This window comes from Aquabacterium sp. J223 (assembly GCF_024666615.1).
In the GTDB taxonomy this organism is placed as follows: Bacteria; Pseudomonadota; Gammaproteobacteria; order Burkholderiales; family Burkholderiaceae_C; genus J223.
This window is the reverse complement of the sequence record NZ_CP088297.1, coordinates 3,908,359-3,963,310: the sequence shown is the minus strand read 5'-3', so window position 1 is coordinate 3,963,310 and position 54,952 is coordinate 3,908,359. Positions and strand designations below refer to the sequence as shown.

At 72.5% G+C, this 54,952-nt stretch carries 51 protein-coding genes and 2 pseudogenes (2 of these 53 running past the window's edge); 27 read left to right on the top strand and 26 right to left on the bottom strand.

Annotation, left to right across the window (positions count from 1 at the left end):
• Nucleotides 1-1,897, top strand: the 3' portion of a protein-coding gene (gene mdeB / locus LRS07_RS18655; RefSeq protein ID WP_260499429.1) for an alpha-ketoglutarate dehydrogenase. 806 nt of this gene lie to the left of the window's left edge; 1,897 of the gene's 2,703 nt are visible here — the last part of the coding sequence; its start codon lies off the left edge, out of view; the stop codon is at nt 1,895-1,897.
• Nucleotides 1,898-1,940: 43 nt separating this feature from the next.
• On the opposite strand, the gene LRS07_RS18650 is transcribed toward mdeB, so the two are convergent.
• Genes LRS07_RS18650 through LRS07_RS18620 form a run of 7 tightly spaced genes read right to left on the bottom strand, consistent with a single transcriptional unit; the run spans nt 1,941 to nt 9,194 of the window.
• Nucleotides 1,941-2,696 (bottom strand): maleate cis-trans isomerase family protein, encoded by a 756-nt coding sequence (locus LRS07_RS18650; RefSeq protein ID WP_312028322.1) that lies wholly within the window; start codon nt 2,694-2,696, stop codon nt 1,941-1,943.
• A gap of 12 nt (nt 2,697-2,708) precedes the next feature.
• Complete coding sequence (locus LRS07_RS18645) at nt 2,709-3,170, bottom strand: acyl-CoA thioesterase (protein ID WP_260499428.1); 462 nt, start codon at nt 3,168-3,170, stop codon at nt 2,709-2,711.
• Nucleotides 3,167-4,321 (bottom strand): FAD-dependent monooxygenase, encoded by a 1,155-nt coding sequence (locus tag LRS07_RS18640; RefSeq protein ID WP_260499427.1) that lies wholly within the window; start codon nt 4,319-4,321, stop codon nt 3,167-3,169. The genes LRS07_RS18645 and LRS07_RS18640 overlap by 4 nt, the downstream gene beginning before the upstream one ends.
• Nucleotides 4,318-5,187, bottom strand: coding sequence for a VOC family protein (locus LRS07_RS18635; protein ID WP_260499426.1), 870 nt, complete (start codon nt 5,185-5,187; stop codon nt 4,318-4,320). Before LRS07_RS18635 ends, LRS07_RS18640 begins: the two co-directional genes overlap by 4 nt.
• A 20-nt stretch (nt 5,188-5,207) precedes the next feature.
• On the bottom strand, nt 5,208-6,905 hold the full coding sequence (locus tag LRS07_RS18630) for an AMP-binding protein (protein WP_260499425.1): 1,698 nt from the start codon (nt 6,903-6,905) through the stop codon (nt 5,208-5,210).
• Nucleotides 6,906-6,910: 5 nt separating this feature from the next.
• On the bottom strand, nt 6,911-7,888 hold the full coding sequence (locus LRS07_RS18625; protein WP_260499424.1) for a Bug family tripartite tricarboxylate transporter substrate binding protein: 978 nt from the start codon (nt 7,886-7,888) through the stop codon (nt 6,911-6,913).
• Nucleotides 7,889-7,931: 43 nt separating this feature from the next.
• On the bottom strand, nt 7,932-9,194 hold the full coding sequence (locus LRS07_RS18620) for an alpha/beta hydrolase (protein ID WP_260499423.1): 1,263 nt from the start codon (nt 9,192-9,194) through the stop codon (nt 7,932-7,934).
• 128 nt (nt 9,195-9,322) lie between these two features.
• Between LRS07_RS18620 and LRS07_RS18615 the strand changes: the two genes are divergently transcribed.
• Both LRS07_RS18615 and LRS07_RS18610 read left to right on the top strand, forming a co-directional pair.
• Nucleotides 9,323-10,186, top strand: a complete 864-nt coding sequence (locus tag LRS07_RS18615; protein WP_260499422.1) for a TetR/AcrR family transcriptional regulator — start codon at nt 9,323-9,325, stop codon at nt 10,184-10,186.
• 3 nt (nt 10,187-10,189) lie between these two features.
• Nucleotides 10,190-10,894: a TetR/AcrR family transcriptional regulator gene (locus LRS07_RS18610; protein ID WP_260499421.1), complete on the top strand. Its 705-nt coding sequence runs from the start codon at nt 10,190-10,192 to the stop codon at nt 10,892-10,894.
• 33 nt (nt 10,895-10,927) lie between these two features.
• Here LRS07_RS18610 and LRS07_RS18605 read toward each other — a convergent pair whose 3' ends face one another.
• Genes LRS07_RS18605 through LRS07_RS18590 form a run of 4 tightly spaced genes read right to left on the bottom strand, consistent with a single transcriptional unit; the run spans nt 10,928 to nt 16,264 of the window.
• On the bottom strand, nt 10,928-12,865 hold the full coding sequence (locus tag LRS07_RS18605) for a CoA-binding protein (RefSeq protein ID WP_260499420.1): 1,938 nt from the start codon (nt 12,863-12,865) through the stop codon (nt 10,928-10,930).
• The gene (locus tag LRS07_RS18600; RefSeq protein WP_260499419.1) at nt 12,862-14,397 is read right to left on the bottom strand and encodes a class I adenylate-forming enzyme family protein; all 1,536 of its coding nucleotides are present in this window, start codon (nt 14,395-14,397) and stop codon (nt 12,862-12,864) included. The genes LRS07_RS18605 and LRS07_RS18600 overlap by 4 nt, the downstream gene beginning before the upstream one ends.
• Nucleotides 14,394-15,269, bottom strand: a complete 876-nt coding sequence (locus LRS07_RS18595; protein ID WP_260499418.1) for an SDR family oxidoreductase — start codon at nt 15,267-15,269, stop codon at nt 14,394-14,396. Before LRS07_RS18595 ends, LRS07_RS18600 begins: the two co-directional genes overlap by 4 nt.
• 11 nt (nt 15,270-15,280) lie before the next feature.
• A complete protein-coding gene (locus LRS07_RS18590) occupies nt 15,281-16,264 on the bottom strand; it encodes a Bug family tripartite tricarboxylate transporter substrate binding protein (RefSeq protein ID WP_260499417.1) in 984 nt (327 codons plus the stop codon).
• 190 nt (nt 16,265-16,454) lie between these two features.
• On the opposite strand from LRS07_RS18590, the gene LRS07_RS18585 reads away from it, so the two are divergent.
• The 3 genes from LRS07_RS18585 to LRS07_RS18575 are packed head-to-tail and all read left to right on the top strand — an operon-like array spanning nt 16,455 to nt 18,876.
• Nucleotides 16,455-17,330: an SDR family oxidoreductase gene (locus LRS07_RS18585; protein ID WP_260502164.1), complete on the top strand. Its 876-nt coding sequence runs from the start codon at nt 16,455-16,457 to the stop codon at nt 17,328-17,330.
• Nucleotides 17,315-17,704 carry a Zn-ribbon domain-containing OB-fold protein gene (locus tag LRS07_RS18580; protein WP_260499416.1) on the top strand — a complete coding sequence of 130 codons (390 nt, stop codon included), beginning with the start codon at nt 17,315-17,317 and terminating at the stop codon, nt 17,702-17,704. Before LRS07_RS18585 ends, LRS07_RS18580 begins: the two co-directional genes overlap by 16 nt.
• Nucleotides 17,701-18,876 carry a thiolase family protein gene (locus LRS07_RS18575; RefSeq protein ID WP_260499415.1) on the top strand — a complete coding sequence of 392 codons (1,176 nt, stop codon included), beginning with the start codon at nt 17,701-17,703 and terminating at the stop codon, nt 18,874-18,876. The genes LRS07_RS18580 and LRS07_RS18575 overlap by 4 nt, the downstream gene beginning before the upstream one ends.
• A 6-nt stretch (nt 18,877-18,882) precedes the next feature.
• Here LRS07_RS18575 and LRS07_RS18570 read toward each other — a convergent pair whose 3' ends face one another.
• The 4 genes from LRS07_RS18570 to LRS07_RS18555 are packed head-to-tail and all read right to left on the bottom strand — an operon-like array spanning nt 18,883 to nt 22,977.
• Entirely contained in the window at nt 18,883-19,740 is an 858-nt protein-coding gene (locus LRS07_RS18570; protein ID WP_260499414.1) for an HpcH/HpaI aldolase/citrate lyase family protein, read from the bottom strand.
• Between the two features lie 7 nt (nt 19,741-19,747).
• On the bottom strand, nt 19,748-20,929 hold the full coding sequence (locus LRS07_RS18565; protein ID WP_260499413.1) for a CaiB/BaiF CoA transferase family protein: 1,182 nt from the start codon (nt 20,927-20,929) through the stop codon (nt 19,748-19,750).
• Between the two features lie 21 nt (nt 20,930-20,950).
• A complete protein-coding gene (locus LRS07_RS18560) occupies nt 20,951-22,111 on the bottom strand; it encodes an acyl-CoA dehydrogenase family protein (RefSeq protein ID WP_260499412.1) in 1,161 nt (386 codons plus the stop codon).
• Nucleotides 22,112-22,122: 11 nt separating this feature from the next.
• On the bottom strand, nt 22,123-22,977 hold the full coding sequence (locus LRS07_RS18555; protein WP_260499411.1) for an HTD2 family dehydratase: 855 nt from the start codon (nt 22,975-22,977) through the stop codon (nt 22,123-22,125).
• A 111-nt stretch (nt 22,978-23,088) separates the two neighbouring features.
• Here LRS07_RS18555 and LRS07_RS18550 point away from each other — a divergent pair, with 111 nt between their 5' ends.
• Nucleotides 23,089-24,015, top strand: a complete 927-nt coding sequence (locus tag LRS07_RS18550; RefSeq protein WP_260499410.1) for a LysR substrate-binding domain-containing protein — start codon at nt 23,089-23,091, stop codon at nt 24,013-24,015.
• 26 nt (nt 24,016-24,041) lie between these two features.
• Here the strand turns inward: LRS07_RS18550 and LRS07_RS18545 are convergent, their stop codons facing one another.
• From LRS07_RS18545 to LRS07_RS18535, 3 genes are all read right to left on the bottom strand, one after another.
• Nucleotides 24,042-25,232, bottom strand: coding sequence for an amidohydrolase family protein (locus LRS07_RS18545; RefSeq protein WP_260499409.1), 1,191 nt, complete (start codon nt 25,230-25,232; stop codon nt 24,042-24,044).
• Nucleotides 25,233-25,261: 29 nt separating this feature from the next.
• Nucleotides 25,262-25,900 (bottom strand): TetR/AcrR family transcriptional regulator, encoded by a 639-nt coding sequence (locus LRS07_RS18540; protein ID WP_260499408.1) that lies wholly within the window; start codon nt 25,898-25,900, stop codon nt 25,262-25,264.
• Nucleotides 25,901-26,022: 122 nt separating this feature from the next.
• Nucleotides 26,023-26,796, bottom strand: a complete 774-nt coding sequence (locus tag LRS07_RS18535) for a ferredoxin--NADP reductase (RefSeq protein WP_260499407.1) — start codon at nt 26,794-26,796, stop codon at nt 26,023-26,025.
• Between the two features lie 221 nt (nt 26,797-27,017).
• Between LRS07_RS18535 and LRS07_RS18530 the strand changes: the two genes are divergently transcribed.
• The 12 genes and pseudogenes from LRS07_RS18530 (at nt 27,018) to LRS07_RS18475 (ending at nt 41,524) form a co-directional block, all read left to right on the top strand.
• Nucleotides 27,018-28,622, top strand: coding sequence for a 6-hydroxynicotinate reductase (locus tag LRS07_RS18530; RefSeq protein ID WP_260499406.1), 1,605 nt, complete (start codon nt 27,018-27,020; stop codon nt 28,620-28,622).
• A gap of 7 nt (nt 28,623-28,629) precedes the next feature.
• Entirely contained in the window at nt 28,630-29,538 is a 909-nt protein-coding gene (locus tag LRS07_RS18525; RefSeq protein ID WP_260499405.1) for a UPF0280 family protein, read from the top strand.
• Between the two features lie 13 nt (nt 29,539-29,551).
• A pseudogene (locus LRS07_RS18520) lies at nt 29,552-30,203 on the top strand (amino acid synthesis family protein).
• Nucleotides 30,204-30,215: 12 nt separating this feature from the next.
• Entirely contained in the window at nt 30,216-30,800 is a 585-nt protein-coding gene (locus tag LRS07_RS18515; RefSeq protein ID WP_260499404.1) for an amino acid synthesis family protein, read from the top strand.
• 54 nt (nt 30,801-30,854) lie between these two features.
• Complete coding sequence (locus LRS07_RS18510) at nt 30,855-32,054, top strand: ABC transporter substrate-binding protein (protein WP_260499403.1); 1,200 nt, start codon at nt 30,855-30,857, stop codon at nt 32,052-32,054.
• Between the two features lie 21 nt (nt 32,055-32,075).
• Nucleotides 32,076-33,965 carry an ABC transporter permease gene (locus tag LRS07_RS18505; RefSeq protein WP_260499402.1) on the top strand — a complete coding sequence of 630 codons (1,890 nt, stop codon included), beginning with the start codon at nt 32,076-32,078 and terminating at the stop codon, nt 33,963-33,965.
• Between the two features lie 58 nt (nt 33,966-34,023).
• On the top strand, nt 34,024-34,815 hold the full coding sequence (locus tag LRS07_RS18500; protein WP_260499401.1) for an ABC transporter ATP-binding protein: 792 nt from the start codon (nt 34,024-34,026) through the stop codon (nt 34,813-34,815).
• Nucleotides 34,812-35,567: an ABC transporter ATP-binding protein gene (locus tag LRS07_RS18495; RefSeq protein ID WP_260499400.1), complete on the top strand. Its 756-nt coding sequence runs from the start codon at nt 34,812-34,814 to the stop codon at nt 35,565-35,567. The genes LRS07_RS18500 and LRS07_RS18495 overlap by 4 nt, the downstream gene beginning before the upstream one ends.
• Before the next feature lie 75 nt (nt 35,568-35,642).
• A complete protein-coding gene (pncA, locus tag LRS07_RS18490) occupies nt 35,643-36,374 on the top strand; it encodes a bifunctional nicotinamidase/pyrazinamidase (RefSeq protein WP_260499399.1) in 732 nt (243 codons plus the stop codon).
• Nucleotides 36,374-36,865 carry a (2Fe-2S)-binding protein gene (locus LRS07_RS18485; protein WP_260499398.1) on the top strand — a complete coding sequence of 164 codons (492 nt, stop codon included), beginning with the start codon at nt 36,374-36,376 and terminating at the stop codon, nt 36,863-36,865. Before pncA ends, LRS07_RS18485 begins: the two co-directional genes overlap by 1 nt.
• Nucleotides 36,862-40,473 (top strand): molybdopterin cofactor-binding domain-containing protein, encoded by a 3,612-nt coding sequence (locus tag LRS07_RS18480; protein ID WP_260499397.1) that lies wholly within the window; start codon nt 36,862-36,864, stop codon nt 40,471-40,473. The genes LRS07_RS18485 and LRS07_RS18480 overlap by 4 nt, the downstream gene beginning before the upstream one ends.
• Nucleotides 40,474-40,606: 133 nt before the next feature.
• Nucleotides 40,607-41,524, top strand: a complete 918-nt coding sequence (locus tag LRS07_RS18475; RefSeq protein WP_260499396.1) for a TauD/TfdA dioxygenase family protein — start codon at nt 40,607-40,609, stop codon at nt 41,522-41,524.
• Nucleotides 41,525-41,617: 93 nt separating this feature from the next.
• Here LRS07_RS18475 and LRS07_RS18470 read toward each other — a convergent pair whose 3' ends face one another.
• Entirely contained in the window at nt 41,618-43,543 is a 1,926-nt protein-coding gene (locus LRS07_RS18470) for an FAD-binding monooxygenase (protein ID WP_260499395.1), read from the bottom strand.
• Nucleotides 43,544-43,693: 150 nt separating this feature from the next.
• Between LRS07_RS18470 and LRS07_RS18465 the strand changes: the two genes are divergently transcribed.
• The 4 genes from LRS07_RS18465 to LRS07_RS18450 all read left to right on the top strand — a co-directional run bounded on the left by LRS07_RS18465 (nt 43,694) and on the right by LRS07_RS18450 (nt 46,143).
• Nucleotides 43,694-44,161: a MarR family winged helix-turn-helix transcriptional regulator gene (locus tag LRS07_RS18465; RefSeq protein ID WP_260499394.1), complete on the top strand. Its 468-nt coding sequence runs from the start codon at nt 43,694-43,696 to the stop codon at nt 44,159-44,161.
• A 3-nt stretch (nt 44,162-44,164) separates the two neighbouring features.
• Nucleotides 44,165-45,289, top strand: a complete 1,125-nt coding sequence (locus LRS07_RS18460; RefSeq protein ID WP_260499393.1) for a cupin domain-containing protein — start codon at nt 44,165-44,167, stop codon at nt 45,287-45,289.
• Complete coding sequence (locus tag LRS07_RS18455) at nt 45,286-45,789, top strand: hypothetical protein (RefSeq protein WP_260499392.1); 504 nt, start codon at nt 45,286-45,288, stop codon at nt 45,787-45,789. Before LRS07_RS18460 ends, LRS07_RS18455 begins: the two co-directional genes overlap by 4 nt.
• Before the next feature lie 135 nt (nt 45,790-45,924).
• Nucleotides 45,925-46,143, top strand: coding sequence for a hypothetical protein (locus tag LRS07_RS18450; protein ID WP_260499391.1), 219 nt, complete (start codon nt 45,925-45,927; stop codon nt 46,141-46,143).
• Between the two features lie 78 nt (nt 46,144-46,221).
• Here the strand turns inward: LRS07_RS18450 and LRS07_RS18445 are convergent, their stop codons facing one another.
• The 7 genes from LRS07_RS18445 to LRS07_RS18415 all read right to left on the bottom strand — a co-directional run bounded on the left by LRS07_RS18445 (nt 46,222) and on the right by LRS07_RS18415 (nt 51,965).
• Nucleotides 46,222-47,007, bottom strand: coding sequence for an MBL fold metallo-hydrolase (locus tag LRS07_RS18445; protein WP_260499390.1), 786 nt, complete (start codon nt 47,005-47,007; stop codon nt 46,222-46,224).
• Nucleotides 47,008-47,038: 31 nt separating this feature from the next.
• Complete coding sequence (gene bamC / locus LRS07_RS18440) at nt 47,039-48,160, bottom strand: NlpB/DapX family lipoprotein (RefSeq protein ID WP_260499389.1); 1,122 nt, start codon at nt 48,158-48,160, stop codon at nt 47,039-47,041.
• Nucleotides 48,161-48,260: 100 nt separating this feature from the next.
• Nucleotides 48,261-49,142 carry a 4-hydroxy-tetrahydrodipicolinate synthase gene (dapA, locus tag LRS07_RS18435; protein WP_260499388.1) on the bottom strand — a complete coding sequence of 294 codons (882 nt, stop codon included), beginning with the start codon at nt 49,140-49,142 and terminating at the stop codon, nt 48,261-48,263.
• A 29-nt stretch (nt 49,143-49,171) separates the two neighbouring features.
• The gene (locus LRS07_RS18430) at nt 49,172-49,780 is read right to left on the bottom strand and encodes a class I SAM-dependent methyltransferase (RefSeq protein ID WP_260499387.1); all 609 of its coding nucleotides are present in this window, start codon (nt 49,778-49,780) and stop codon (nt 49,172-49,174) included.
• Nucleotides 49,764-50,585 (bottom strand): SDR family oxidoreductase, encoded by an 822-nt coding sequence (locus tag LRS07_RS18425; protein WP_260499386.1) that lies wholly within the window; start codon nt 50,583-50,585, stop codon nt 49,764-49,766. Before LRS07_RS18425 ends, LRS07_RS18430 begins: the two co-directional genes overlap by 17 nt.
• A gap of 11 nt (nt 50,586-50,596) precedes the next feature.
• On the bottom strand, nt 50,597-50,722 hold the full coding sequence (locus tag LRS07_RS18420; RefSeq protein ID WP_260499385.1) for a hypothetical protein: 126 nt from the start codon (nt 50,720-50,722) through the stop codon (nt 50,597-50,599).
• Nucleotides 50,723-50,738: 16 nt separating this feature from the next.
• Nucleotides 50,739-51,965, bottom strand: a complete 1,227-nt coding sequence (locus LRS07_RS18415) for an MFS transporter (protein WP_260499383.1) — start codon at nt 51,963-51,965, stop codon at nt 50,739-50,741.
• Between the two features lie 172 nt (nt 51,966-52,137).
• On the opposite strand from LRS07_RS18415, the pseudogene LRS07_RS22335 reads away from it, so the two are divergent.
• From LRS07_RS22335 to LRS07_RS18400, 4 genes and pseudogenes are all read left to right on the top strand, one after another.
• Nucleotides 52,138-52,338: pseudogene (locus tag LRS07_RS22335) on the top strand (ATP-binding protein); the annotation flags it as partial.
• Nucleotides 52,339-52,660: 322 nt separating this feature from the next.
• Complete coding sequence (locus LRS07_RS18410) at nt 52,661-54,028, top strand: toprim domain-containing protein (protein WP_409450652.1); 1,368 nt, start codon at nt 52,661-52,663, stop codon at nt 54,026-54,028.
• Between the two features lie 26 nt (nt 54,029-54,054).
• On the top strand, nt 54,055-54,567 hold the full coding sequence (locus tag LRS07_RS18405; RefSeq protein WP_260502163.1) for a GNAT family N-acetyltransferase: 513 nt from the start codon (nt 54,055-54,057) through the stop codon (nt 54,565-54,567).
• Nucleotides 54,564-54,952, top strand: partial view of a lytic transglycosylase domain-containing protein gene (locus LRS07_RS18400; protein WP_260499382.1) — the 5' portion only. It continues 307 nt past the right edge of the window; only the first 389 of its 696 coding nucleotides appear in the window; it begins with the start codon at nt 54,564-54,566; its stop codon lies beyond the right edge, outside the window. Before LRS07_RS18405 ends, LRS07_RS18400 begins: the two co-directional genes overlap by 4 nt.

Genomic DNA, 54,952 nt, shown 5'->3' with positions numbered 1-54,952 from the left:
GGTCAACTGCAACCTGCAGCGGCTCGACGGTCCGGTGCGCGGCAACGGCCGCATCATCGACGAGCTGGAGGCGCTGTTCGCCGGCGCCGGCTGGCGCGTCATCAAGCTGGTGTGGGGCTCGGACTGGGACGGGCTGTTCGCGCGCGACACCGACGGCGCGCTGGCCGAGGTGTTCTCGCAGACGGTGGACGGCCAACTGCAGACCTTCGCCGCGAAGGACGGCCGCTACAACCGCGACCACTTCTTCGGCCAGAACGCGCGGCTCGCCCGGCTGGCCCAGGGCCTGACCGACGACCAGATCGACCGCCTCAAGCGTGGCGGGCACGACCTGGTGAAGATCCACGCCGCCTACCATGCGGCCGCCCACACGGTCGGCCAGCCGGTGGTCGTCCTGGCGCAGACGAAGAAGGGCTACGGCATGGGTGAGGCCGGCCAGGGCCGCATGACCACCCACCAGCAGAAGAAGCTCGAGCGCGACGACCTGATCGCCTTCCGCAACCGCTTCGACCTGCCGCTGACCGACGAACAGGCCGCGTCGCTGGCGTTCTACAAGCCCGCCGACGACAGCCCCGAGATGCGATACCTGCACGCACGCCGCGCGGCGCTGGGCGGGCCCCTGCCGGCACGCCGCAGCCGGGCCGAGCCGGTGCCCGTGCCGCCGCTGGCGGGCTACGGCGGCTTCGCCACGCAGGCCGACGGCAAGGAGATGAGCACGACGATGGCCTTCGTGCGCATGCTGACCAACCTGCTCAAGGACCGGGTGCTGGGCCCGCGCATCGTGCCCATCGTGGCCGACGAGGCGCGCACCTTCGGCATGGCCAACCTGTTCAAGCAGGTCGGCATCTACGCGTTCGACGGCCAGAGCTACGAGCCCGAGGACATCGGCTCGCTGATGAGCTACCGCGAGGCCACCGACGGCCAGATCCTGGAAGAAGGCATCAGCGAGGCCGGCGCCGTCAGCAGCTGGACGGCGGCGGCCACCAGCTACTCGGTGCACGGCCAGGCCATGCTGCCGTTCTACATCTACTACTCGATGTTCGGCTTCCAGCGCGTGGGCGACCTGATCTGGGCCGCCGCCGACCAGCGCTCGCGCGGCTTCCTGCTCGGCGCGACCGCCGGCCGCACGACCCTGGGCGGCGAGGGCCTGCAGCACCAGGACGGGTCGAGCCTGCTGCAGGCGTCCACGGTGCCGAACTGCCGCGCCTACGACCCGTGCTTCGCCGGCGAGTTCGCCGTCATCCTCCACCACGGCATGCGGCAGATGCTGGAGCAGCAGGAGGATGTCTTCTATTACGTCACCCTGATGAACGAGCACTACGCGCAGCCGTCGCTGCCGGCGGCGGCCGAAGCCGACGTCATCAAGGGCCTGTACCGCCTTGCCGAGCACCGGGCGGAGAACGCGAAGGGCAGGGTCCGCCTGGTCGGTTCGGGCGCCATCCTGCGCGAGGCGATCGCCGCGGCCGAGCTGCTGGCCGCCGACTGGCAGGTCGACGCCGAGCTGTGGAGCGCCACCAGCTTCAGCGAACTGGCGCGCGACGCCCGCGAGGCCGAGCGCTTCAACCGCCTGCATCCGACGCAGGCGCCCCGCGCCAGCCATGTCGCGCGGTGCCTCGTCGGCGACGCGCCGGTGGTGGCGGCCACCGACTGCGTGCGCGCCTGGCCCGAGCTGATCGCCGCGCACGTGGAGGCGCCGTTCACCGCGCTGGGCACCGACGGCTTCGGCCGCAGCGACACCCGCGCCGCGCTGCGCCGCTTCTTCGAGGTGGACCGGCACCACATCGTGCTGGCCGCGTTGAGCGCCCTGCGCCGCCAGGGCCGCGTCGACGCGGCGGTCTGCGCCGACGCCATCCGCCGCTACGGGATCGCGGCGGACGCGCCGCCGTCCTGGACCTGCTGAGGCGCAGGTGCCGTCGGCCGGCGGCGACGGTCGAGCGGCCGGCCTACGCGGCGCCCTCGCACAGCCGCGCGTCCGGCAGCGGCGTCTCGAGGCCCAGCCGCGTCAGCATCTGCCACGCGGTGCAGGCCGCGGTGGAGGTGACCGGCAGGCCCAGGCGCTCCTGCAGCGGCTGCAGCGCGGCCAGCGAGGGCATCTGGACGCAGGCCGACGCCACCACCACGTCGGCGCGGGACAGATCCAGCCGCGCCGCGTCCTCCAGCAGCCGAGCGGCGGGGCGCCGGCCCACCGCCAGGTTGTCGGCGATCGAGAAGTTCAGCCAGTGCACGACCTCGATGTGCTCGGCCTCGATGTAGCTCACCACCGCCTGCGCCAGCGCATCGGTGTACGGCATCATCATCGCGACGCGGCGGGCGCCGAGGGCCTTCAGGCCATCGACCAGCGCGCCGGCCGAGGTCATCACCTGCGCCTGGCTGCCGGCCTCGCGCGCGGCGGCCTCGATCTCGCGCTCGGCGGTGCGGTGGTGTCCCGGGCCCATCGCCATGAGCGCGACGAGGCAGGCGGTGCTCATCACGTCGACCCGGGCGTCGGCCAGCTCGGCCGCACAGCGCAGGGCCTGCGCGTTCATGCGCACCAGCTCGGCCTTCTCCACCGTGTGCATGCGCATGCGCGACGAGTGGAAGGTGAAGGCCGCTTCCGGCCGGCGCGCCTGGCGCGCGCGCAGCAGCGCCGGGATCTCGGTCTCCATGGTGGTGTTGGAGCTGGGCACGATCTGCCCGATGCGATAGGTGGTGGTCGTCATGTCGTCTTCCCGTCAACGGTCCGGCGTGCGGTGGGGCTGCAGCCGCTCGCGCAGCAGGTCGGGGATGGGCACCCGGCCGCGCGGCTCGCGGCGGATGCAGATGGGCGAGAACACCCCCTCGAAGGCCAGCCGGCCGTCGGCCATCGCGGCGTGCGCCTGCAGGTCGAAGCTGCTCTCGCGCAGCGCCCCCACCGTCACGCGGATGTCGACCACGTCGTCGGGGCGCAGCGGTGCATGGAACACCAGCGACAGCCCCTTGCACGGCGTGTCGACGCCGAGCGTCTGCAGCACGGTGCCCGGGCCGCTGTGCAGGTGGCGCATGAACAGCGACACCGCGCCCAGCAGGTACTCGGTAAAGCGCCCGGTGAAGACGATGCCCGCGGGGTCGCAGTCGGACCAGCGGATGGTGCGCCGCACGGTGAACGGCGCATGGTCGAGCACGTACTCGTAGCTCTCCTCCAGGTGCCCGCTCATGCGCCCGCCCTGGCCCGCGCGAGCCGGTCCATCAGCGCCGGGAACTGCTCGCGCAGGCGGCGGTCGTCCACCCGGCCGGTGCGGGTCATGAACTGGTAGACGAACTCCTCCGGGCCGTAGCGGTCCATCCACTCGCCGATGCGTTCGTACCAGTTGTACGAACGCTCGGAGGCGTCGATCAGCTTCTGCTTGCGCGGCCGGTGCGATGCCTCGTAGGCCGCCAGCGCGGCGGGCACGTCGTCTTCGTGCGCGACCAGGGCCTCGGCGAGCGCGATGGCGTCGGTCATGGCGATGCGGGTGCCCGAGCCGATCGAGAAGTGCGCGCTGGTCAGCGCGTCGCCGATCAGCACGTGCCGGCCGTGGTGCCAGTGGGCGTTGCGGATCACCGGGAACTGGCGCCAGGTCGACTTGTTGGAGATCAGCGGCAGGCCCTGCAGCTCGGGGGCGAAGAGGCGCTCGAACAGGGCCTGCCGCTCGGCGTCGGCCATCCGGTCCAGCCCCAGACGGCGCCAGGTGGCGTCGTCGCACTCGGCGACGAAGGTGCTCATCGTCGCCGAGTACGGGTAGTAGTGCGCGACGAAGTGGCCGCCGTCGTGCCGTCGGAACACCAGCGCCGGCGTCTCGAACACCCGCTCGGTCCCGTACCAGGCGAAGTGGTTGGTCAGCTGCTGCTGGGTGGTGCCGAACGCCGACGCGAAGGCCTGGCGGACCACGGAGTTGATGCCGTCGGCGCCCACCACCACGTCCGCGTCGCCCAGGCCGAGGCCGGCCAGCGCGTCCGGGTGCTCGATGCGCCGTCCGTGGTGGAGCACGACGCCGGCGTCCTCGCACTGGCGCTGCAGGATGTGCAGCAGCGCCAGCCGCTCGATCGCGCCGCCCTTGACGTTGCGCTGCACGGCGATCGGCACCTCGCGCTGCACGATGGTCTGGCTGTGGTTGAAGCGCATCGCGTGCACCATCGCGTCGTGCGAGGCGGCATCGGCCTGGTGCAGTTGCGCCAGCCCGGTGTCGGCCAGCACGACCCCGAAGCCGAAGGTGGCGTCGGGACGGTTCTGCTCCACCACCTGCACGTCCCAGCCGGGCCGGCGGCGACGCAGCAGCAGCGACAGGTACAGCCCCGACGGGCCGCCTCCGACGACCGCGACCTTCATGGCGCGCTCCCGGCCGCGCCCTGGGGCACGATCTCCAGGCACTGGCGGTCGAAGGACCGCACCTCGCCGCGGAAGCCGCCGGTGAGCGCGGCGTTCCACAGCGCCGGCACGAAGCCCAGCGCCTTGCGCTCGAAGCGCAGCCGCTGCCCGGAGGCCAGCCGCCAGTAGCCCTCGGCGTCCGCCCGGTCCACCTGCACGGCGGGGTCCGCCCGGCCGGCCGCCACCAGCGGCGCGAACTCCGGCACGTCGAGCACGTAGAGCACCGCCAGCCCGTCGCCGGCGCCGCCGAGCGCGTCGGCCTTGCCCCGCCACACCTGGTCGATGCTCTCGAAGCGCCGGCCGTCGAGCCGCTGGGCGTCCTCGCGTGCCATCGCCGCTTCCAGGGTGTGCTCGGCGTCCCGTGCGTCCACCGCCGTCATCGGGCGCACCTCGCAGGTGATCTCGATCGGGTAGCCGTTCGGGTCGTGGAAGTAGATCGACTCGATCAGTTCGTGGCGCAGTTGGTACTTCAGGGCGATGCCCTGCGACTCCACCCGGTCGCGCCAGGCCTTCAGCTCGTCCAGCGTGTCGACCTGCCAGGCGGTGTGCGTGGCGCGCGAGCGGTAGTCGTCCACCGGCATGGTGTACGCCGGCTGCTCGGCGCCGATGTAGTAGAAGAAGGCGATCGTGCTGCCCTTGCCCGAGCGGAAGAAGAAGTGCAGGAAGTCCGGGTGGTTGTCCGGCCCCCAGCCGCGCGCGGAGATGGCGTGCACCAGCGGCAGGCCCAGCTTGTCACGGTAGAACTCGACGGTCTCGCGCAGCTTCCAGGTCGGTCGCGCGGTGTGGTGGACACCCTTGAGCACGGGCGCGTCGTCGGAGCGGTTCATGGCGTTCTCGCTTTCGGGCGTCAATGGGACTGGAGGCGCTGCATCAGCAGCTCTCGCAGCGCCGGCTTGCTGGTCTTGCCCGAATGCGTGGTGGGGAAGGCGTCCACCGTCTCCACGCGTTCGGGCCACTTGTACTTGGCCATGCCGTAGTCCTGAAGGAAGGCGCCGAGTTCGGCCACCGTCGGCGCCGCGCGGCCTTCGCGCAGCAGCACGAAGACGCAGACGCGTTCGTCGAACACCGGGTCCGGCATGCCGATCACGGCACAGGACGCCACGGCCGGGTGGGCGCACACCGCTTCCTCCACCTCGTCGGCGTTAACCTTCTCGCCGCCCCGGCTGATGACGTCCTTCAGGCGGCCCTTGAAGACGTAGTGGCTGCGGCCCCCGATGCGCTGCTCGACCATCAGGTCGCCGGACCGGTAGTGGCCGTCGCGGGTGAAGGCCTCGCGGTTGCGTTCCTCGGCCTTGTAGTAGCCGTGCAGCGTGTAGGGACCGCGGAAGGCCGGCTCGCCGGCCTCGCCGGGCGCCACGTCGGTCTCGGTGCCCGGCACCAGGATGCGCACCTCGTCGAGCGGGTGCACCGGCCGGCCGTTGGTGTGGTCCAGCACCTCGGGCGGGTCGCCTTCGCGGGTCAGCATGATCACGCCTTCGGTCATGCCGAAGATGGTGTAGACGGGGGCGCCGCCGAGCAGCTGGCGCAGCTTGACCACCCCGCTCGGCGTGACCACGCCGCGGATGCCGGAGAAATCCAGCGCGCCGCTCGAGATGGCCGTCTCCAGCCGCGCGAGGATGGGCCCCATCACCACCAGCCACTGCGGCTTCTCCTGCGCGATGAGCGCGATCAGCGACTCGGGCCGCAGGTCGGGCGCGATCGTCACCGTGCCGCCGGTGAGCAGGAACGGGCCGAAGAAGCAGCCCATGTTCAGGTTGTGCACCATGGGCAGGGGCATGAACAGCACCTCGCCGGGCCGGTAGCCCATCCACCGCGCGACGGCCTGCATGTTGCACACGTAGTCGTTGTGCATGCGCGGGATGATCTTCGGCACGCCGGTGGTGCCGCCGGAGAGCTGGAAGACCGCCACCTGGAACGGGTCGAGCTCGACCTGCGCCAGCCGCTGGCGGGCCTCCTCGTCGCCCACGGAGTCGATCAGCGCATGGACGTGCAGCACGCCGTCCTGGGACCGTCCCCGCGCCTGCAGGATGCGGCGCAGCGTCGGCACCTGCGTCTGCATGCGCCGCGCGAAGCCGATGTCGTCGAACTTCGGGTCGTCGCCCTGCACCAGGTGCAGCTTCGCCTCGGCCAGCTGCGCCAGGTAGCCGATCTCGCGCTCGCGGTGGGCCGCCAGCGTGCAGATGGGGATCAGCCCGGCCTTCAGGCAGGCCAGCCAGCAGAACACCAGCTCGGGGCAGTTGCCGAGCTGGAACACCACGCGGTCCAGCGGCGCCAGGCCCTCGCGCAGCAGCGCGGCGGCCAGCCGGTCGGTGACGCGGTCCAGCTCGCGGTAGGTCATGCGCCGTTCGGGGCCGGCGAGCGCCAGCCGGTCGCCATGCGCGGCCGCGGTGGCGCGGAAGACGCCGGGCAACGTCTCGTGGCCGAGCGCACCGGCGTCGACGTAGCGCTGCAGCGTCGCCGCATCGGGGTAGACCACGCCGGGCATCGGCTGGCGCACGCCGATGCGCGGGGCGGTCGGGGCGGGCGAAGGGGCGGACAACGGCATCGCCCTCACTCCGGCTGCAGGTTGGACTTGCGGATCACCTCCGCCCACTGCTGCTTCTCGCGCCGCAGGAAGTCGCCGGCGTCGGCCAGCGAGCCGCCCAGCGGGTAGTTGCCCAGCTCGCGCATCTTGTCCACCACCTCGGGCGTTTTCAGCGCGGCGTTCATCGCCTGGTTCAGCTGCTCCAGCACCGGACGTGGCGTGCCCTTGCTGGCGAAGATCATGAACCAGCCGGACACCTCGAGCCCCGGCACCTGCTCCTGCGCCAGCGGGATGCCCTCCAGACCGGGCAGCACCTTGTCCGAGGCGACGGCCAGCGCCCGCAGCCGGCCGGCCTTGACCAGCGGCACCAGCGGCGCGGTGCCGTCGACGTACATCAGCGTGTCGCCGTTGACCACCGCCTGGATGCCCTGGCCGGTGTTGCTGAAGGACACGTTCTGGAAGCTGCCGCCCACCGCCTGCCCGGCCCGTTCGGCCGCCAGGTGCGGAATGGAGGTCCGCGTGGGGTTGCCCATCGACGGCCCGCCCGGCTGCGACTTCATCAGCTGCACCGCCTCGGCCCAGCTCTTCGGGCCCTTGTCGATGTTGGCGACGAAGAGCATCGGCGTGTAGGCCACGGCGCCGACCGTCTCGAAGTCGCGCTCCATGTCGTACTTGCCTTCCTTGTAGGTGTGGGGCGTGACCGTCACCACCGCGGCCTGGGCGAACAGCAGCGTGGTGCCGTTGGGCTCGGTGCCGCGCACGGCGTTGACGGCCAGGATGCCGCCCGCCCCGGCCCGGTTCTCGACCACCACCGGCTGGCCGAAGCGGGCCCGGAACTGCTCGCCGATCAGGCGTGCGACCACGTCGGGCGCGCTGCCGGCCGGCGCCGGCACGACGATGCGGATCGGCTGCCGGCCCGGCTGGGCCAGCGCCGTGGTGCCGAGGGGCGCCAGCCCCAGCGCCAGCACGCAGGCCAGCCCGGACAGCAAGGTTCGTTTTTGCATGGGTCGTCTCCTTCGTTGTGTCGTCGTCGTCGGCCGTCGCAGCTCAGCCGAAGTTCTCGGTCAGCCATCGCGTGACGTGCTCGCCGGCGACCGCCTGGCCGGACGGCTCGCCCTCCGCCAGGGCCATGCCGTGGTGGTTGCCGCGCACCGTCACGCGCTGCTTGTGCGGACTGCCGATGGCGGCCTCGATGGCATCGATGTCGGCCGGAAAGACGGCGTTGTCGCCGCTGTACTCGACCAACAGCACCGGTTGCTGCACCGACGGCGCGCACAGCGCCATCGAGGCCCGCGACTGCAGCCCCGACCAGGTGGACAGCCAGGACTCGGGCGTCACCACGCGGCCGAAGCCGACGCTGCCGAGGTTGGACGCCGCCGGGTCCGCGCCCCACAGCGTGCCGACCGTGCGGTCCGACGGGTCGAGCGAGGTGTCCCAGCTGCGCAGGTCGGCATCGGTCCGCCACACGGTGAACACCGGCTGGTGGCTGGCGACCAGCTTGTCGCGCCGGCTGGGGGCCTCCTTGAGGCGCTGGCGGGCGTCGCGACGGCGGGCGACCAGGTCGAGCGCGATGCGGTCGATGCGGGCCACGCGCTCGCGCTGCGCGGCGCGGTAGCGCGCGACGAACTCGGGCGCGTAGCGCGACGACTCCGGCGGGCGGCGAAAGCCGTTCTTCGCATCGAACGGGTCGAGCGCGGGGTCGCAGGAGAACGGGTCGGCCTCGTCGGTGACGGACGGGTCGATGCCGCTCATCAGCAGCGCGCCCTGTCCGGGGTGCGGCGACAGGAAGACCAGGCCGTCCGCCACCGGCAGGTTGGCCGACTCCAGCTTCGTGGGCCGCCCGGCCGGGGTGTGGCGAAGCCGCCGCTCGCCGTCGAGCATGGCCTGCTGGTTGTAGAAAGCGAACAGCCCGGCGCCGCCGGAGTTGCCGAGCTGGACGATGGTCGCGAAACCGAGCGAACGCAGGTGCCGCATGCCGGCGGCCACGTCGTGCAGCGCCAGTTCGTGCTCCAGCCGCAGGTCGTTGCCGACCGAACGCGGCCCCTGCACCCAGCAGGCCCAGCCGGCGTCCAGCAGGTCGGGCACCAGGTAGTGGGTGACCACCATCTCGCGCGGGTGCATGACGAAGACCACGCCCTTCTCGCCCCCGCGCGAGAAGAGGAAGCCGAGCACGCGCTGCCCGTCTTCGGTGGCGAGCGGGCAGGGCCGGGTGTCGAAGGGCCGGTGCAGCCGCTCGGCGGTCCACGACGCACCGCGCATGCCGGCCGTCACCGCGCCCGTGGCACCGGCAGGGGAGGAAGGGCTGGCCATCGTGTCGTCGCTCCTTTTGACACCACGTCAATTAACGCGACGCGCAGGTTAGGGCTGGAACTGACACGGTGTCAAATAAGGTCGAACCCACCCCCGGCCGTCGACGGGCCATCGGTTACGCTGCCCGGATGAACGTGCGAGCGAAGCAGAAGCCGGCGACGAAGACACCCGCGGCCCGTCGCCCGGGCCGCCGCCCGCGCGACGGCGGGCCGGAGTTGTCGCGAGAGGCGGTGGTGCTCAAGGCGGTGGCGCTGGCGCGCTGCGAACCGCTGAACGACATCACCATCCTGCGGCTGGCGCGCGAGATGGACGTGACGCCGGCGCTGATCCACTACTACATCGGCAGCCGCGACGAGCTGCTCAGCGCGGTGCTCAACCACGCGCTGCAGGACCGCATGGCCCGCATGCCGCCGCTGACCGGCGACTGGCGCACCGACCTGGCCACCACGGCGCGGCTGATGCACGACAGCCACCAGCGCTGGCCGGGCCTGGCCAGCTACATCGCCACGCACAACCGCTTCCGGCTGTTCCAGAAGGTGCAGCCGGGCGAGACCGACTGGGGCCTGGTGTTCTTCGACCACATGGGCCGCATCTTCCAGTCGGCCGGCTTCAGCCGTGAGCAGGCGGCGCTGGCCTACCACCTGCTGATGCTGTTCATCGTCAGCGTGGGCAGCGCGGCGGCGTTCCACCAGAGCCCGAGCGAACACGCCGACTTCATCCTCGGCTACGTCTCGCGGGCCGGCGCCGACCAGATGCCGGGTGCCGCGTTCCTCGTTAAACCCTTCAGCGGGCTCGACGTCGGCACCACCCTGGAGGCCGGCCTCCAGCTGCTGCTGGACGGCTTCGCCGCGTGGCTGCCGCCGGCCGCCGCGGCGCCGAAGCCGCGCCGGCGCAGCCGGCCCCCCGGTTCCACCGCGCCGGGTTTGCAAGACACTTCGCCCACCGCCAGGAAGCGGGCCGTCCCCAGGCGTCCGGCTTCCTCCTCGGACTGACGCATGCCCACCTCCCCCCGACCCACCGCAGGAACGACCGCACCGCGGGCGGTGAAGGCCGGCGGCTCGGCCACGGCGCCGCCGGCGGCGGTCGAGGCCCCCCGGCCCGCCACGTACCACCACGGCAACCTGCGCGACGCGCTGGTGCTGCGCGGCGTGGAGATCCTCGACACCGAAGGCGCGGCCGCGCTGACGCTGCGCCGCGCGGCGCGCGACGTCGGCGTCTCGCAGACCGCGCCGCTGCACCACTTCGAGGGCAAGGCCGCCTACCTGGCCGCCATCGCGGCGCACGGCTTCCGGCTGCTGTTCGAGCAGCGCATCGGCGCGCTGCGCCACAAGACCGACCCGCGCGAGCGGCTGCTGGCGGTGATGCTGGCGCACCTGCAGTTCGCCGTCGACCATGGCGCGCTGTTCCACGTCATGTTCGGCCCCGACATCCCGGACAAGGCCCAGTTCCCGGACCTGGAGCAGGCGGCCCGGCGCTCCTACGGCATCCTGGAGACGGCGGTGGGCGAGTACCTCAGCTCGCGCGACGTGCCGCTGGCGCGCACCCGCCGGGCGGCGCTCGCCGCCTGGACCGCCTGCCATGGCATGGCCACGCTGATGGTGGACCGGCAGAACGCCTGGGACATCGTGCGCAAGGACGCGCCGCTGAAGATCGGCGGCGACGTGTTCTCCATCTTCATCGCCGGGCTGGACCACGCCTGACGGCATCGCCCGGCGGTCCCCCCGGGGGCGGCGTCAGTACCGCATCTGCACCAGCCAGCGAGCGACGAGCGCCGGCCGCGCGCTGCCTTCGAGCTCGAGCGTGACGTCCCAGGCCACCCGCGCCTCGCCGGGCTGCAATTCGTCCAGGTCGGCCAGCCGCACCACCGGCCGCACCCGGCCGCCCTCGGGCACCGCGGCGGTGAAGCGCACCCGGTCGAAACCGTAGTTGACGCTGGTCTTGCGGCCCGGGTAGCTGAACAGGCCGGCCAGCAACGTGGGCAGCAGCGACAGGGTGAGCAGGCCGTGCGCGATGGTGCGGCCGTAGGGCGACTCACGCGCCGCGCGGTCGACGTCGAGGTGGATCCATTGCCGGTCGCCGGTGGCCTCGGCGAAGCGCTGGATCGTGGCCTGGTCGACGGTCAGCCACGGGCCGCAGCGGGCGGGGCCGTCCTTCAAGGCGCGCAGCGCGGCGATGCCGTCCAGCGCCAGCGGGGCGTCGGGCGTTGCGTCGCCATCGTCGCGGTGCGGTGTCGCCGCCTCCCGCGGGGGAGGACGAAGCGGCGCGGCCGCCGCCGCACCGGCTCGGTGGGCGGCGAAGCCCTGCAGCACGCGCAGGGCCTCGCCCTCGCTGGCGGACACCGCCAGCCCGCGTGCCACGAAGGCCTGCCGCACCTCGTGCTGTGCGCTGTGCATGACGACCGGCTTGCCGGCCCGCGCCGCGGCCTCGTGGACCTCCGCCGCGAAGCGGGCGACGTCGTAGCTCGGCCCGCCGATCGCCAGCAGCCCCAGCACCGCCGCGTCGACCGCATCGTCGTCGAGCACGCAGCGCATCACCGCGCCCAGCAGCGCGGGGTCGGCCAGCAGCATGGCGGTGAGGTCGATCGGGTTGCGGCCGAGGGAGAACGCCGGCAGCAGCGCGTCGAGCTGGCGCACGGTGCCGGCGCCCAGCGCCGCCAGCGGCAGCCCCAGCAGGTGCGCCTGGTCGGCGGCCATCACGCAGGAGGCGCCCGAGTTGCTGACGATGGCCAGCCGCGGCACGGCCGGCGAAGGCCCGGTGCCCGCGCTGGCCGCCAGGTACAGGGGCACGCCGGCGACGAGCTCGCCGAGGTCGGCCACCGTGCGACAGCCGGCGGCGGCGAACAGCGCGTCCAGCACCGGGCCGCCGGCACCGTTCGAGCCGGTGTGGCACTGCGCCGCGCCACGGCCCTCCGGCGACCGGGCCGCCCGCACGGCGACGACCGCCATGCCGGCGTCGCGTGCCATGACGAGGGCCGCCTCCAGGCGTGCCGCATCCGGCACCTGCTCCAGGTACAGCAGCAGCAGCCGCACGCCGCCCTGCAGCGCCATGGCGGCGATGAAGTCGGCGCAGTTCAGGTCCGCCTCGTTGCCGGTGGCCGCGACGCAGCGCACGCCGATGCCGGCCTGCCGAAGCAGCGCGTACAGCGTGACGCCGAAGGCTCCGCTTTGCGACACGATGGCCACCGGGCCGTCCTGCGGCGCATGGTCGCTGTAGATGGAGGCGAAGGACAGCACCGCGCCGCTGTCGAAGCTGGCCACGCCGATGCTGTTCGGTCCGACCAGGCGCACGCCGCCCTCGCGGCAGAGGTCGAGCAGCCGCTGCTGCCGGCGCCGGCCGTCCTCACCCACCTCGGCATAGCCGGAGGCGAAGAGCAGCGCCTGGCGCACCCCGAGCCGGGCGCACAGCGCGAGCTGCGCCTCGGCCTGGTCGGCGGAGACGCAGAGCACCGCGGCGTCGGGCACCTCCGGCAGCTCGGCCAGCGAGGCGTGGGCCGGCAGCCCCTGGACCGTGGTCGCGCGCGGGTTGACGGCGTGCACACGGCCGGCGAAGCCCTGCTGCAGCAGGTAGCGCAGCGGCCGCCCGCCGACCTTGTCCGGGTTGTCCGATGCGCCGACCACGGCGACCGACGCCGGTGCGAGCAGCGCCTGCAGGGAAGGCCAGCGGGCGCTCATCGGGCGCCACGCCGGGTGGGCGCCGTGTCCATCGCCAACTCCATCGCCATGGCCTTGAGCCGCGGCTTGAGCACCTTGCCGGTGGTGTTGGCCGGCAGCGCGTCGAGGACGACGATCGCGGCCGGCCGCTTGTACGGTGCCAGTTGCTCGCGCAGGTGCTGGCGCAGCGCGGCCAGGTCCACCGCCTGGCCGGCGACCGGTTCGACGAAGGCCACCACCTCCTCGTCGTCGTCGACCGGGCGTCCGACCACCGCGCACTGGCCGACGCCGGGGAAGGCGGCGATGGCCCGCTCGACCTCCGCCGGGTAGACGTTGAAGCCGCCGCGGATGATCATCTCCTTGCGCCGGCCGACGATGCTCAGGTCGCCGTCGGGGCCGAACTCGCCGATGTCGCCGGTGTGCAGCCAGCCCTCGGCGTCCACCGCGGCGCGGGTCTGCTCCGGGTCGCGGAAGTAGCCGCGCATGACGTTGGGGCCGCGGATCCACACCTCGCCATGGCCACCCGGCGGCACCGGCCGACCGGCCTCGTCGCGCAGCTGCACGTCGACGCCGGGGATCGGCCAGCCGCAGGTCACCGTCTTCGGCGGCGGGTGGCCGATGGTGCGGACGGCCACCGGCGCGCATTCGGTCATGCCGTAGCCGTGGTGCAGCGGCAGGCCGAGCAGCGCCTCGCTCTGCGCCTTGCGGGTGGCGTCGATCTGTGCGCCGCCGATGTAGGCCAGCCGCAGCCGGTGCGGCCGCAGCGGCGTGCCGCTCGCCAGGCTCCATTCCTGCAGCCGGGCGTACATGCCGGGCACGCCCTGGAAGACGGTGATGCCGTCGTCCAGGATGGCGCGCGCCAGCCCCTCGGCCGAGAAGCGCCGCACCAGCCGCACCGTGGCCCCCGCGCGCAGGCCGCACAGCAGGGCGGAGATGAGGCCGAAGGAATGCGAGATCGGCAGCGCGTGGAACAGCCGGTCCTCGCGCAGCAGCACCGCCTGCTGCATCGACACCCGGGTCACGAAGTCGAGGTTGTCGTGGGTCAGCATCACGCCCTTGGGCAGGCCGGTGCTGCCGCCGGTGTAGAGCATGAGCGCGACGCCGGGTTCGTCCTCCGCCTGCACGCCGTCGTCGAAGCGCGCCAGGTGGCCGCCCACCCAATCGGCGGGGTCCGCGGCGGGCGCGCCGGTGCGCAGCGCATGGCCGTGGGCCTCGGCCGAGGAGCCGCTGGCGAAGTAGGCCAGGCGCGGCCTGGCGTGGGCCAGGATGCCGTCCACCTCGCCCGCGGCCATGCGGGCGTTGATCGGCACCGCCCAGCCGCCGGCGCGCAGCGCGGCCAGCAGCAGCACGACGGCGTCGGCGCTGTTCTCGCTGACGATGGCCAGCCGCTCCCCGGGCCCCAGCCCCGCGGCCTGCAGCACCGCGGCGGCACGGTCCAGCCGCTGCGCCAGCTCGGCGTAGGTCAGCTGCGCCTGCCCGTCCTCGACCAGCGCCGCCTTGTCGGCCACGCCCCGCTCGGCGATCGCCTCGCCCACGATGTCCGCCGCGTTCATGCCGGGGTCGCGGCCTTGTCGCGCCGGTCCTGTGCGCGGATGGACTCGCGCATCTCGCGCCACTGCGCATCGTTCAGGCCGGCCAGCTCGGTGAACGAGGCGCCGTTCTGCCGGTGCCCGGCGCCGTCGATGGCGATGGTCTCGCCGGTGAGCCATTCCACGCCGTCGGCCATCAGGAAGACGGCCAGGTTCTGCAGCTCGCTCATGCGGCCGACCCGGTTCATGGGGTTGTGCACGTTGTCGTCCTTCCAGTCGGTGTTCGGGCTCAGCCGCTTGTTGGCGCCTTCGGTCGGGAAGATGCCGGGCGCGATGGCGTTGAGGCGGATGCCGTGCGGCCCCCATTCGATGGCCAGCGACTTGGTCATCACGTCGACCCCGGCCTTGCTCATTGCGCTCGGCACGACGAAGGGCGCGCCGGTGCGCACCCAGGTGACGACGATGGAGATCACCGAACCCTTGCGGCCCTCGGCGATCCAGCGCCGGCCGACGTGGTGGGTGGTGTAGTAGGTGCCGTGCAGCACGATGCCGGCCACCGCGTCGAAGCCGCGGGGCGACACGTCCTGCGTGCGGCTGACGAAGTTGCCGGCGGCGTTGTTGACCAGCCCGTCCAGCGGCCCCGAGTCGGACCAGATGCGGTCGACCATCGCGTCCACCGCGTCGGCGTGGCGGATGTCCACCTCGTGGCCGACCACGCGCCCGCCGTGCGCCGCCATCAGCGCGGCAGCGGTCTCGTCGAGCACCGCCTTCCGGCGCCCGCACAGGTGCAGCTCGGCACCGAGCTCGAGGTAGCGGCTGGCGATCTCGCGGCCCAGGCCCGAGCCGCCGCCGGTGACCAGGATGCGCTTGCCCTTCAACAGATCGGCTTGGAACATGGCTTTCGTCTTCACTCCAGGACGATGTTCTTGGCCTTGATCAGCGGGGCCCACTTGCCCGCCTCCGCCTTGATGAAGCGGTCGAAGGCCTGGGGCGACCCGGGCTGCGAGACGATCATGCCCAGGCCTTCGAACTGCGTGCGGAAGGCCGCCTCGCGCACGGCCGATGCCACGGCGGCGTTCAGGCGCCTGACCGCCTCCTCCGGCGTCTGCCGGGGCACGAAGAGGCCGAACCAGGTGGACACGTCGAAGCCCGCCACCCCCGCCTCGGCCACCGTCGGCACCTCGGGCAGGATCGGCAGGCGCTGCGCGGTGGTCACCGCCAGCGCGCGCACCCGCCCGCCCTTGATCAGCGGCATGGACGAGCCGATGGAGTCGACCAGGAACTGCGTCTCGCCGGACAGCACGCCGTTGAGCGCGGGCGCGCTGCCCTTGTACGGGACGTGCAGCATCTCGGTGCCGGTCGCCGACTGCAGCAGCTCGCCGGCCAGGTGCAGCGAGCTGCCCACGCCGGTGCTGCCGTAGGCCAGGCGTCCCGGCTGGGCCTTGGCCGCGGCCAGCAGGTCGGCCAGGCTGGTCAGCGGGCTGTCGGCCTTGACCACCACCACCAAGGGCGTGTCGGCGATCCGGCCGACGGGGGTGAACTCGCGCGGGTCGTAGCCGATCTTGCTGTTGAGCATCGGATTGAGCACCACCGTCGACGCCGCGCCGAGCAGCACGGTGTAGCCGTCCGCCGGCGAGGCGGCGAGCGCCTGCGCCCCCAGGCCGCTGTTGGCGCCCGGCTTGTTCTCGACCACCACCGTCTGCGCGAGCTCCCGGCGCATGGCCTCGGCCAGCGAACGGCCCAGCACGTCGGTGATGCCGCCGGGCGGGTACGGCACGATCAAGCGGATCGGCTTCTCGGGCCAGGCCGCCAGCGCGGGTCGGGCGGCCAGTGCCAGGCCGCCGCCCATGGCGACCAGGACCGCGCGCCGTGGCAGGTTGGGTGCGTTCATGCGGGTCTCCTCGGGGCGGCGTTCCTGCCGCGATGGGCCGATCGAATCTGATCGGCGATTAGTTTGAGGGCGATCGTCGCGTTTGAGTCCAAGGGTAAACACCTGAGAAGGTCGACGGCCGCTGGACGGTGTTCAGGTGGTCTAATATCTGATCGTTGAACAGATTGAAGGCGCCGTGCCGATGACGAAGATGCTGCAGGACAAGGTGGTGCTGGTCACCGGGGCCGGGGCCGGCATCGGCCGGGCGCTGGCGCTGGCGCTGGGCGCCGAGGGCGCTTCGGTCGTCGTCAACGACATCGGCGACGCCGCCCATGCGGTGGTCGACGAGGTCCGGCAGGCCGGCGGGTCCGCCGCGCCGGCCATCGGCAGCGTCGGCGAGGCCGAGGCCGCCGCGCAGCTGGTCGACGACGCGGTGACGGCCTTCGGCCGCCTCGACGGCGTGGTCAACAACGCCGGCATCCTGCGCGACCGCATCTTCCACAAGATGGGTCCCGACGACTGGGACGCGGTGCTGCGCGTGCACCTGTACGGCAGCTACTTCGTCAGCCGTGCGGCGGCGGACCGCTTCAAGGACCAGGGCAGCGGCGCCTTCGTGCACATGACGTCCACCTCGGGGCTGATCGGCAACGTCGGCCAGGCCAACTACAACGCGGCCAAGCTCGGCATCGTGGCGCTGTCCAAGAGCATCGCGCTGGACATGCAGAAGTTCGGCGTGCGGTCCAACTGCATCGCGCCCTTCGCCTGGACGGCGATGACCAGCTCGATCCGGGTGGACACGCCGGAGCAGCAGGCCCGGGTCGAGCGCTTCAAGCAGATGACCCCGGAGAAGATCGCCCCGCTGGCGGTGTACCTGCTCAGCGACGCGGCCGCGGCGGTCAACGCCCAGGTCTTCGCGGTGCGCAAGAACGAGGTCTTCCTGATGAGCCAGCCCCGGCCGTTGCGCTCGGTGCACCGCGAGGAGGGCTGGACCGCGCAGAGCCTGGCCGAGCACGGTGTGCCGGCGCTGCAGGCGTCCTTCGTGCCGATGGACCGCTCGGGCGACGTCTTCACATGGGACCCGATCTGAGCGCGGACCGGCCCGGCGGCGTGCAGGCGCGCCACCAGGCGGCGCTGGACGAGGGCCGCTTCCTCATCCAGCGCTGCAGCGCCTGCGACCGTGCGGTGTTCTTCCCGCGCGAGCTCTGTCCCCACTGCGGCAGCACCGCGCTCGCCCGGCAGGCGCCGGCCGGCACCGGCACGGTGGTCGCCGTGACCACCGTGCGTCGCCGGCCCGAGGACGGCGGCGACCTCAACGTCTCGCTGGTCGACCTGGACGAAGGCGTGTGCCTGATGAGCCGGGTCGAAGGCCTGGCGCCCGACGATGTTCGCATCGGCCTGAAGGTGCGCGCCCGCGTCGTGCAACACGACGGCCGGGGCCTGCTGGTGTTCGATCCCGCATGACCACGACCAACTCCCTGCGCGGCAGTGCCGCCATCACCGGCGCGGCCACGTTCGGCTGCGGCGAAGCGCCCGGCTTCACCGACATCGAGCTGCTGGCCCGCGCCGCCACCGCGGCGGTGGCCGATGCCGGCCTGACGATGAAGGACATCGACGGCCTGGCCACCTGCAGCCTGTCGGCGGTGATGTGGCCGATGCCGGTCATCGAGTACCTCGGCCTGAACCCGTCGTACGTCGACGGCACGATGCTGGGCGGCAGCAGCTTCATCGCCCACCTGCTGCCGGCCATGCGGGCGCTGCAGGCGGGGCAGTGCCGCCATGTGCTGATCTGCTACGGCAGCGCCAACCGCAGCAGCGCCTTCGGCCGCCGGGAGATCGTCGCCAGCCGGCGCTTCCTCGACCCGCAGCCCTACGAACACCCCTACCAGCCGGCGCTGCCGGTGAGCGCCTATGCGCTGGCCGCCTCGCGCCACATGCACCAGTACGGCACCACGCGCGAGCAGCTGGCCGAGGTGGCCGTGGCCGCGCGCGCCTGGGCCCGGTTGAACCCGGAGGCGTTGATGCGCGGCCCGCTGTCCATCGCCGACGTGCTGGCCTCGCGGATGGTGTCCGACCCGCTGACCGTGCGCGACTGCTGCCTGGTCACCGACGGCGCCGGCGCGTTGGTGCTCAGCCGTGCCGACGAGGCGCGTGACCGGCCGAGGGCGCCGGTGTACGTGCTGGGCAGCGCCACCGCCGTGTGGCACCGGCAGATCTCGTCGATGCGCGACCTGACGGTGACCGCGGCCACCCAGTCCGGCGCCCAGGCCTTCGCCGCGGCCGGGCTGGCGCCGAAGGACATCGACATGGTGCAGCTCTACGACGCCTTCAGCATCAACACCCTGCTGTTCCTGGAGGACCTCGGCTTCTGCGCCAAGGGCGAGGGCGGTGCCTTCGTGCAGGGCGGTGCCATCGCGCCCGGCGGGCGGCTGCCGGTGAACACCAACGGCGGCGGCCTGTCCTGCGTGCACCCGGGCATGTACGGCGTGTTCGCGCTGATCGAGGCGGTGCGGCAGCTGCGCGGCGAGGCCGGCGAGCGGCAGGTCGCCGGCGCGAGGACCGCGCTGGCGCATGGCAACGGCGGCACGCTGTCGAGCCAGGCCACCGCCATCCTGGCCACCGAGGCCCTGCCGTGATCCGGCTCAGCCTGGCGTGAGGGTCCGCGCGGCCCGCGCCAGCGTCGCGCGCGCCTGCAGCACCACCGGCAGGTCGACCATCCGGCCATCGAGCTGCACCGCCGCGCCGGCGCTGGCGGCGTCGGCGGCCAGCACGCGCCGCGCCCAGTCGAGCTCCTGTGCCGACGGCGCCAGCGCGTCGTGCACCACCGCCACCTGCCGCGGGTGGATGCACAGCTTGCCGCCGAAGCCGAAGCGCAGGGCGCGTCGGGTGTCGGCCTGCAGGCGCGCGTCGTCGCCGGTCTGCACGGTCACGCCGTCGAGGGCCGGCGCGCGGCGGGCGAGCCGGGTGGCGATGGCCACCGCGAAGCGCAGCGGCACCAGTTCGGTCTCGTCGGCGTCGCAGGCGATGCCGGTGTCGGCCATGAAGTCGAGGCTGCCGACCACCAGGCGCAGCACGCCCGCGGCGCCGGCCACCGCCTTCACCGCGTCGAGTCCGGCGGCGGTTTCGATCAGCGGCAGCAGCGCAACGCCACCGGCGGCGGCATGCAGCGCCGCCAGGGCGGCGGCCGACTCGGCCTTGGGCACCATCACCGCCGCGAGGCCGGGCAGCGCGGCGACGAGCGCGAGGTCGTCGGCCGGCACCTGGCCGTCGGCGGCAGCGTTGACGCGCACCACCAGCGGCACGCCGAGCGCGTGCAGCGCCGGCCACTGCTGTGCGATGTGCGCGCGGGCCGCCGGCTTGTGTGCCGTGGCCACCGCGTCCTCCAGGTCGAGCACCACCGCGTCGGCCCCGCTGCGCGCGGCCTTGTCGAAGCGCTCCGGCCGGTCGCCGGGCACGAACAGCAGCGTGCGCGCGGTGGCGACCGGCGAGTCGGTGTTCATGCCCATCTCAGATCGCCCCTTCCCGGCGCAGCCGTTCGATGTCCGTCGCGGACCAGCCCAGTTCGGCGAGGATGGCCCGGCTGTGCTGGCCGAGGGCCGGCACCGGGTCCATGCGGGGTCCGTCGGCGGCGGTGTTGCCCGGCGGCAGCAGCGCGGGCACGGGGCCGGCGGGCGTGCCGACCTCGGTCCAGCGCCGGCGCGCCTTCAGCTGCGGATGGTCCCACACCTCGTGCATGTCGTTGAGCCGGGCGTTGGCGATCTGCGCCTGCTCCAGCCGCTCGATCACCTGGTCGGCGTTGAGCGCCGAGAACACCGCCTCGATCAGCGCCGACAGCGCCTGCCGGTTGGCGACGCGGCGCGGGTTCGAGGCGAAGCGCCCGTCGGTGGCCAGCTCCGGTTGCCGCAGCACGGTGGTGCAGAAGGCCTCCCACTCGCGCTCGTTCTGCAGGCCCAGCATCACGGTGCGGCCGTCGCCGGCCGCGAAGGGCCCGTAAGGGTAGATGGTGGCGTGCGCCGCGCCGGCGCGCGGCGGCGGCGGCGCACCGTCGAAGGCGTAGTACAGCGGGTAGTTCATCCACTCGGCCATGCTCTCCAGCATCGACACGTCGAGGTGCGAGCCCTGCCCGGTGCGGCCGCGCAGCAGCAGCGCGTTGAGGATGCCGGTGTAGGCGTACATGCCGGCGGCGATGTCGGCGATCGAGCAGCCGGCCTTGGCCGGCGCGTCCGGGCCGCCGGTCACGGACAGGAAGCCGGACTCGCTCTGGATCAGCAGGTCGTAGGCCTTCTTGTCACGGTAGGGCCCGTCGGCGCCGTAGCCGGAGATGTCGCAGACGATGAGCCGGGGGTGGCGCGCGTGCAGCGCTTCGAACGACAGCCCCAGCCGTGCGGCGGCGCCCGGCGCCAGGTTCTGCACCAGCACGTCGGCGCCTTCGAGCAGCCGGCCCAGCACCTGCTGGGCCTCGGCGTGCTTGACGTCCAGCGTCAGGCTTTCCTTCGAGCGGTTGACCCAGACGAAGTGCGAGGCCAGGCCCTTGACGCGCTCGTCGTAGGCGCGCGCGAAGTCGCCGACGCCCGGACGCTCCACCTTGATCACCCGCGCCCCCTGGTCGGCCAGCTGGCGGGTGCAGAAGGGCGCCGCGATGGCGTGTTCCAGCGTGACGACCGTGATGCCGTCGAGCGGTCGGACCATGTCGGCTCCTTCGTGATGGGGTCAGTACGACTTCGGCAGGCCGAGCACGTGTTCGGCCACGTAGCTGAAGACCATGTTGGTGGAGATGGGCGCCACCTGGTACAGCCGCGTCTCGCGGAACTTGCGCTCGATGTCGTATTCGCAGGCGAAGCCGAAGCCGCCGTGCGTCTGCAGGCAGACGTTGGCCGCCTCCCAGCTGGCCTTGGCGGCCAGGTGCTTGGCCATGTTGGCCTCGGCGCCGGCGTTCTGGTTGGCGTCGATCCTCGCGCAGGCCTTCCAGCGCATCAGGTTGGCCGCCTCCAGCTCGATGTGGGCTTCGGCGATCGGGAACTGCACGCCCTGGTTCTGGCCGATCGGCCGGCCGAAGACCACGCGCTCCTTGGCGTAGCGGGTGGCCCGGTCGATGAACCAGTAGCCGTCGCCGATGCACTCGGCGGCGATCAGCGTTCGCTCGGCGTTCAGGCCGTCGAGCAGCACCTTGAAGCCCTTGCCCTCGGGGCCGAGCAGGTTCTCCTGCGGGATCTCGAGGTTGTCGAAGAACAGCTCGTTGGTCTCGTGGTTGACCATGTTGGGGATCGGCCGCACGGTGAGCCCGTGTCCGACGGCCTGCCGCAGGTCGACCAGGAAGCAGCTCAGGCCGTCGGAACGCTTCTGCACCTCAGCCAGCGGCGTCGTGCGGGCCAGCAGGATCATCATGTCGCTGTGCTGGATGCGCGAGATCCACACCTTCTGGCCGTTGACCACCCAGCGGCCGTCCTTCTTCACCGCGGTGGTCTTCAGCTTGGTGGTGTCGCTGCCGGTGGTCGGCTCGGTCACGGCCATCGACTGGATGCGCAGCTCGCCGGCGGCGATCTTCGGCAGGTACTGCTGCTTCTGCGCCTCGCTGCCGCTGCGCACGATGGCGTTCATCACGTACATCTGGCCGTGGCAGGCGCCGGAGTTGCCGCCGCAGCGGTTGATCTCCTCCATGATCACCGACGCCTCGGCCATCGACAGGCCGGAGCCGCCGTAGGCCTGCGGGATGAGGGCGGCCATCCAGCCGGCGCCGGTCAGCGCATCGACGAAGGCCTCGGGGTAGGCGCGTTCGGCGTCGACCTGGCGGAAGTACTCGTCGGGGAACTGGCGGCACAGCTGCTGGATGGCGGCTCGCAGTTCCTGGTGGGCATCGAAGTCGGCGTGCATGGCGTTGATCGTCAGGCGATGGTGGCGGTGGCCTGCATGGCGAGGCGGCCGTCCGGCCCCCGCGCCCACAGGTGGATGGACTGGGCATCGGCCTGGCGGCCGCAGACCTCGAACGGCGCGGTGTCGAACAGCGGCTGCACGGCCTTGAAGTCGAACGCGGTGACCCGGGCGGTCGGCCGCTCGCGGTGCAGCAGGTCGAGCAGCAGCGTGGCGATGAGCGGGCCGTGCACCACCAGCCCCGGGTAGTGCTCCACCTGCGTGGCATACGGCCGGTCGTAGTGGATGCGGTGGCCGTTGAAGGTGAGGGCCGAGTAGCGGAACAGCAGCACCGGGTCCGGGTGGACGCGCCGGGTCCAGGGCGCCTCGGCCGGTGCCGGCGCGACGGCGGGCGGTGGCGCGTCGGGCGGCGGCATGTCGCGGTAGACGATGTCGTGCACCTCGGTGATCGCCAGGCGGCCGTCGGCGTGCACCTCGTGGTCGACGGTGACGAACACCAGCGGCCCGCTGCGGCCCGACTTGACCTGCACGTCGCGCAACGTGGAGGTGCGCGTCAAGCGCTGGCCGAGCGTGAGCGGCGCGTGGAAGCGCAGCCGCCCTCCGGCCCACATGCGACGCGGCAGCGGCACCGGCGGCAGGAAGCCGCCGCGCCGCGGGTGGCCGTCGGCCGCGACCTCCGACTGCCGGTGCAGCGGCAGGAAGTACAGCCAGTGCCAGCAGGGCGGCAGCGCCCCCGCGGTGCCGGCAGCGCCGTCATGGTCCAGCGTGGCGGCCAGCGCCTGCCACGGCGGCGCGGTGACCACGTCGTCGACCACGGTGGTGCGGCCGATCCAGGCGCGCAGCGGCTCGGCGTCCAGGGGGAGGGTCATGCGGTGTCCGGGGCTGCCAAGGCGCGGATTGTCGGAAGCCGGCGGGCTGCGGTGAAATACTGATTCGAGCTACTCCGTAGACCGGGAACACCTAGCCGGGACCGCTGAAGAATGGAACTGCGACAGCTGCGCTACTTCATCGGCGTCGCCGAGGCCGGCAGCCTGCTCAAGGCCTCGGCCCGGCTGCATGTCGCGCAGCCGGCGCTCGGCCAGCAGATCGCCGCGCTGGAGGACGAGGTGGGCGCGCGGCTGTTCGAGCGCACCTCGCGCGGCATGGCGCTCACCGATGCCGGCCGCACCTTCCTCGACCACGCGAAGGTGGTGCTGGCCGATGTGGAGCGGGCGCGCGCCGCGGTCAGCGCCTCGGCCGGCGAGCCGCGCGGCGAGGTGGTGATCGGCCTGCCGACCACCGCCGCCCTGGCCGCCACCGTGCCCATCGTGCGCGCCTGCCGCGAACGGCTGCCGCAGGTGCGGCTGAAGGTCATCGAGGGCTACAGTGGCTTCGTGCGCGAGTGGCTGACCGCGGGCCGGCTGGACCTGGCCATCCTCTATGGCGATGCGCCGGTCGCCACGCTGGCGCTGCAGCCGCTGGTGGAGGAGCGCCTGGCGCTGATCACCGCCGCGGCGGAGTCGCACCGGCCGGGCCCGATCGCGCTGGTGGACGTGGCGCGCCATCCGCTGGTGCTGCCGGGTCGCGAACACGGCCTGCGGCGCATCGTCGACGACGCCTGCGCGGCGGCCGGGCTGACGCTGGACGTGGTGGCCGAGATCGACTCGCTGCCCAACGTGAAGCGGGTGGTGGAGGCGGGCATCGGCCGCACCATCCTGCCGGCCGGGGCGGTGGCGGAGGAGGTGGCGGCCGGCCGGCTGACGGCGTCGACCATCACCGACGCCAGCATGCTGCGCCGGGTGATGCTGGCGCGCAGCGTGGCGCGGCCGGCCTCGCTGGCCGCGACCGCGGTGGCGGCGCTGACGGTCGACCTGATCCGCGGCATGGTGGCCGCGGGCGCCTGGCCCGGGCGCTGGATCGGCGACTGATCAGGCGACCGCTTCGGACCGACGCATCAGCCCATCACGACCGGCACCTCGGTGGCCGGTGGCGTGTTGCGGCTGCGGCCGCAGCGCACCAGCCCGTCGATCATCACCATGCCGATGCCCGGGATGTCGCCCAGCTGCACGCTTTCCAGCAGGGTGCGGCCGGCGGTGTGCTGCGCACGGTCCATGAACACGAAGTCGGCCGCCCGGCCGGGTTCGACCAGTCCGCAGTTGAGGCCGTGGATGCGCGCGGTGTTGCCGGTGGCGAAGCAGAACGCCAGCTCGGGCGGGATGCCGCCCAGGCTGGACAGCAGCGCGATCAGCCGCACCAGCCCCAGCGGCTGCACGCCGGAGCCGGCCGGGCCGTCGGTGCCGAGGATCACCCGGTGCGGGCACTTGAGGTCGAGCGCCGCGCGGGCGGCCTCGATGGCGATCTTCTCGTTGCCGTTGTGCACGATCTCGATCGCGCGCCGGGACTTCTCGCACAGCTCGCAGACGTGCTTCCAGGGCAGGCTGGTGTGGCCGCCGTTGATGTGGCCGATGACGTCGGCATCGGCGGCCAGCACGACGTCCTTGTCGATCAGCCCGGAACCGGGAATGGAGGGCCCGCCGGTGTGGATGGTGCTGCGGATGCCGTGCCGGCGCGCCCAGGCCACCATGGTCTGCGCTTCCTCGCCGCCCTTGACCGAGCCAAGCCCGATCTCGCCGAGCAGCGTCACCCCGCCGTCGGCCAGGTCCTTGAAGTCCTGCTCGGTCATGCCCTTCTCGATGACCGGCGCGCCGGCATGCACCTTGACGCCGCCGGGGCGGAAGTTGTCGAAGGCACGCTGCGCGGTGATGGCCAGCGCCTTGAGGCCGACGATGTCCTTCGGCCGGCCGGGCAGGTGCACCTCGCCCGCCGAGATCATGGTCGTGACGCCGCCGTTCATGCAGGAGTCGATCCAGCCGAGCTGGTTCTGCCGCGGGGTCCAGTCGCCGAACACCGGGTGCACGTGGCTGTCGATCAGGCCGGGCGCGAGGCAGGTGCCGCGGGCGTCGATGGTGGTGCGCGCCCCGGCGGTGTCCAGCGCCTTCCCGCGGCCGACGGCGGTGATCAGGCCGTCCTCCACGAGCACGGTGTCGGCGTCCAGCAGCGGCCGGTCGATGTCGCCGGACAGCAGCAGGCCGATGTTGCGGATGACGACCTTGCCCGAAGGCCCGGCGGTGGCGGCGTCTGCCATGGATGGCGCTCCCAGAGTGGATGAGGGGGTCAGGTGGCGAGCGCCAGTTCCTGCACCGGCGACACGGTGCGCAGCACGGTGTCGACCACGAAGGACTCCCAATGGGCGAAGGCGCCCGGCGACTCGAGGTTCTCGCCCAGGAAGGCCGAGAGGGTGAAACGGTTGGACTGGTAGAAGTAGCCCAGCGCCGCCACCATCAGGTAGAGGTCGCGGCCGGACAGGTCCGAGCGCATCAGGCCTTCGTCGATGCCCCGCTTGAGCAGCTGGTCGAGGATGCGGATGGCCGGTGGCGAGTATTCGCGCGCGCGCAGCGACTTGCCGATGTGCTTGCCGCGGTAGAGGTTCTCGCTGTTGAGCAGCGTGACGAACTCGGGGCTCTCGCGGTAGTAGCGGACGATGAAATGCACCACCTGCGTCAGCGCCTGCATCGGGTGGTCGTCCAGCACCAGCTGCGACTCGGCCTCGTTGAAGCGCCGGTAGATCTCTTCCAGCGCCGCGATGAACAGGCCCTCCTTGCTGCCGAAGTAGTAATAGATCATCCGGTCGTACGACTTGGCGGCCTTCGAGATCTTCTCGACGCTGCCGCCGTCGTAGCCGTGCTTGGCGAACACCTTGATCGCCGCCTTGAGGATGCTGTCGCGGGTGGCCTGCGCGGCCAGTTCACGCACTCCGGGCTTCCGCTGCCCGGCCGGGGCGGCGGTTCTGGGGGGCGCTCTTGCGGGTCGGCATCCGGCGGTCTCCGTCCTGGGGTCTGTGGGTCGTGTCGATGCTACGCGAGCGGTGCCCGCCGTCAGGACTCGACGAAGGCCCGCTCGATGACGAAGTCGCCCGGCGCGGTGGTGCTGCCTTCGTGAAAGCCGCGCTCGCCGAGCAGGCCCTTTAGGTCGCGCAGCATGCCCGGGCTGCCGCAGATCATCACCCGGTCCATGGCCGGGTCGAGCGGCGGCAGCCGAAGGTCCTCGAACAGCCGGCCGCTGGCGATGAGGTCGGTGACGCGGCCGGTGTTGCGGAAGGCCTCGCGCGTCACCGTGGGGTAGTAGATGAGCTTGCCGGCCAGCAGTTCGCCCAGCAGTTCGTCGCGCGGCAGGTCCTCCGTCAGCAGCTGGTGGTAGGCCAGTTCCTTCACCTCGCGCACGCCGTGGACCAGCACCACACGCTCGAAGCGCTCGTAGGTCTCGGGGTCGCGCACGATGCTGAGGAAGGGCGCCAGGCCGGTCCCCGTCCCGACCAGGACCAGCCGGCGGCCGGGCAGCAGGTAGTCGATCAGCAGCGTGCCGGTGGGCTTGCGACCGACGATCAGCGCGTCGCCCGGCTGGACGTGCTGCAGGCGCGAGGTGAGCGGGCCGTCCGGCACCTTGATGCTGAGGAACTCCAGGTGCGGCTCATGGTTGGCGCTGACGATGCTGTACGCACGGAGCAGCGGCTTGCCGTCGACCCGCAGGCCGATCATCGTGAAGTGGCCGTTGGAGAAGCGCAGCGAAGCGTCGCGCGTGGTGGTGAAGGAGAACAGGCGGTCGGTCCAGTGGTGGACGCTGAGGACCCGCTCTTCGTTGAAGGCGCTCATCGTGGGGAGGAAGGAGGAAGGACAGGGGTCGGCGTCACGGACCGTTGTTTGATGTAGTAAAGACTACATGAAACGTTCGCTGCAGTGCAAGCGATTTCCGCGCCCGAACGGCGCTGCGAAAACCGATTGCGGCGCCGCGTCGGCTGGGCTAGATTGGATGTGTAGCAGGCACAACATGTGCATGTAGTGACGGCTACATGAGATAGAACCGCGGAGCGCGCGTGACCGAACACACCAAGACCGATGGACTGCCCGGGCTGGAGCCGCCACTGCAGGTGCTGGAGCGGTCGCGCCCGCGCCACGAGCGCATGGCCGCCAACAAGATCGAGTGCAACGCGTGCCCCGTGCTGTGCCAGATCAGCGAGGGCAAGACTGGTGCATGCGACCGCTACGCGAACGCGAATGGTGCGCTGGTGCGGGTCGACCCGGTGGTGCTGCTGCGGCGCACGCTGGGGCGCGACGACGCGCGGCTGGTGCCGTTCGCACCGGCGGGCCGGCCGGCGGACGAGGCGATGACCGACGGGGCCGGGTCGGCGGACGAGGCCTTGGCCGACGGCGAGGTGTTCGTCACCGGCATCGGCTCGTCGACCACCTACCCCGACTACAAGCCGGCACCGTTCATCGTCTCGACGCAGGTGGACGGGGTCGACACCGTCACCGTCGTCACCGAAGGCATCTTCAGCTACTGCAGCATGAAGGTGAAGATCGACACCGACCGCTTCCTCGGCCCGGAGCAGGCCAACGTGCGCTGCCGGGGCGAGGTGGTCGGCCACGTCAGCACGGCGGAATACGGCTCGCAGATGCTGTCGCTCGGCGGCGTGCACCACCTCACCGGCGGCAGCAAGAAGGAAGGCCGGGTCACGCTGGAGATGATGCTGGCGCTGGGCAACAAGGGCCCGGTGGAGCTGACCATCGACGGCGGCTCGCAGGTGGTGGTGCAGGCCGGCCGCGCGCCCATCGTCAACGGCGTCGAGGAGCAGCGCATGCGCGTGGGCTGCGGCTCGGCGACCGTCGGCATCTTCGCCAAGCAGCTGTTCGGCCATGTCGACGAGGTGGTGGTGGTCGACGACCACATCACCGGGGTGCTGAGCGAGCACCAGGCCGGTCGCTGCCTGGACATGAAGGCCTCCGGCATCCGCATGCGCGGCCGCAAGTCCACGCCTGGCCGCTACTTCCAGGTCGCCAACCCGGGCACCGGCTGGGGCGGCACCGACCTGGTCGAGCCGCTGTCGGTCATCGAGGGCTGGGACCCCGCCGTCGCCTGGCCGGGCCTGCGCCTGCTGCTGACGTCCACCACCGGCGAGCACGCCGCCTGGTACGTGCTGGACGCGGACCTGGTGCCGGTGGAAGCCGAGATGCCGGCCGCGGTGCGCGCGGTGGTGCAGCGCATCGGTGAGAACTGCGAGCCCTCGCTGTCGACCGTGCTGTTCCTCGCCGGCGCCGGCGGCAGCCTGCGCGCGGGCGTGACCGAGAACCCGGTGCTGCTGACCAACGCCATCAAGCGGGCGCAGGTCAACGTCACCCTCGGCGGCGCACCGGCCTACGTCTGGCCGGGCGGCGGCATCACGGTGATGACCGATGTGCTGCGCATGGCCGAGGGCAGCTTCGGCACCGTGCCCACGCCGGCCATCGTGGCACCGATCGAGTTCACGCTGCGCCTGGACGACTACCGCGCGCTCGGCGGCCACATGGACCATGTGCGCACGCTGGAACAGGCGCTGCGGTCGGGCGCCTGGCACCACGACGGCGCGCCGACCGCCCGCCGCTGGGCGGCGCCGCTGGCCGCGAACCCGTGGCCGCTGGGCCAGGGCCCGGTGCTGGGCTGAGCCGTCCATGCCCGCCGCACGCGCGCTCCTGCCCGACGGCCGCTGGCACTTCCACCACGGCCCGATGGACATCGTCCTCGGCGCCGACGGCGAGGCCGCTGCGGTGGCCGCCGCGCATGAGGCCGCGTGGCAGCGCTTCCGTCCGCTGCTCGACGAACTGGTGGCCGAGCTGCCCGCCTTGAAGGCGCCGGTCTCGGCCGATCCTTGCCCGCTGCAGGGGCCGGTGGCCGCTGCGATGTGGCGCGCCTGCAGGCCGCACCGGTCGGTCTTCATCACGCCGATGGCGGCCGTGGCCGGTGCCGTGGCCGACGCGCTGATCGCCGCCTATCGTCGCCCGGGCGTGCGCCGCGCCTGGGCCAACAACGGCGGCGACATCGCCCTGCACCTGACCCCTGGCGCCACGCTGACGGTGGGCCTGTTCAGCGACCTGGCCCGGTTGGATGCCGAGCGGCTGCGCCAGGGTCCGCAGGCCGACCGCGCCTTCGAGGTCGGCCATGCCTTGCCCGTCCGCGGCGTGGCCACCAGCGGCTGGCGTGGCCGCAGCCTGTCGCTGGGCATCGCCGACAGCGTCACCGTGCTGGCGGCGGACGCGGCACGGGCCGACGCGGTCGCCACCGTCATCGCCAACGCGGTCGACGTCGAGCACCCGGGCATCCGACGCCGCCCGGCCCACGAGGTGAAGGACGGCAGCGACCTGGGGTCGCTGCCGGTGACGGTGGACGTGGCGGCGCTGCCGTCGCCGCTGGTGCACCAGGCGCTCGAGCGCGGTGCGTCGTGCGCCCGCACGTTGATCGCACGTGGGCTGGTGCACGCGGCGGTGCTGGTGTGTCAGGGCCGGCTGCGGCGGTGCGGCCCCCTGGATCACGCCGATGCGCCAGCGCCGAAACTGGTTCAGTCTTTGCTTAATGAACATTAAGGCCACGCTACACATGATCGAGCTCAGACGCGTCCTCACCCATGTCGAGGACATCCACCACGAGTTCGGCCCGCCGCCGCCGCGGCCGCTGCGGCGGGGGGGCGATCGCGGCGGTGCTGACCAACCCGTTCGCCGGCCGCCACGAACCCGACCTTCTGCCGATGATGGATGCGCTGTCGCCGCTGGGCCTGGACATGGCGCGGCGCCTGCTCGCCGCGATGGCGGTGCCCGCCGACCGCATCGAGGGCTACGGCAAGGGCGCCATCGTCGGCAGCCGCGGCGAGCTGGAGCACGGCGCGCTGTGGCATGTGCCCGGCGGTTACGCCATGCGCGAGCTGCTCGGCTGGAAGGGCGACGGCGTCGCCTACGCCCGTGGCGAGGCGGGTGACGACGGCAAGCCGAAGGGACAGCCCGGCAACGCGCTGTCCATCGTGCCCTCGACCAAGAAGGTGGGGCCGCCCGGGGTGACGCTCGACGTGCCGATGACCCACCTCAACGCCAGCTACGTGCGCAGCCACTTCGACGCCATCGAGGTGCGGGTGCCCGGCGCGCCGACCGGCGACGAGCTGGTCTACATCCTCGCCATGAGCACCGGCCCGCGGGTGCACCAACGCGTCGGCGGACTGAAGGCCGCCGACATCGCCCGCTGGGACGGCCAGCGCTAAGGAGGCACCTGCATGAACGCCAAGATCCGCAAGCTCGTCGTCCAGGTCGACGAAACCCGTGTCGAGATGGGCCGGAGCATCGATCCGCCGACCCGCAAGGCGGTGGCCATCGCGGTCATCGAGAACCCGTGCGCCGGCCGCTACGTCGAGCAGCTCGACGAACTGATCGCCATCGGCGAGGCGCTGGGCGCGCTGCTGGGCCAGCGCGCCGTCGCCGCCCTCGGCATCGCGCCCGGCCAGGCGCACAGCTACGGCAAGGCCGCCATCGTGGGCGAAGGCGGCGAGCTCGAGCACGCCGCCGCCATCCTGCACCCCAAGTTGGGCGCGCCGCTGCGCGTGGCGGTGGGCAAGGGCGCGGCGCTGGTGCCCTCGGCCAAGAAGCTGGGTGGCCTGGGCACCGCCATCGACGTGCCGCTGGGCCACAAGGACGCCGCCTTCGTGCGCAGCCACTTCGACGCCATCGAGGCCCGGGTCGCCGACGCACCGCGTGCCGGCGAGATCGTCGTCGCCGTGGCCGTCACCGACAGCGGCCGGCCGCTGCCGCGCATCGGCGGGCTGCAGGTCGACGAGATCCAGGGCCAGGACGGCCTGCGCTGACGACCCCCTTTTCCCTCACGTCACGACCCCCACACCACCACCCCCGGGAGCCCCATGAACCCCTTCAAGCCCTTCGTCGCCGCCGGCCTGCTCGCGGCCGCCTTCGCCGCCCCGGTGCTGGCGCAGAACGCGATCCGCATCGGCGAGGTCAACAGCTACAAGGCGCAGCCGGCCTTCCTCGACCCGTACAAGAAGGGCATGGACCTGGCGGTCGAGGAGATCAACGCCGGCGGCGGCGTCAACGGGCGCAAGCTGGAGCTCATCACCCGCGACGACAACGCCAACCCGGGCGACGCGGTGCGGGTGGCCGAGGAGCTGGTGTCGCGTGAGAAGGTGGACATCCTCGCCGGCAGCTTCCTGTCCAACATCGGCCTGGCGCTGACCGACTTCGCCAAGCAGAAGAAGATCTTCTTCCTTGCCGGCGAGCCGCTGACCGACAAGATCACCTGGCAGGGCGGCAACCGCTACACCTTCCGCCTGCGCCCCGGCACCTACATGCAGGCCGCGATGCTGGTGCCGGAGGCGGCCAAGCTGAAGAAGAAGCGCTGGGCCATCGTCTACCCCAACTACGAATACGGTCAGTCGGCGGTCGCGGCGTTCAAGCTGCTGCTGAAGGCGGCGCAGCCCGATGTCGAGTTCGTGGTCGAGCAGGCGCCGCCGCTGGGCCGGCTGGACGCCGGCAGCGTGGCGCAGGCGTTGGCCGACGCCAAGCCCGACGCCATCTTCAACGTGCTGTTCGGCGCCGACCTGACGAAGTTCGTGCGCGAGGGCAACACCCGCGGGCTGTTCGAGAACCGCGAGGTCGTCAGCGTCCTCACCGGCGAGCCGGAGTACCTCGACCCGCTGAAGGACGAGACGCCGAACAACTGGATCGTCACCGGCTACCCCTGGCACGGCATCCAGACGCCGGAGCACAAGGCCTTCTTCCTCGCCTACCACGGCAAGTACAAGGACTATCCGCGGCTGGGTTCGGTGGTGGGCTACACCATGATCAAGTCGATTGCCGAAGGCGTGAAGAAGGCCAAGGGCACCGAAACCGAGAAGCTCATCACCGCCTTCCGCGGCCTCGAGCTGATGTCCCCCTTCGGCAAGATCACCTACCGCGCCGAGGACCACCAGTCCACGATGGGCGCCTTCGTCGGCCGCACCAAGCTGGACAAGGGCAAGGGCACGATGGTCGACTACGTCTACCTCGACGGCGCCAAGTTCCAGCCCCCGGCGGCGGAAGTGAAGAAGCAGCGCGCGGCCGATTGACCTTTCCTTCCCCCGCTTGCCATGGACCTCTCCGGCTTCATCGTCCAGCTGCTGAACGGGCTGGCCGGCGCCTCCACGCTGTTCCTCGTGGCGGCGGGGCTGTCGCTGATCTTCGGCGTCACGCGCATCGTCAACTTCGCCCACGGCTCGTTCTTCATGCTGGGCGTGTACATCGCCTATTCGCTGGCGGAGTGGCTGGGCGGCGGCCTCGGCTTCTGGGTGGCGCTGCCGCTGGCCGCGCTGGCGGTGGGCCTCGTCGGCGCGCTGGTCGAGGTCACGCTGCTGCGGCGCATCTACCGCGCGCCGGAGCTGTTCCAGCTGCTGGCCACGTTCGCCCTGGTGCTGGTGCTGAAGGACGCGGCGCTGTGGCTGTGGGGGCCCGAGGACCTGCTCGGTCCGCGCGCGCCGGGGCTGGAGGGCGCGGTGCGCCTGCTCGGCCGACGCTTCCCGTCCTACGACCTGTTCCTCATCGTCGTCGGCCCGGTGGTGCTGGGCCTGCTGTGGCTGCTGCTCACCCGCACCCGCTGGGGCACGCTGGTGCGTGCCGCCACGCAGGACCGCGAGATGGTGGGCGCGCTGGGCGTCAACCAGGCCTGGCTGTTCACCGGCGTGTTCGCGCTGGGCTCGCTGCTGGCCGGTCTGGGCGGCGCGCTGCAGCTGCCGCGCGAGCCCGCCAACCTGGGGCTGGACCTGGCCACCATCGGCGATGCCTTCGTCGTGGTGGTGGTGGGCGGCATGGGCTCCATTCCCGGCGCCTACGTCGCCGCGCTGCTCATCGCCGAGGTCAAGGCGCTGTGCGTCGGCTTGGGCACGGTGGAGGTGCTGGGCTTCTCGTTCTCCTTCTCGAAGCTGACGCTGGTGGTCGAGTTCCTCGTCATGGCGGTGGTGCTGGTGGTGCGGCCCTGGGGCCTGATGGGCCGTCCGCAGGGCACCAGCCGCAACAGCGCGCCGGCCGAGCCGCCGCTCACCCCTGCCGACCGGCCGCTGAAGATCACCGCCGGCCTGCTGCTGGCGCTGCTGGTCGCGCTGCCGCTGCTGACGAAGGGCGCGCCCTACGTCACCGTGCTGGCGATCGACCTGTTGACCGCGGCGCTGTTCGCCGCCAGCCTGCACTTCATCATGGGGCCGGGCGGCATGCACTCCTTCGGCCATGCGGCCTACTTCGGGCTCGGCGCCTACGGGGCCGCGCTGGCGGTGCGCCTGCTCGGCCTGCCGATGGAGCTGTCGCTCATCGCCGGCCCGCTGGTGGCGGCGCTCGGCGCGCTGGTGTTCGGCTGGTTCTGCGTGCGGTTGTCGGGCGTCTACCTCGCCATGCTGACGCTGGCCTTCGCGCAGATCGTCTGGTCGGTCAGCTACCAGTGGGACGAGGTCACCGGCGGCAGCAACGGCCTGACCGGCGTCTGGCCCGCGGCCTGGCTGGCCGACAAGCAGGCCTACTACCACGCCACCCTGGCGCTGGTCGGCTTGAGCGTGCTGGCGCTGCGACGGGCGCTGTTCTCGCCCTTCGGCTATGCCATGCGCGCCGGCCGCGACTCGCCGACCCGGGCCGACGCCATCGGCATCGACGTCAGGCGTTTGCAGTGGATGGCCTTCGTCGTGGCAGCGCTGTTCGCCGGCCTGTCGGGCGCGCTGTTCGCCTTCTCCAAGGGCAGCATCTCGCCGGAGACGCTGGGCGTCGGCCGCTCGGTGGACGGCCTGGTGATGGTGCTGCTCGGCGGTGTGCAGACCCTGGCCGGGCCGCTGGTCGGCGCGGTCAGCTTCACCTGGCTGCAGGACACCGTGGCCCGCAGCACCGACTACTGGCGTGCGCTGCTCGGTGCGGTGGTGCTGCTGCTGGTGCTGGCCTTCCCGATGGGCATCGCCGGCTTCGTCAAACAACGCGTGCAGGGGCGCCGGGAGCTGGCCGCATGAGCGCGCCGGACCACGCCCGAGCGCAGATCCCGAACCGCGTGGCGCGGAGGGAGATCCCATGAAACCACCGCTGCTCGAAGTCCGCGACCTGGGCAAGTCCTTCGGCGGCGTCAAGGCCGTCGACGGCATCGGCTTCGACGTCGCCGCCGGCGAACTGCTGGCGCTGATCGGCCCCAACGGCGCCGGCAAGTCCACCACCTTCAACATGGTCAACGGCCAGCTGCGGCCCGATGCCGGCGCCATCCGGTTCCAGGGCCGCGAGCTGACCGGCCTGAAGCCGCGCGAGATCTGGCGCCTCGGCGTCGGCCGCACCTTCCAGATCGCGGAGACCTTTGCCTCGCTGACGGTGGTGGAGAACGTGCAGATGGCGCTGCTGTCGGCCGACGGCCGGCTGTTCTCGATGTGGCGGCGTGCCGCCGACCACAAGCGCGAGCAGGCGCTGGCGCTGCTCGAACAGGTCGGCATGCGCGCCCAGGCCGACCGGCCGTGCAGCGTGCTCGCCTATGGCGACGTCAAGCGGGTGGAGCTGGCCATCGCGCTGGCCAACGACCCGCGGCTGCTGCTGATGGACGAGCCCACCGCCGGCATGGCGCCCAAGGAGCGCAACGACCTGATGGCACTGACCAAGGAACTCGTCGTGCAGCGCGGCATGGCGGTGCTGTTCACCGAGCACAGCATGGACGTCGTCTTCGCCTACGCCGACCGCATGGTGGTGCTGGCCCGCGGCCGCCTCATCGCCGAGGGGCAGGGCGCCGCGATCCGCGACAACCCGAAGGTGCAGGAGGTCTACTTCGGGACGGGCAAGACCTTCGAGAAGCACCGGTCCAAGCCGCTGGAGGCGGCGGCATGACGGCCGCATCACGGGCCGGTGACGGCCGCGACGTGCTGCTGCAGGCGCGCGGCCTGAAGGCCTGGTACGGCGCCGCGCAGATCCTCTACGACGTCGACCTGGAGGTGCGCCGCGGCGAGGTGGTGGCGCTGATGGGCCGCAACGGCGCCGGCAAGTCGACCACGTTGAAGACGCTGATGGGGCTGCTGCCCAAACGACGCGGCACGGTGCACTTCCTCGGCCAGGACATCTCCCATGCGTCGCCGCACGAAGCTGCCCGCCTGGGCCTGGGCTTCGTGCCCGAGGACCGGCGCATCTTCACCGACCTCACGGTGACGGAGAACCTGGAGGTCGGCCGCCAGCCCGCGCGGCGCTGGGCCGACGGCTCGGCCGCGCCGCAGTGGACACCGGCGCAGCTGTTCAAGCTGTTCCCCAACCTGGGCGAGATGCCCCACCGCCCGGGCGGCCGCATGAGCGGCGGCGAGCAGCAGATGCTGACGGTGGCGCGCACGCTGATGGGCAACCCCTACCTGGTGCTGCTGGACGAGCCGTCCGAGGGCGTGGCGCCGGTCATCGTCGAGCAGATGGCCCAGATGATTCTTGAGCTGAAGGGTCAGGGCGTCAGCATCCTGCTGTCGGAGCAGAACATGCACTTCGCCGAGCTGGTCTCCGACCGCGCCTACGTGCTGGAGAAGGGCCAGATCCGCTACCACGCCAGCATGGCCGAGCTGGCCGCCAACGAGGAGGTGCGCCGCGCCTACCTGAGCCTGTAGCCGCGATCGCCGCCCGGGTCGTTGGCAAGGGTCATGCTTCGTCCGCCGTCTTTCAACCACCCCCAAGGCACCGCCATGACCACGACCGTCCGCCGCCGCCGTCTGCTCGCCTCCGCCGCCCTCGGCCTTGCCGGCGGGGCCGGCCTGCTGCAGGCCGCGCGCGCCGCCACCACCATCAAGCCCGATGCCCGCAGCGCGCTCATCGTGGTCGACGTGCAGAACTGCTTCGTCAGCGGCGGCACGCTGCCGGTGACCAAGGGCGAGGAGGTGGTGCCGGTCATCAACCGCCTGGCCGGTGCCTTCCGGAACGTGGTCGTCACGCAGGACTGGCACACCCCGGGCCATGCCTCCTTCGCCAGCGCGCACGCCGGCAAGAAGCCCTTCGAGACGACGAAGCTTCCCTACGGCAACCAGGTGCTGTGGCCGGACCACTGCGTGCAGGGCACCGACGACGCGGCGCTGCACAAGGACCTCAGGCTGCCCACCGCCCAGCTCATCATCCGCAAGGGCTACCACCCCAGCGTGGACAGCTACTCCGCCTTCATGGAGGCCGACGGCAAGACGGCCACCGGCCTCGGCGCCTACCTCAAGGCGCGCAACATCAAGCGGGTCTTCGTCACCGGCCTGGCCACCGACTTCTGCGTGGCCTGGACGGCGATGGATGCGCGCAAGGCCGGCTTCGAGGTCTACGTCATCGAGGACGCCACCCGGGCCATCGACCTCAACGGCTCGCTGGCCGCGGCCTGGAAGCAGATGGCGTCCAAGGGCGTCAAGCGCATCCAGTCGGCCGACATCGCCACCGCCTGATGCCGCTGCGGCTGCACGTCAACGGCACCGAGCACGCGCTGGACGTGCCGCCCGATGCGCCGCTGCTGGCGGTGCTGCGCAACGACCTGGCGCTCAATGGCCCGAAGTACGGCTGCGGCCTGGGCGAATGCGGCGCCTGCACCGTGCTGGTCGACGGCGTGGCGGCGCGCGCCTGCGTCATCCCCGCCGGCGGGGTGCAGGGCCGGCGCATCACCACGCTGGAGGGGCTGGCGGGGTCGGGCGGTCGGCACCCGGTGGGCCATGACAAGCTGCATCCCGTGCAGCGGGCCTTCGTCGACGAGCAGGCCGCGCAGTGCGGCTACTGCCTGAACGGCATGGTGATGATGGCGGCCGCGCTGCTCGCCCGCGAGCCCGATCCGAGCGACGCCCGCATCGTGCAGGAACTGTCGTGCAACCTGTGCCGCTGCGGCACCCACGTCGAGATCGTCAACGCGGTGCGGCGGGCGGTGGTGCTGATGAAGGCGGCATGACGCCGCGCGCCGAACAGCCGCGGACCCGCGAGGCGTTCCACGCCGCCGTCGGCGTGCTGCTGGTGGTGCGCGAGCCACCGCCGGCGCCGCAGCCGGTGCCGGGCCAGCCGGCTGCCGTGCCCGCGAATCCGGCCGAGGGCGTCGAGGTCCTGCTGGCGGTGTGGGACGACGGCAGCGTCACCGGCCTGCACGGCCACGTCGACCTGGGCACCGGCATCCGCACCGCGCTGGGCCAGGTGGCGGCAGAGGAGTTGGACCTGCCGCTGGCGCGGGTGCACATGGTGCTGGGCGACACCGCGCGCGCACCGAACCAGGGGGCGACGATCGCCAGCGCCTCGCTGCAGATCCACGCGGCGCCGCTGCGCCAGGCGGCGGCGCAGGCGCGGGCCTGGCTGGCGCTGCAGGCGGCGGCGCGGCTGGGCGTGCCCGCCGGCGACCTGCGGGCCGACCACGGCGTCTTCACCACCGCCGACGGCCGCCGGCTGGCCTATGGCGACCTGGTCGCCGGCCGGCACGAGGTGCTGCGCCACGACCCCGGCGTGGCGGTCAAGCGGCCCGAGGACTACCGGCTGGTCGGCACCGACGCACCGCGGGTCGACATCCCGGGCAAGGTGGTCGGCGAGGCGACCTTCGTCCACGACCTGCGCCTGGCCGGCATGCTGCACGGCCGCGTGATCCGCCCGCCCTACGCCGGCGCGGACCACGGCGACTTCATCGGCAACACCCTGCAGGACGTGGACGAGCGCTCGATCGCGCACATCCCCGGCGTGCGCGCGGTGGTGGTGATCCGCGACTTCGTCGGCGTGGTGGCCGAGCGCGAGGAGCAGGCCGAGGCCGCCATGCGCCAGCTGGTGGTGCGCTGGAAGCCCTGGCCCGGCCTGCCGCCGCTGGACGACCTGGCGCAGGCGCTGCGCGCGCATCCGGCCACCCCGCGCCGGCTGGTCGACGAGGGCGATGTGGAGGCGGCGCTCGACGGCGCCGCTCAGCGCCTGTCGCGCACCTACGTCTGGCCCTACCAGCTGCACGCCTCGCTCGGGCCGTCCTGTGCGGTGGCCGACTGGCGCGGCGACCGGCTGGTGGTGTGGGCCGGCACCCAGAACCCGCATGTGCTGCGCGCCGACCTGGGCCGCCTCACCGGCCTGGCCGACACCGCCATCGACGTGGTGCGGCTGGAAGCGGCCGGCTGCTACGGCCGCAACGGTGCCGACGACGTGGCCGCCGACGCGGCGCTGTTGTCGCGGGCGGTGGCCGCGCCGGTGCGGGTGCAGCTCACCCGCGAGCAGGAGAACGCCTGGGAGCCCAAGGGCGCGGCGCAGCTGATGGAGGTGGACGGCGGCGTCGACGCGCAGGGCGGCTTCGCCGCCTACGACTTCCGCACCTCCTACCCCTCCAACGGCGCGCCGACGCTGGCGCTGCTGCTCACCCGCACGGTCGAGCCGGCGGCCCAGGCCTACGAGATGGGCGACCGCACCGCGCGCACGCCCTACGCGGTGCCGAACCTGCGCGTCACCGTCAACGACATGGCGCCGATCCTGCGCGCGTCGTGGCTGCGCGGCGTGTCGGCGCTGCCGAACTCGTTCGCGCACGAGAGCTACGTCGACGAGCTGGCCAGCGCCGCGGGCGAGGACCCGGTGGCCTACCGCCTGCGCCACCTGCCCGACCCGCGTGCGGCCGAGCTGCTGGCCGCCACCGCGCAGCGCGCCGGCTGGCGGCCGCACACGACGCCGCAGCAGCAAGGCGCCACCGGCGACCTGCTGCACGGCCAGGGCGTGGCCTATGCGCGCTACGTGCACAGCCGCTGGCCGGGTTTCGGTGCGGCCTGGGCGGCCTGGGTCGCCGACGTTGACGTCGACCGGAAGACCGGTGAGGTGCACGTCAAGCGGGTCGTGGTCGGCCATGACGCCGGGCTGATGGTCAACCCGGCCGGCGTGCGCCACCAGGTCCACGGCAACGTGGTGCAGACCACCAGCCGCGCGTTGAAGGAACGCGTGCAGTCCGACCCGGCCACCGGCGTGCAGAACCTCGAATGGGGCAGCTACCCGCTGCTCAGCTTCCGCGAGGTGCCGGTGATCGAGGTGATGACCATGCCGCGGCCCGGCGAGCCGCCGCTGGGCGCCGGCGAGTCGTCGTCGGTGCCCGGCACCGCGGCCATCGCCAACGCCATCTTCGACGCCACCGGCGTGCGCTTCCGCCAGCCGCCGTTCACGCCCGAGGTGGTGCGCGCGGCACTGCAGCCGCTGCCGTCGCACGGCACGGCGGACCGGCCCGCGGCGGCGCCGCCGCCCGTCTCGCCGCCGCGGGACGCACCGTGGCCGCGCCGCCGTAGGGGCCGGTGGGCCACCGCCGGCGCGCTGCTCGCCGGTGGTGTGGGCCTGGCCGGTGCGCTGTTCGGCTGGCGGCCGGCCATCGCGCCGGTCACCCGGCCCGACGCGGCGATCTACACCGCGGCGACGATCGAACGCGGTCGGCAGCTCTTCGCCGCCGGCGACTGCGCCGTCTGCCACACCGCGCCCGGCGGCGTGGCCAATGCCGGCGGCCGGGCGATGCACACGCCCTTCGGCACGGTGCACACCACCAACCTGACGCCCGACGAGGCCACCGGCCTCGGCGCCTGGTCCTTCTCCGCCTTCCAGCGCGCCATGCGCCACGGCATCTCGCGCGACGGCCGGCACCTCTACCCCGTCTTCCCCTACACCGCCTTCGCCAAGGTCGGCGACGACGACCTGATGGCGCTGTACGCCTACCTGATGTCGCTCGACCCGGTCACCGCGCCGACGCCGGCCAACGACCTGCGCTTCCCCTTCGGCCTGCGGCCGCTGATGGCCGGCTGGAACGCACTCTTCCACGACCCGGCGCCGTTCCAGCCCGAGCCGCAGCGCAGCGCCGAATGGAACCGCGGCGCCTACCTGGTCAACGGCCTGGGCCACTGCGGCGCCTGCCACACGCCGCGCAACGCACTGGGGGCCGAGCGGCGCGGCGCGGCCTACCTCTCCGGCGCGATGGTCGACGGCTGGGAAGCGCCGGCGCTGACCGGCTTGTCGAAGGCACCGGTGCCCTGGTCGGCCGACGAGTTGTACCGCTACCTGCGCCACGGCCACACGCGGGACCACGGCATCGCCGCCGGCCCGATGGCGCCGGTGGTGCGCCAGCTGCAGGTGCTGCCCGACGACGACGTGCGGGCCATGGCGACCTACCTCGCCGGCTTCAACCCGCCGGCGGCCGACGGGCAGGCGGCCGCGGTGGTGGCGCAGGCGCGGTCGCACGCGCAGGGCCTGCGCGGCGCCGGGCAGCGCCTCTTCGACGGCGCCTGCAGCGCCTGCCACCACGACGGCGACGGCCCGACGCTGCTGGGCGTGAACCGGCCGCTGGCGCTCAACAGCAACCTGCACAGCGACCGGCCCGACAACCTGCTGCGGGTGGTGCTCGACGGCATCCGTGAGCCCGCCGGCCACGACGTGGGCTTCATGCCCGGCTTCCGCCATGCGCTGAGCGACGCCCAGGTCGCCGAGCTGGCGGCGTACATGCGCCAGCGCTTCGCCCCCGGCCGGCCGGCCTGGCCCGACCTGGCCGGCACCGTCGCGCGGCTGAGGGCGCAGCCGGCGGACTGACGCGCGAGCCCCGGCGCCGGCCGCGTCGCACACGGGCTTCGCGAGACCGGCCGGCCGCATGGCCCTGCAGGAAAACGCATCCCGGTCGCGCGCGCTCTGGTACATCCTCGGGCCTGGCTTCCGAGGAGTCCCCATGAGCCTTTCCATCCGACCCATCCTGCCGCGCTTCGGTGCCGAAATCAGCGGCGTGGACATCACCCGCCCGCTGGACGAGGCCACCCGCCGCGCGGTCGTCGAAGCGCAGAACCGCTGGGGCGTCACCGTCTGGCGCCAGACCGGCCTCGACGACGAGACGCACATCGCCTTCAGCCGCATCTTCGGCCACCTCGAGCGGGCGCCCGAGCGGCCCGGCATGAAGCACCGCGAGCTGTTCAGCGCCGGCAACCTGACCGCCGACGGCAAGATCAACACCGACCCCGCGGCGATCACCTACCGCGCCGGCGACCGGCTGTGGCACACGGACAGCTCCTTCATGGACCTGCGCTCGGCGTACTCCCTGCTGCTGGCGCACGAGGTGCCGCGCGAGGGCGGGGCCACCTGGTTCGCCGACACCCGTTCGGCCTACGACGACCTGCCGCAGGAGACGAAGGACCGCCTCGACGGGCTGGAGGTCGAGCACAGCCTGTGGTGGTCGCGCAAGCAGGGCGGCGCGGCGATCACCCGCGAGCAGATCGACGAGCGGCAGAAGGCACGGCACCCGCTGGTGCACGTGCACGCCGGGTCCGGCCGCAAGGCCTTGTACCTGGGCGCTCACGCCTACCAGGTGGTGGGCATGGACTGGGAGGAGAGCCGCGCGCTGATCGACCAGCTCAACACCTGGACCACGCAGCCGGCCTACACCTTCTCCATCCTCTACCAGCCGGGCGACATGGTGATCTGGGACAACCTGTGCACCTACCACCGCGGCGGCGAGTTCGACTACCTGAACGAGCGGCGCGACATGCGCCGCACCACCGCGCGTGAAGCCCCGGCGCCGACCGAAGCCGACGACCCGTTCACCCGGCTCTTCAAGGAAATGCCGCCGCTGGTCCCCGGCCAGCCGCAACGCTGAAACAGCCGCTCAGCGGGCCGAGCGCCGGGCCGTCCCAAGCCGGCCCGCCATCCCCTCGATGACTCGCGCGGCGTACGCGCCGGGCGAGGGGCTTCACTGCGGCAGCATGAACCCGTCGAAGAAGTCCGCCAGCGCCTGGTGCGCCGTCAGCGGCAGCACGTGGGCGATGTACTGGTCGGGCCGCACCACCACCAGCGCGCCCTGGCGGCGATCGACGCCGCGCAGGTCGAAGATGTCCTGGCGGTTCTTCAGGTCCGGGCTGAACACCTTCTCGTAGTCGGTCAGGCCGAGCCGGCCCTTGCGCGGCAGCAGCAGCGCGGGCAGCGTCTCGATGGCCACGTCCGCATGCCCCGGCTGGAACACCGCCCGCAGGTCGAACACCGCGTCGGGGTCCTGGCCCTCGCGGGTGAAGCGGCGCACCGGCGAGCGCGGCGACTCGGCCAGGAAGCGGCACAGCGAGCGCAGCCCGCCCTCGGGGTTGGCCGGCTCGTCGGCGCCGGCGAAGGCGTACAGCCGCCAGCGGCCGTCGGCCTTGCCGGCATGGCCCAGCTGGACCGGCTTGGCGTCCGACACCCGCACCACCGGCGCCGAATGGAAGCGGGTGCCGATGACGAAGCCGGTGGCCAGCGCCTGGTGCTCGTCGCCGCCGCGGATCATCGACGGCCGGTAGTGCGTGCCCATGCCGGCGGTGAAGCGGCCGTGCTGCTCGAAGTAGGTCTGGAAGGCCTTCGGGTCGACGCCGCCCGACTCGCCCTCGGCGCCCTGCTTGGGCGGGTTGGCCAGCATGGTCGACCACTCGCGGTCGAAGTCGAGCAGTTCCTGCGCGGCCGGCTGGCGCTCTTCGGAGTAGGTGTGCAGCAGCGACGGCGCACACTGCCCGCGCAGCACCGAGGCCAGCTTCCAGCCGAGGTTGAAGGTGTCCTGCATGGAGAAGTTCATGCCCTGGCCGGCCTTCGGGCTGTGGGTGTGGCAGGCGTCGCCCGCGATGAACACCCGCGGCTCGCGCGAACCGACCTCGGCCGCCGGCACGTCGTCGTACTTGTCGCAGATGCGCTGGCCGATCTCGTAGACCGACCACCACGGCACCTCCTTCACGTCCAGCGTGTAGGGGTGCAGCGTGCGCTGCGCGGTGGCGATGACCTTGTCCAAGGTGATCTGGCGCTCGGCCACGCGTTCGGTCTCGCCGAGCTTGTCCATCTTCACGTAGAAGCGCACCAGGTTCCCGCCCTCGCGCGGGATGAGGATGATGTTGCCGCCGGCGGCGGACTGGATCGCCACCTTGTAGCGGATGTCCGGGAAGTCGGTCGCCGCCAGCAGGTCCATCACGCCCCAGGCCTGGTTGGCCGAGTCGCCGACCAGCTGGCGGCCGATGGCCTTGCGCACCGCGCTGCGTGCGCCGTCGCAGCCGACGACGTAGCGCGCCTTCACCGTCTCGACCCGGCCCGAGCGGCCTTCGTCGGTGCGTTCCAGGCGCACGGTCACCGGGTGGTCCGTATCGGCAGGGTCCACCGTCACGTCGAGCAGGCGGCGCGCGTAGTGCGGCTCCAGCCGGCTCGGCGACTGCCGCATCGTCTCCAGGTAGAAGTCCTGCACCCGCGCCTGGTTGAGGATGACGTGCGGGAACTCGGACAGGCCGTCCTCGGTGTCCTGCACCCGGCCATGGCGGACGATGTGCTCGGGCCGCCGCTCGTCGGGCTTCCAGAAGGTCACCTCGTTGACCCAGCAGGCTTCCTGGAGCACCCGGTCGGCGAAACCGAAGGCCTCGAACATCTCCATCGTGCGGCAGGCGATGCCGTCGGCCTGCCCCAGCAGCAGCGGGCCGCTGCGCTGTTCGACGATGCAGGTGTGGATGTCGGGAAAGGCGGCGAGCTGTGCGGCCAGCGTCAGCCCCGCCGGGCCGCAGCCGACGATGAGCACGTCCACCGTGTCCGGCACTGCGTCGGTGTGCACGCGGGCCAGGGGGGACGCCGGCAGCACGCGCGGATCGCCGGGGGTGAAGCCGTTCTGATGGAATTGCATTGCTGTCTCCTGAAGGTGGGGCCGCTGGGCGCCGTTCGAGGCTGGGCGCATTGTGAACCAAAAAGCTGGAATGCGGAAATTCCGTGTTAGGAACAATAGTCTAGTAAGCTCCGACCGCCCATCCCCCGTGTCAGCGGAAGAACCTTTCACATGAAGAAGCCGATGACGGTCGACCTGGCCACCATGCCGGGGCATTGCGTGCGCCGGGTGCACCAGATCTCGGTGGCGCTGTTCGCGCAGATGACCGAATCGTTGGGCACGACGCCGGTGCAGTACTCGGCGCTGCAGACCATCTGCAACACCCCTGGCCTGGACCAGAAGACGCTGGGCCAGGCCATCGCCTTCGACACCTCGACCATCGGCGGCGTCATCGACCGGCTGGAGGCGCGCGGCTTGGTGCGCCGCGAGATGGCCGCGCACGACCGCCGGGTGCGGCTGCTGTTCCCCACGCCCGAGGGCGAGGCGCTGCTGCAGGTGCTGGTGCAGGGCATGCTGCGCTCGCAGGATGCGCTGCTGGAGCCGCTGCCGCCGGAGGACCGAGCCACCTTCATGCGGCTGCTACGCGCGTTGATCGACGCCCATGGCGACGTCGGCAAGGCGCCGCCGCGCAGCGAGTAGCCGATGGACGTCGACGCACCCCTGCCGCTGCTCGGCGGCCTGTCGCCGCAGGCCTTCATGCGCCGGCACTGGCAGCGCCGGCCGCTGCTGGTGCGGCAGGCCATGCCGGGGGTGGCACCACCGGTGTCTCGCGCGGCACTGTTCGCGCTGGCCGCCGACGAGGCGGTGGAATCGCGCCTGGTGCGCCGTGACGGCGATCGCTGGACGCTGCGCCGCGGCCCGCTGCCGCGCCGCGCGCTGCCGGCCGTCGCCACGCCCGGCTGGACCCTGCTGGTGCAGGGCCTGGACCTTCAGCTCGACGCGGCGCATGCGCTGTTGTCGGCCTTCCGCTTCCTGCCGCAGGCGCGGCTGGACGACCTGATGGTGTCCTGGGCCAGCGACGGCGGCGGCGTCGGCCCGCACCTCGATTCCTACGACGTCTTCCTGCTGCAGGTGCAGGGGCGCCGCCGCTGGCGCATCGGCCGCGTCGACCGCCCGACGTGGCAGCCGGACGCGCCGCTCAAGCTGCTGCACGATTTCCGGCCCGACCAGGACCTGCTGCTCGAACCCGGCGACCTGCTGTACCTGCCGCCGGGCTGGGGCCACGACGGCGTCGCCGAGGGCGAGTGCATGACCTGCTCGATCGGCTTCCGCGCGCCGCGGCCGACCGAGCTCGCCCGCGAGCTGCTGCTGCGGCTGGCCGATGCCATCGACCCGCCCGACGACGAGCCGCTGTACCGCGACGCCGGCGAGCCGGCCACCGACCGGCCGGGTCGTGTCCCGGACCGGCTGCTGGCGCATGCCCGGGCCGCCGTGCAGCGCGCGCTGGACTCGTCGGGCGCGGTCGAGCAGGCGCTGGGCGAATGGCTGACCGAGCCGAAACCGACGGTGTTCTTCGAGCCCGGTGCGAGCTGGCCGCCCGGCACCGGCCTGCGCCTGGACCGTCGCAGCCGGCTGATGTACGACGGGCGGCGGCTGTTCTTCAACGGCGAGGCCTTCCTCGTCGGCGGCCGCGACGCGCAGCTGCTGCGCCGGCTGGCCGACCGCGGGGGGCTCTCGCCGCGCGAGGCGGCCGGCTTCAGCGCCGAGGCCCGGGCGCAGCTCGACGACTGGGTGGCGGCGGGCTGGCTGCAGGCGGCCGCGCCATGACGATGCCCGGCCTGCCCACCCGCTTCGACACCCGCGCCGGTTTCCTCGACGCGCTGCGGGCAGGGCTGGCACTGGCCCGCGCCGAGGGGCTGCCCATGGCCTGGGTGGACGAGGACTTCGTCGACTGGCCGCTGGGCGAGGCCGGCTGGGTGGCGGCGCTGACCGAGTGGGTGCAGGCCTCGACGCGCGCGCGGCTGCGGCTGTTCGCCCGCCGCCATGACGCGGTGGCGCAGCGCCACCCCCGCTTCGTGGGCTGGCGACAGCGCTTCGACCACCGGCTGGAGGCACGCGTGCTGCGCGCCGAGGAGGACGCCCCGCTGCCGGGCCTGCTGCTGTGCGGCGAGGTGCTGGCCGTGCGCCTGCTCGACCGCGAGCGCTGGCGCGGGCGCACCGTGCGGGCGCAGGAGGAACCGGTGGAGATGCAGCGTCTGCGCCAGCAGATCGAGGCGGTGTGGCAGCGCGGCGAACCCGGCTTCCCGGCGAGCCATCTCGGCCTGTAAGGGAAGATCCTAGGTGCTGCCTATAATCCCTGGCTGGGCTCCGGGACTTCGCGTCCGCCGGCCCGCGCAGCGGACGCGCCGCTCCACCAGGGGAGGCCGCCGAAGAACCCTGAACTCCTACAAATTGAGGACAACATGAACAAGTCGCTCCTGCTGGCCACCCTGGTCGCCACCGTCGCCCTCGCCGCCTGCGGCAAGAAGGAAGAGATCCCGGCCCCGGCCCCCGCGCCGGTCGCTGCCCCGGCCCCCGCGCCCGCCCCGGCGCCGGCCGAAGCCGCCGCCTCGGCGCCCGCCGCCGATGCTGCCGCGTCCGCGGCCGCCGCCCCGGCCGCCGACGCTGCCGCCAGCAAGTGAGCATGAGGCGCCCCCCGGGGCGCTGACGCGAGAAGCCGCCTGCGGGCGGCTTTTTTCATGGCCGGCGGGACAGCGGGCTCAGCGCAGCGACAGCCAGCCGCAGCCCGTGCGCGGGTCGGCCACCACGATGTCGTCGGCCCGGCAGTGCAGGGCGCCGGCCAGCGCCGTCTGCGCCAGCGCCGGGCGGTTGTTGCAGTCGCTCAGGTGGGCGGCGACGACATGGCGCAGGCCGGCGTGGCGGCAGTCGGCGAGCAAGGCCGCCGCGTCATGGTTGGCCAGGTGGCCGCGAGGGCCGGCGATGCGCCGCTTGAGGAACCACGGGTAGGGCCCGCCGTGCAGCAGGTCGAGCTCGTGGTTGCACTCCAGCAGCAGCGCCTCGCAGCGCGACAGCGCCTGCACCATGCGCGAGGTGATGTGGCCGATGTCGGTCATCACGCCGAGGCGGCTGGCGCCGTCGTGCACCGTCAGCTGCAGGGGCTCGGCCGCGTCGTGCGGCACCGCGAACGGCTCGATCACCAGCAGCCCGAGGTCGATGCACTCGCCGTCGCGGGCGACGTGCAGACCCTGCGGCGGCAGGTCGTCGCCCCACACTGCGCGGGCGGTGCCCTCGGCCGTCCACACCGGCACGCGATGGCGGCGCATCAGCGTGCGCAGGCCGCCGACGTGGTCGCTGTGCTCGTGGGTGATGAACACCGCGTCGAGCTGCGCCGGCGCCAGCCCGCGTTCGCCCAGCCGGCGCGACAGCTCGCGCAGCGACAGCCCGCAGTCGATGAGCAGCCGCTGGTGCCGCAGCCCGTCGAAGCCCTCGACCAGCGTGGCGTTGCCGCCGCTGCCGCTGCCCAGGCTGCAAAAACGCAAGGTCATGTGACGGCCTCGGTCCCCGCGGGGACCTCGGTCACTTCAACTGGTCGACGAGCTGGGTGGCGATGCGCTGGGCGACGCTGCCGCTGTCCGGCTGGCCCTGGGCGTTCTGCACCGCGACGGTGGTCGCGTCGGCGCCGCTGGCCTGCACCGCGATGCGGTAGCGCAGCAGCTGCGACGGGTCGTCCTTCTTGCCGAAGGTGAACAGGCGCGACAGGAAGCCCTTGTCCTGCGCCGGCACCGGCGACGCGGTCTCGACGTAGCGCACGTAGTACAGGCCGCTGCTGCGGTCGCGGTCCTCGACGGTGAAACCGCCGCGGTCCAGCGCCAGGCCGACGCGGCGCCAGGCCCGCTCGAAAGGCTCGTCCAGGCGCAGCGCGGCGGCGCCGCCGACCAGCTGGGCGCGCTGCGCGGCGGCCGGTTGCGGCTGGGCGGTGACGGCCACCTGGCGCTTGGCCTCCTCCTCCTTGCCGCCGAGGAAGACCATCAGCCGCGACAGCAGTTCGCCTTCCAGCGTCGGGTCGCTCGGCCGCGCCTGCCAGCGGGCGTTGTCGCGCAGCGGGCCGGTGACCACCTCTTCCATGCCGCGGTGGCTGATGTAGACCTCGGTGCCGTTGGGGCCGCGCTCGACGCGGGTGCGGAAGCGGTCGACCAGGCCGCTGGAGTACAGGTTGTCGATCACCCGGCCCAGCGTGCGCCGGATCATGTCCTGCGGGATGTTGGCGCGGTTCTCGGCCCAGTCCGTCTCCAGGATGCCGACGTCCGGGCTGTCGGTGGACAGCGTGAAGCCGCGCTCGCTCCAGAAGGTGCGCAGCTGCGGCCACAGCTGTTCCGGCGTGCGGCTGGTGACCAGGAAGCGCTGGCCGCCCACCCGCTCCAGCCGCACGTCGCCGGCGCTCTGGGTGGCGACGGCGGTCGTGGTCGGTGCCGCGGTGCTGGGCTGCGCGGCGGCGACCGCCGCCTGGTAGCTGGTGGCGCTGACGGCGCCGCCCTGCGGCGCGTAGCGGCTGTCGCGCGACAGCTGCGTCAGGTCGGGCGGCACCTCCAGCGTGTTGCCGGTCTTCTTGGCTTCGCTGCGGTAGTCGAGCTTGTCGCCGGAGAAGGTGAGGCTGCCGCAGCCAGCCAGGGCGAACAGCGCCACGGGCAGCAGGGCCACGAGGCCCTGTCGGCAGAACGGGGCACGGCGAAGGCGGGCAAGGTCCAAGAGGCGCATCTCCAGCGGAACGTTGAAAAGGGTGGGCCGGCGCGGGACGGCCTCAGAGCAGGCCGCAGCCGCGCAGCGCCTGCTCCACCGCCGGCTGGGCCGCCGCGTCGAGCGGCGTCAGCGGCAGGCGCAGCGCCGGGCCGCACAGGCCCATGCGGGCCATGGCCCACTTCACCGGGATCGGGTTGGGTTCGACGAACAGCTGTCGGTGCAGGTCCATCAGTCCGAGGTGGATGTCGGCGGCACGCCGGGCGTCGCCCGCCATCGCGGCGCGGCACAGCTCGGCCATGGCGCGTGGCGCCACGTTGGCGGTCACGCTGACGTTGCCGCGGCCGCCGAGCAGCATCAGTGCGACCGCCGTCGGGTCGTCGCCCGAGTAGATGGCGAAGCCCTTGGGCGCGTGCTTGATCAGCCAGCAGGCGCGGTCGATGAGGCCGGTGGCCTCCTTGACGCCGATGATGCCGGGCAGCTGGGCCGCCTTGAGGAGGGTCTCCGGCAGCATGTCCGCGCCGGTGCGGCCGGGCACGTTGTAGAGCACCACCGGGATGTCCACCGCCTCGGCGATGGCCTTGAAGTGGGCCAGCATGCCGGCCTGCGTCGGCTTGTTGTAGTAGGGCACCACCTGCAGCGTGCAGTCCGCGCCCACCGACTTGGCGTAGCGCGACAGCTCGATGGCCTCGGCCGTCGAGTTGGCACCGCAGCCGGCCATCACCGGCACCCGGCCGGCGACCTGTTCCACCGTGACGCGGATGATGTCGCGGTGTTCCTCGACCGACACCGTGGGCGACTCGCCCGTCGTGCCGACGACGCCGATCACGTCGGTGCCTTCGGCGATGTGCCAGTCGACCAGGCGGCGCAATGCGTCGAAGTCGACGCTGCCGTCATCGTGCATCGGCGTCACCAGGGCGACGATGCTGCCCGCAATCGGTTTCATCGGGGGAGGGTCCTTGCAATCGTGGGATTCTAGCGGCGGCCCCGGGGGCGGCCGCCCGGCGCCGGGCCGGCGCTCACAGGGGGATAACGCGGCGGTGCGGCGGCGGTGGACGCCGGCTCGCGCACCGCGGCGATGCGCTGCACGAAGCGCTCGGGCCCGGTCAGCACGCCGTCCTCGTAGGCCACCACGCGCAGGCCGGCCGCGGCGGCCACTTCCACCAGTTCGCCGGGCGCCAGCAGGAAGTCCGGATTGGACGGCTTGCCGATGTGCGCCTGCCCGAGGGCGAAGGTTTCGTGCAGCCACCAGCCGCCCTCGGCCACGTGGGTCAGCACGTCCGCCAGGCGCGGGCGCCAGAGGTAGTTCGTCACCACCACCGCGTCGAAGCGGCGGCCGGCCAGCGGCCAGGGGCCGGGGGCTTCCAGGTCGGCGCACAGCGTCTCGGCGATCCCGTCCAGGCCGGCCAGCGCGTCGGCGTTGCGGTCCACCGCCGTCACCGCGAGGCCGCGCGCGGCCAGCCAGCGCGCGTGGCGGCCCCGCCCGCAGGCCAGGTCGAGCACCCGCGCGCCCGCCGGCCAGCGGGCGGCCCACCGCGTCACCCAGTCCGACGGCGGCGGCAAGCCTTCAGCGTCCGGGTGCATGGCGGTTCAGCGCCTGCAGGGCGATGCGGTCGACCCGGCCCGGCGCGATCAGCTTGAGCCAGCGGCCCAGCCGGGTGCGGGCGTCGAAGAAGACGTCGCGCTCGCCGCGTTCGATGCCGTCGAGCAGCCGGCGGGCGCAGACGTCCACCGGCATCGCCTTCGATTCGTCCAGCCCGCTCTTGCCGGCCGGCCGGCCGTCGGGACCGTAGCCGCGGCGGCGGATTTCGGTGGCCACGACGCCGGGGTAGGCCAGGGTGACGCCGACACCGTGCTCCACCAGCTCCACCCGCAGCGATTCGAAGAAGCCGTTGAGCGCGAACTTGGTGGCGCTGTAGGCGGTGCGGCCCGGCACGCCGACCAGCCCGGCGACGCTGGACACCGCGACCACCCGGCCGCGGCTGGCCTTGAGCGCGGGCAGTGCGGCCCGCGTGGTCCACACGCCGCCCCAGAGGTTGACGCGCATCAGGTCCTCGTACCAGCCGAGGTCGACCACCTCGTCCAGCCGCGCGTGGGCCGAGCGGCCGGCGTTGTTGACCAGCACGTCGAGCCGGCCGCAGGCGGCCAGCGCCGCGTCCACCAGCGCGCGGCAGTCGGCCTGCACGCCGACGTCGCAGCGCTGCACGTGGGCGGTGGCGCCGTGGGCCCGGCAGACGGCGGCCACCTGCTGCAGCCGCGTCTCGTCGCGCGCGGCCAGCACCACCGCCAGGCCGGCGCCACGCCGCGCGGCCCACTGCCGAGCCAGCTCGGCGCCGATGCCGTCGGAGGCGCCGGTGATGACCACCGACAGGGGCCGGTCGTTCGCCATCGGCGGCGGCATCAGAAGCAGGCCCAGACCTGGTTGGCCAGCGTCATCATCAGGTCCGGGCGCAGGTAGCTGGCGAAGACGGCGGCCAGCGCCAGCGCGGCGACGCTCCACAGGCCGAGGCGGCTGCGGCGGGTCATTTCGGCGGCCCTCCCGTCAGGCCATCGCCGGGCGCACCGACCGGTCGATCGGCGTCTCGCGCACCGGCAGGTTGACCAGCGCGGCGAAGATGCCCAGCGCCACCGCGATCCACCACACGACGTCGTAGCTGCCCGTGGCGTCGTACAGCCGCCCGCCCAGCCAGACGCCGAGGAAGCTGCCCACCTGGTGGCTGAGGAAGACGAAGCCGCCCAGCATCGACAGGTACTGCACGCCGAAGATCTGCGCGATGGCGGCGTTGGTCGGCGGCACGGTGGACAGCCAGAGCAAGCCCATCACCGCGGCGAAGACGTAGACCGTGGCCGGCGACAGCGGCAGCCACAGGAAGATCACGATGACCACCGCGCGCGCCAGGTAGATGCCGGCCAGGATGTGGCGCTTGGCCAGGCGCTGGCCCAGCAGGCCGGCGGCGAAGGTGCCGAAGACGTTGAACAGGCCGATCAGTGCCAGCGCGACCGTCGCCACCTGCGGCGACAGCCCGTTGTCCTTCAGGTAGCTGGGCAGGTGCACGCCGATGAAGACCACCTGGAAGCCGCAGACGAAGTAGCCGGCCGTGAGCAGCAGGAAGCTGGGGTAGGCGAAGGCCTCGCGCACCGCCGCCGTCACGCTCTGGCCGCCTCGCCGGGCCGCGCCGTCGAGTCCGGGCTCGCGCAGGCCGAACGCCAGCGGCAGGATCGCCAGGCTGCAGGCGCCGAGGATGAGCAGCGCGTCCTGCCAGCCGAAGGCGCTGATCAGGCCGTTTTCCACCGGCACCATCAGGAACTGGCCGAAGGAGCCGGCCGCCGCGGCAATGCCCATCGCCCAGGAGCGCTTCTCCGGCGCCACGTTGCGGCCGATGACGCCGTAGATCACCGCATAGGTGCAGCCCGACTGCGCCAGGCCGATGAGCAGCCCGGCCGAGCCGAGGAAGCCCAGCGTCGACGCCGACAGCGCCATGCCGGCCAGGCCCAGCGCGTACAGCACGCCGCACACCAGCAGCACGCGGTAGGCGCCCCAGCGGTCGGCCACCATGCCGGCCACCGGGCCGGCCAGGCCCCAGGCCAGGTTCTGCACCGCGAGCGCGAAGGCGAAGGCCTCGCGCGTCCAGCCGCGGTCGGTGGTGATCGGCTGCAGGAACAGGCCGAAGCCGTGGCGGATGCCCATCGACAGCGTCACCACCGCGGCGCCGCAGAGCAGCACCTGGGTCATCGACAGGCGGGGCGGCGTGGCGGTCAGGGCGCTCATCAAGCCACTGTAGCCAAAAGGCGGCGCCGCTGCCGCCACCGCGGCGACTCCAGGGTCGGCAGGGGCCACCTCCTAGAATCCGCCGCCATGGCGAGCAAGCAGTCCCCCCACCTACGCAGAGGAGTCGATCCGCGTCCTCAAGGGCCTGGAGCCGGTGCAGCAGCGACCCGGCATGTACACCCGCACCGACAACCCGCTGCACGTGGTGCAGGAGGTGATCGACAACGCGGCCGACGAGGCGCTGGCCGGGCATGGCCGGCGCATCGCGGTGACCCAGCACGACGACGGCTCGGTGAGCGTGGAGGACGACGGCCGCGGCATCCCCCTTCGGCCTGCACCCCGACGAAGGCGTGCCGGTGCTGGAGATCGTCTTCACCCGGCTGCACGCCGGCGGCAAGTTCGACAAGGGCGCGGGCGGCGCCTACAGCTTCTCCGGCGGCCTGCACGGCGTGGGCGTCAGCGTGACCAACGCGCTGGCGACCCGGCTGCAGGTGACGGTGTGGCGCGACGGGCAGGTGGCGACGCTGGCCTTCTCCGCCGGCGCGGTGGTCGAGCCCCTGCAGGTGCGCAAGGCGGCGGCGGGCGACCGCAAGCAGGGCACCACGGTGCGCGTCTGGCCCGACCCGAAGTACTTCGACGCCGTCGAGCTGCCCAAGCAGGAGCTGACGCACCTGCTGCGCAGCAAGGCGGTGCTGATGCCGGGCGTGACCGTCACGCTGAAGCACGAGAAGACGAACGACCAGCAGGCGTGGCTGTACAAGGGCGGCCTGCGCGACTACCTGCTGCAGAGCCTGCCCGCCGACCCGCTGATCCCGCTGTTCGAGGGCGAGCGCCACGCCGGCAGCAACGAGACCGAGAACTTCGCCGAGGGCGAGGGCGCCGCCTGGTGCGTGGCCTTCACCGAGGAAGGCCCGCTGCTGCGCGAGAGCTACGTCAACCTGATCCCCACGGTGGCCGGCGGCACCCACGAGGCCGGCCTGAAGGACGGCCTGTTCGGTGCGGTCAAGGGCTTCATCGAGATGCACTCGCTGCTGCCCAAGGGCGTCAAGCTGATGCCCGACGACGTGTTCTCGCGCGCCAGCTTCGTGCTGTCGGCCAAGGTGCTGGACCCGCAGTTCCAGGGCCAGACCAAGGAGCGGCTGAACTCGCGCGACGCGTTGCGGCTGGTCTCCACCTACGTCAAGCCGGGCCTCGAGCTGTGGCTGAACCAGCACGTGGACTTCGGCCGCAAGCTGGCCGAGCTGGTCATCAAGCAGGCGCAGACGCGGCAGCGCGCCAGCCAGAAGGTGGAGAAGCGCAAGGGCTCGGGCGTGGCCGTGCTGCCCGGCAAGCTGACCGACTGCGAGAGCAAGGACATCACCCTCAACGAGCTGTTCCTGGTCGAGGGCGACTCGGCCGGCGGCTCGGCCAAGATGGGCCGCGACAAGGAGACCCAGGCGGTGCTGCCGCTGCGCGGCAAGGTGCTCAACACCTGGGAGGTCGACCGCGACCGGCTGTTCGCCAACAACGAGATCCACGACATCGCGGTGGCGCTCGGCGTGGACCCGCACGGCCCCGACGCTAACCCCGACCTGACGCAGCTGCGCTACGGCAAGGTCTGCATCCTCAGCGACGCGGACGTCGACGGCTCGCACATCCAGGTGCTGCTGCTGACCCTGTTCTTCCGCCACTTCCCCAAGCTGATCGAGCGCGGCCACCTGTACGTGGCCAAGCCGCCGCTGTTCCGCGTCGACGCGCCGGCGCGCGGCAAGAAGCCGGCGGCCAAGCTCTATGCGCTGGACGAGGGCGAGCTCACCGCCATCCTCGACAAGCTGCGCAAGGAGGGCGCCCGCGAGGGCTCGTGGAGCATCAGCCGCTTCAAGGGCCTGGGCGAGATGAGCGCCGAGCAGCTGTGGGAGACCACGCTGGCGCCCGACACCCGTCGCCTGCTGCCGGTGGCCTACGGCCGGCTCGACTTTCCCGCCACCGTCGGCGCCATGACCAAGCTGATGGGCAAGGGCGAGGCGGCCGCCCGCCGCGAGCTGATGGAACTGCACGGCGACGCCGTCGAGGTGGACGTTTGAGCCCCTTGGCGCTGGCCGAGCCTCGGGTGAGGCTGCGGCCGACCATGCTGTCCGACCTCGAGTTCGTCATCGGCGTGGAGCAGGACGCGCAGAACCGCCCCTTCATCACCCCATGGGAGCGGACGCAGCACGAAGGTGCGGTACGCTTCCCGGACTTTCGGCACTTCATCGTCGAGGCCGGCCCGGATTTCGCTTCGGCCGGTTTCATCATCCTGCAGGGCTGCCGCAACCCGCACCACAGCGTGGAGCTCAAGCGCATCGTCCTGCAGCCGAAAGGACAGGGTCTGGGCCGCGACTGCGTGCGCCTGCTCAAGCGCATGGCCTTCCGCGACCTCAAGGCCCATCGCTTCTGGCTGGACGTCAAGTCGGCCAACATCCGCGCCCTCGCGCTCTATGCCAGCGAGGGTTTTGTCGAGGAAGGCCGCCTGCGCGAAAGCGTGCGGCTGGACGATGGTCGCTGGGAGTCCCTGATCGTGATGAGCCTGCTGGACCGGGAATTCGACGCGCGCCGCGACGCCGGCGCCGAACTGTCCGAATGACGGGCGCAGGCCTGCTGGCCGTCGCGCTGTTGTTCGCGGGCACGGCCGCCCGTGCGGACGAACCGCCGGCGCCGGCCACCGAGGAGGCGCTGGTGGCGTTCGCCACGCCGTCCGCCCCCCTGCCCGTCACGCTCGCCGAACGTCCGGCGCTGCCGCGCGCGGTGTGGCCGGCCTCGCGCGTGGCCGGCCTGCCGGCGCCGCGCATGCTGCAGTGGCTGGACAACGCCCCGCAGGTGCGCGCGATCGCGCCCTGGCTCCAGGAGGCTGGGCAGGCGCACGGCGTCGACCCCGACCTGCTGAAGGCGCTGATCGCCGTCGAGAGCCGCTTCGACCCGCAGGCGCGCAGCCAGATGGGCGCGCTCGGCCTGATGCAGATCATGCCGAC

What these genes read in the sequence shown, in the direction of transcription:
- LRS07_RS18580 (WP_260499416.1), top strand. Translation starts at nt 17,315, where the DNA reads ATGGGACCCGATCTGAGCGCGGACCGGCCCGGCGGCGTGCAGGCGCGC.
- LRS07_RS18640 (WP_260499427.1), bottom strand. Translation starts at nt 4,321, where the DNA reads ATGAAGGTCGCGGTCGTCGGAGGCGGCCCGTCGGGGCTGTACCTGTCG.
- pncA (WP_260499399.1), top strand. Translation starts at nt 35,643, where the DNA reads ATGACCACGACCGTCCGCCGCCGCCGTCTGCTCGCCTCCGCCGCCCTC.
- LRS07_RS18480 (WP_260499397.1), top strand. Translation starts at nt 36,862, where the DNA reads ATGACGCCGCGCGCCGAACAGCCGCGGACCCGCGAGGCGTTCCACGCC.
- LRS07_RS18415 (WP_260499383.1), bottom strand. Translation starts at nt 51,965, where the DNA reads ATGAGCGCCCTGACCGCCACGCCGCCCCGCCTGTCGATGACCCAGGTG.
- LRS07_RS18445 (WP_260499390.1), bottom strand. Translation starts at nt 47,007, where the DNA reads ATGACCTTGCGTTTTTGCAGCCTGGGCAGCGGCAGCGGCGGCAACGCC.
- LRS07_RS18495 (WP_260499400.1), top strand. Translation starts at nt 34,812, where the DNA reads ATGACGGCCGCATCACGGGCCGGTGACGGCCGCGACGTGCTGCTGCAG.
- LRS07_RS18455 (WP_260499392.1), top strand. Translation starts at nt 45,286, where the DNA reads ATGACGATGCCCGGCCTGCCCACCCGCTTCGACACCCGCGCCGGTTTC.
- LRS07_RS18615 (WP_260499422.1), top strand. Translation starts at nt 9,323, where the DNA reads ATGAACGTGCGAGCGAAGCAGAAGCCGGCGACGAAGACACCCGCGGCC.
- LRS07_RS18545 (WP_260499409.1), bottom strand. Translation starts at nt 25,232, where the DNA reads ATGGCAGACGCCGCCACCGCCGGGCCTTCGGGCAAGGTCGTCATCCGC.
- LRS07_RS18625 (WP_260499424.1), bottom strand. Translation starts at nt 7,888, where the DNA reads ATGCAAAAACGAACCTTGCTGTCCGGGCTGGCCTGCGTGCTGGCGCTG.
- LRS07_RS18505 (WP_260499402.1), top strand. Translation starts at nt 32,076, where the DNA reads ATGGACCTCTCCGGCTTCATCGTCCAGCTGCTGAACGGGCTGGCCGGC.
- LRS07_RS18450 (WP_260499391.1), top strand. Translation starts at nt 45,925, where the DNA reads ATGAACAAGTCGCTCCTGCTGGCCACCCTGGTCGCCACCGTCGCCCTC.
- LRS07_RS18635 (WP_260499426.1), bottom strand. Translation starts at nt 5,187, where the DNA reads ATGAACCGCTCCGACGACGCGCCCGTGCTCAAGGGTGTCCACCACACC.
- LRS07_RS18465 (WP_260499394.1), top strand. Translation starts at nt 43,694, where the DNA reads ATGAAGAAGCCGATGACGGTCGACCTGGCCACCATGCCGGGGCATTGC.
- LRS07_RS18555 (WP_260499411.1), bottom strand. Translation starts at nt 22,977, where the DNA reads ATGACCCTCCCCCTGGACGCCGAGCCGCTGCGCGCCTGGATCGGCCGC.
- LRS07_RS18600 (WP_260499419.1), bottom strand. Translation starts at nt 14,397, where the DNA reads ATGAACGCGGCGGACATCGTGGGCGAGGCGATCGCCGAGCGGGGCGTG.
- LRS07_RS18590 (WP_260499417.1), bottom strand. Translation starts at nt 16,264, where the DNA reads ATGAACGCACCCAACCTGCCACGGCGCGCGGTCCTGGTCGCCATGGGC.
- LRS07_RS18575 (WP_260499415.1), top strand. Translation starts at nt 17,701, where the DNA reads ATGACCACGACCAACTCCCTGCGCGGCAGTGCCGCCATCACCGGCGCG.
- LRS07_RS18565 (WP_260499413.1), bottom strand. Translation starts at nt 20,929, where the DNA reads ATGGTCCGACCGCTCGACGGCATCACGGTCGTCACGCTGGAACACGCC.
- LRS07_RS18420 (WP_260499385.1), bottom strand. Translation starts at nt 50,722, where the DNA reads ATGACCCGCCGCAGCCGCCTCGGCCTGTGGAGCGTCGCCGCGCTGGCG.
- LRS07_RS18560 (WP_260499412.1), bottom strand. Translation starts at nt 22,111, where the DNA reads ATGCACGCCGACTTCGATGCCCACCAGGAACTGCGAGCCGCCATCCAG.
- LRS07_RS18470 (WP_260499395.1), bottom strand. Translation starts at nt 43,543, where the DNA reads ATGCAATTCCATCAGAACGGCTTCACCCCCGGCGATCCGCGCGTGCTG.
- dapA (WP_260499388.1), bottom strand. Translation starts at nt 49,142, where the DNA reads ATGAAACCGATTGCGGGCAGCATCGTCGCCCTGGTGACGCCGATGCAC.
- LRS07_RS18570 (WP_260499414.1), bottom strand. Translation starts at nt 19,740, where the DNA reads ATGAACACCGACTCGCCGGTCGCCACCGCGCGCACGCTGCTGTTCGTG.
- LRS07_RS18425 (WP_260499386.1), bottom strand. Translation starts at nt 50,585, where the DNA reads ATGGCGAACGACCGGCCCCTGTCGGTGGTCATCACCGGCGCCTCCGAC.
- LRS07_RS18650 (WP_312028322.1), bottom strand. Translation starts at nt 2,696, where the DNA reads ATGACGACCACCACCTATCGCATCGGGCAGATCGTGCCCAGCTCCAAC.
- LRS07_RS18515 (WP_260499404.1), top strand. Translation starts at nt 30,216, where the DNA reads ATGAACGCCAAGATCCGCAAGCTCGTCGTCCAGGTCGACGAAACCCGT.
- LRS07_RS18630 (WP_260499425.1), bottom strand. Translation starts at nt 6,905, where the DNA reads ATGCCGTTGTCCGCCCCTTCGCCCGCCCCGACCGCCCCGCGCATCGGC.
- LRS07_RS18500 (WP_260499401.1), top strand. Translation starts at nt 34,024, where the DNA reads ATGAAACCACCGCTGCTCGAAGTCCGCGACCTGGGCAAGTCCTTCGGC.
- LRS07_RS18585 (WP_260502164.1), top strand. Translation starts at nt 16,455, where the DNA reads ATGCTGCAGGACAAGGTGGTGCTGGTCACCGGGGCCGGGGCCGGCATC.
- LRS07_RS18610 (WP_260499421.1), top strand. Translation starts at nt 10,190, where the DNA reads ATGCCCACCTCCCCCCGACCCACCGCAGGAACGACCGCACCGCGGGCG.
- LRS07_RS18410 (WP_409450652.1), top strand. Translation starts at nt 52,661, where the DNA reads ATGCCGGGCGTGACCGTCACGCTGAAGCACGAGAAGACGAACGACCAG.
- LRS07_RS18620 (WP_260499423.1), bottom strand. Translation starts at nt 9,194, where the DNA reads ATGGCCAGCCCTTCCTCCCCTGCCGGTGCCACGGGCGCGGTGACGGCC.
- LRS07_RS18605 (WP_260499420.1), bottom strand. Translation starts at nt 12,865, where the DNA reads ATGAGCGCCCGCTGGCCTTCCCTGCAGGCGCTGCTCGCACCGGCGTCG.
- LRS07_RS18525 (WP_260499405.1), top strand. Translation starts at nt 28,630, where the DNA reads ATGCCCGCCGCACGCGCGCTCCTGCCCGACGGCCGCTGGCACTTCCAC.
- LRS07_RS18550 (WP_260499410.1), top strand. Translation starts at nt 23,089, where the DNA reads ATGGAACTGCGACAGCTGCGCTACTTCATCGGCGTCGCCGAGGCCGGC.
- LRS07_RS18510 (WP_260499403.1), top strand. Translation starts at nt 30,855, where the DNA reads ATGAACCCCTTCAAGCCCTTCGTCGCCGCCGGCCTGCTCGCGGCCGCC.
- LRS07_RS18535 (WP_260499407.1), bottom strand. Translation starts at nt 26,796, where the DNA reads ATGAGCGCCTTCAACGAAGAGCGGGTCCTCAGCGTCCACCACTGGACC.
- LRS07_RS18460 (WP_260499393.1), top strand. Translation starts at nt 44,165, where the DNA reads ATGGACGTCGACGCACCCCTGCCGCTGCTCGGCGGCCTGTCGCCGCAG.
- LRS07_RS18645 (WP_260499428.1), bottom strand. Translation starts at nt 3,170, where the DNA reads ATGAGCGGGCACCTGGAGGAGAGCTACGAGTACGTGCTCGACCATGCG.
- LRS07_RS18485 (WP_260499398.1), top strand. Translation starts at nt 36,374, where the DNA reads ATGCCGCTGCGGCTGCACGTCAACGGCACCGAGCACGCGCTGGACGTG.
- LRS07_RS18475 (WP_260499396.1), top strand. Translation starts at nt 40,607, where the DNA reads ATGAGCCTTTCCATCCGACCCATCCTGCCGCGCTTCGGTGCCGAAATC.
- LRS07_RS18595 (WP_260499418.1), bottom strand. Translation starts at nt 15,269, where the DNA reads ATGTTCCAAGCCGATCTGTTGAAGGGCAAGCGCATCCTGGTCACCGGC.
- LRS07_RS18430 (WP_260499387.1), bottom strand. Translation starts at nt 49,780, where the DNA reads ATGCACCCGGACGCTGAAGGCTTGCCGCCGCCGTCGGACTGGGTGACG.